The 57671-nt window shown below is 36.1% G+C and carries 55 protein-coding genes and 1 pseudogene (2 of these 56 running past the window's edge); 47 read left to right on the top strand and 9 right to left on the bottom strand.

Annotated elements, in window-relative coordinates:
* A protein-coding gene (locus JOC73_RS04925) for an RNA-guided endonuclease InsQ/TnpB family protein (RefSeq protein WP_204400758.1) crosses the window boundary here: on the top strand, positions 1–974 show its 3' portion. 190 nt of this gene lie to the left of the window's left edge; the window shows 974 of its 1164 coding nt (coding positions 191–1164); its start codon lies off the left edge, out of view; it ends in the stop codon at positions 972–974.
* A gap of 394 nt (positions 975–1368) precedes the next feature.
* On the opposite strand, the gene JOC73_RS04920 is transcribed toward JOC73_RS04925, so the two are convergent.
* Entirely contained in the window at positions 1369–3540 is a 2172-nt protein-coding gene (locus JOC73_RS04920) for a heavy metal translocating P-type ATPase (RefSeq protein ID WP_204400756.1), read from the bottom strand.
* A 255-nt stretch (positions 3541–3795) separates the two neighbouring features.
* Between JOC73_RS04920 and JOC73_RS04915 the strand changes: the two genes are divergently transcribed.
* From JOC73_RS04915 to JOC73_RS04900, 4 genes are all read left to right on the top strand, one after another.
* The gene (locus JOC73_RS04915) at positions 3796–4491 is read left to right on the top strand and encodes a YjjG family noncanonical pyrimidine nucleotidase (protein ID WP_204400754.1); all 696 of its coding nucleotides are present in this window, start codon (positions 3796–3798) and stop codon (positions 4489–4491) included.
* 363 nt (positions 4492–4854) lie between these two features.
* Positions 4855–6534, top strand: coding sequence for a 2-oxoacid:acceptor oxidoreductase subunit alpha (locus JOC73_RS04910; protein ID WP_204400752.1), 1680 nt, complete (start codon positions 4855–4857; stop codon positions 6532–6534).
* 1 nt (position 6535) lies between these two features.
* Positions 6536–7408, top strand: a complete 873-nt coding sequence (locus JOC73_RS04905) for a 2-oxoacid:ferredoxin oxidoreductase subunit beta (RefSeq protein WP_204400750.1) — start codon at positions 6536–6538, stop codon at positions 7406–7408.
* A gap of 205 nt (positions 7409–7613) precedes the next feature.
* Positions 7614–8990 carry an MATE family efflux transporter gene (locus tag JOC73_RS04900; RefSeq protein ID WP_204400748.1) on the top strand — a complete coding sequence of 459 codons (1377 nt, stop codon included), beginning with the start codon at positions 7614–7616 and terminating at the stop codon, positions 8988–8990.
* A gap of 105 nt (positions 8991–9095) precedes the next feature.
* Here JOC73_RS04900 and pepF read toward each other — a convergent pair whose 3' ends face one another.
* A complete protein-coding gene (gene pepF / locus JOC73_RS04895) occupies positions 9096–10907 on the bottom strand; it encodes an oligoendopeptidase F (RefSeq protein WP_204400746.1) in 1812 nt (603 codons plus the stop codon).
* 288 nt (positions 10908–11195) lie between these two features.
* Between pepF and JOC73_RS04890 the strand changes: the two genes are divergently transcribed.
* The 34 genes and pseudogenes from JOC73_RS04890 to JOC73_RS04735 all read left to right on the top strand — a co-directional run bounded on the left by JOC73_RS04890 (position 11196) and on the right by JOC73_RS04735 (position 44833).
* A complete protein-coding gene (locus JOC73_RS04890; protein WP_204400745.1) occupies positions 11196–12161 on the top strand; it encodes a glycerophosphodiester phosphodiesterase in 966 nt (321 codons plus the stop codon).
* 30 nt (positions 12162–12191) lie between these two features.
* Entirely contained in the window at positions 12192–12530 is a 339-nt protein-coding gene (locus JOC73_RS04885) for a YddF family protein (protein WP_204400744.1), read from the top strand.
* 524 nt (positions 12531–13054) lie between these two features.
* Positions 13055–13342 (top strand): hypothetical protein, encoded by a 288-nt coding sequence (locus JOC73_RS04880; RefSeq protein ID WP_204400743.1) that lies wholly within the window; start codon positions 13055–13057, stop codon positions 13340–13342.
* A 440-nt stretch (positions 13343–13782) separates the two neighbouring features.
* Complete coding sequence (locus JOC73_RS04875) at positions 13783–14496, top strand: hypothetical protein (protein WP_204400742.1); 714 nt, start codon at positions 13783–13785, stop codon at positions 14494–14496.
* A gap of 77 nt (positions 14497–14573) precedes the next feature.
* Positions 14574–15686: a hypothetical protein gene (locus JOC73_RS04870; protein WP_204400741.1), complete on the top strand. Its 1113-nt coding sequence runs from the start codon at positions 14574–14576 to the stop codon at positions 15684–15686.
* 342 nt (positions 15687–16028) lie between these two features.
* On the top strand, positions 16029–17987 hold the full coding sequence (locus JOC73_RS04865) for a stalk domain-containing protein (RefSeq protein ID WP_204400740.1): 1959 nt from the start codon (positions 16029–16031) through the stop codon (positions 17985–17987).
* A 267-nt stretch (positions 17988–18254) separates the two neighbouring features.
* Entirely contained in the window at positions 18255–18758 is a 504-nt protein-coding gene (locus JOC73_RS04860) for a sigma-70 family RNA polymerase sigma factor (protein ID WP_204400739.1), read from the top strand.
* Positions 18751–19689 carry a DUF3298 and DUF4163 domain-containing protein gene (locus tag JOC73_RS04855; protein ID WP_204400738.1) on the top strand — a complete coding sequence of 313 codons (939 nt, stop codon included), beginning with the start codon at positions 18751–18753 and terminating at the stop codon, positions 19687–19689. Before JOC73_RS04860 ends, JOC73_RS04855 begins: the two co-directional genes overlap by 8 nt.
* Before the next feature lie 403 nt (positions 19690–20092).
* On the top strand, positions 20093–20872 hold the full coding sequence (locus tag JOC73_RS04850; RefSeq protein ID WP_330613114.1) for a DUF2087 domain-containing protein: 780 nt from the start codon (positions 20093–20095) through the stop codon (positions 20870–20872).
* Between the two features lie 20 nt (positions 20873–20892).
* The gene (locus tag JOC73_RS04845) at positions 20893–21693 is read left to right on the top strand and encodes a GNAT family N-acetyltransferase (RefSeq protein WP_204400736.1); all 801 of its coding nucleotides are present in this window, start codon (positions 20893–20895) and stop codon (positions 21691–21693) included.
* Between the two features lie 75 nt (positions 21694–21768).
* Entirely contained in the window at positions 21769–21966 is a 198-nt protein-coding gene (locus JOC73_RS04840; RefSeq protein WP_204400735.1) for a hypothetical protein, read from the top strand.
* Between the two features lie 82 nt (positions 21967–22048).
* On the top strand, positions 22049–23419 hold the full coding sequence (locus JOC73_RS04835; RefSeq protein ID WP_204400734.1) for an MATE family efflux transporter: 1371 nt from the start codon (positions 22049–22051) through the stop codon (positions 23417–23419).
* A 321-nt stretch (positions 23420–23740) separates the two neighbouring features.
* Positions 23741–24868 carry a TMEM165/GDT1 family protein gene (locus JOC73_RS04830; RefSeq protein ID WP_204400733.1) on the top strand — a complete coding sequence of 376 codons (1128 nt, stop codon included), beginning with the start codon at positions 23741–23743 and terminating at the stop codon, positions 24866–24868.
* Between the two features lie 104 nt (positions 24869–24972).
* Positions 24973–26073 carry a tRNA 2-thiouridine(34) synthase MnmA gene (gene mnmA, locus JOC73_RS04825; protein ID WP_204400732.1) on the top strand — a complete coding sequence of 367 codons (1101 nt, stop codon included), beginning with the start codon at positions 24973–24975 and terminating at the stop codon, positions 26071–26073.
* Positions 26074–26872: 799 nt separating this feature from the next.
* Complete coding sequence (gene ablB, locus JOC73_RS04820) at positions 26873–27715, top strand: putative beta-lysine N-acetyltransferase (protein WP_204400731.1); 843 nt, start codon at positions 26873–26875, stop codon at positions 27713–27715.
* A gap of 198 nt (positions 27716–27913) precedes the next feature.
* The gene (locus JOC73_RS04815) at positions 27914–28588 is read left to right on the top strand and encodes a hypothetical protein (protein WP_204400730.1); all 675 of its coding nucleotides are present in this window, start codon (positions 27914–27916) and stop codon (positions 28586–28588) included.
* Complete coding sequence (locus JOC73_RS04810; RefSeq protein ID WP_204400729.1) at positions 28589–28900, top strand: transcriptional regulator; 312 nt, start codon at positions 28589–28591, stop codon at positions 28898–28900. It abuts the gene before it with no gap.
* A 27-nt stretch (positions 28901–28927) separates the two neighbouring features.
* Positions 28928–29785 (top strand): ABC transporter ATP-binding protein, encoded by an 858-nt coding sequence (locus tag JOC73_RS04805; protein ID WP_204400728.1) that lies wholly within the window; start codon positions 28928–28930, stop codon positions 29783–29785.
* The gene (locus JOC73_RS04800; RefSeq protein ID WP_204400727.1) at positions 29785–30819 is read left to right on the top strand and encodes an ABC transporter permease; all 1035 of its coding nucleotides are present in this window, start codon (positions 29785–29787) and stop codon (positions 30817–30819) included. Before JOC73_RS04805 ends, JOC73_RS04800 begins: the two co-directional genes overlap by 1 nt.
* A complete protein-coding gene (locus tag JOC73_RS04795) occupies positions 30819–31817 on the top strand; it encodes an ABC transporter permease (RefSeq protein ID WP_204400726.1) in 999 nt (332 codons plus the stop codon). The genes JOC73_RS04800 and JOC73_RS04795 overlap by 1 nt, the downstream gene beginning before the upstream one ends.
* Before the next feature lie 12 nt (positions 31818–31829).
* On the top strand, positions 31830–31952 hold the full coding sequence (locus JOC73_RS15270; RefSeq protein WP_279381026.1) for a hypothetical protein: 123 nt from the start codon (positions 31830–31832) through the stop codon (positions 31950–31952).
* 96 nt (positions 31953–32048) lie between these two features.
* Positions 32049–32108 (top strand): annotated as a pseudogene (locus tag JOC73_RS15495) (PF20097 family protein); the annotation flags it as partial.
* Between the two features lie 164 nt (positions 32109–32272).
* Positions 32273–32797, top strand: a complete 525-nt coding sequence (locus tag JOC73_RS04790) for a peptidylprolyl isomerase (RefSeq protein WP_204400725.1) — start codon at positions 32273–32275, stop codon at positions 32795–32797.
* A gap of 75 nt (positions 32798–32872) precedes the next feature.
* Positions 32873–34096, top strand: a complete 1224-nt coding sequence (pepT, locus tag JOC73_RS04785; RefSeq protein ID WP_204400724.1) for a peptidase T — start codon at positions 32873–32875, stop codon at positions 34094–34096.
* Positions 34097–34393: 297 nt separating this feature from the next.
* Entirely contained in the window at positions 34394–34615 is a 222-nt protein-coding gene (locus JOC73_RS04780) for a spore coat associated protein CotJA (RefSeq protein ID WP_204400723.1), read from the top strand.
* Positions 34615–34875: a spore coat protein CotJB gene (locus JOC73_RS04775; RefSeq protein WP_330613113.1), complete on the top strand. Its 261-nt coding sequence runs from the start codon at positions 34615–34617 to the stop codon at positions 34873–34875. Before JOC73_RS04780 ends, JOC73_RS04775 begins: the two co-directional genes overlap by 1 nt.
* A 21-nt stretch (positions 34876–34896) precedes the next feature.
* On the top strand, positions 34897–35469 hold the full coding sequence (locus JOC73_RS04770) for a manganese catalase family protein (protein ID WP_204400722.1): 573 nt from the start codon (positions 34897–34899) through the stop codon (positions 35467–35469).
* 229 nt (positions 35470–35698) lie between these two features.
* On the top strand, positions 35699–37135 hold the full coding sequence (locus JOC73_RS04765; RefSeq protein ID WP_204400721.1) for a S41 family peptidase: 1437 nt from the start codon (positions 35699–35701) through the stop codon (positions 37133–37135).
* 375 nt (positions 37136–37510) lie between these two features.
* Positions 37511–38524: a GNAT family N-acetyltransferase gene (locus JOC73_RS04760; protein ID WP_204400720.1), complete on the top strand. Its 1014-nt coding sequence runs from the start codon at positions 37511–37513 to the stop codon at positions 38522–38524.
* 280 nt (positions 38525–38804) lie between these two features.
* A complete protein-coding gene (locus JOC73_RS04755; protein WP_204400719.1) occupies positions 38805–39887 on the top strand; it encodes a Fe(3+) ABC transporter substrate-binding protein in 1083 nt (360 codons plus the stop codon).
* Between the two features lie 142 nt (positions 39888–40029).
* Positions 40030–41610: an ABC transporter permease gene (locus tag JOC73_RS04750; protein WP_330613112.1), complete on the top strand. Its 1581-nt coding sequence runs from the start codon at positions 40030–40032 to the stop codon at positions 41608–41610.
* Positions 41594–42268, top strand: coding sequence for an ABC transporter ATP-binding protein (locus JOC73_RS04745; RefSeq protein WP_204400717.1), 675 nt, complete (start codon positions 41594–41596; stop codon positions 42266–42268). The genes JOC73_RS04750 and JOC73_RS04745 overlap by 17 nt, the downstream gene beginning before the upstream one ends.
* A 224-nt stretch (positions 42269–42492) precedes the next feature.
* The gene (locus JOC73_RS04740) at positions 42493–44667 is read left to right on the top strand and encodes an HAD-IC family P-type ATPase (RefSeq protein WP_204400716.1); all 2175 of its coding nucleotides are present in this window, start codon (positions 42493–42495) and stop codon (positions 44665–44667) included.
* The gene (locus tag JOC73_RS04735) at positions 44642–44833 is read left to right on the top strand and encodes a hypothetical protein (protein WP_204400715.1); all 192 of its coding nucleotides are present in this window, start codon (positions 44642–44644) and stop codon (positions 44831–44833) included. The genes JOC73_RS04740 and JOC73_RS04735 overlap by 26 nt, the downstream gene beginning before the upstream one ends.
* Before the next feature lie 68 nt (positions 44834–44901).
* Here the strand turns inward: JOC73_RS04735 and JOC73_RS04730 are convergent, their stop codons facing one another.
* Positions 44902–48009, bottom strand: coding sequence for a cation-translocating P-type ATPase (locus JOC73_RS04730; RefSeq protein WP_204400714.1), 3108 nt, complete (start codon positions 48007–48009; stop codon positions 44902–44904).
* A 144-nt stretch (positions 48010–48153) separates the two neighbouring features.
* Here JOC73_RS04730 and JOC73_RS04725 point away from each other — a divergent pair, with 144 nt between their 5' ends.
* Complete coding sequence (locus tag JOC73_RS04725; protein ID WP_204400713.1) at positions 48154–48789, top strand: hypothetical protein; 636 nt, start codon at positions 48154–48156, stop codon at positions 48787–48789.
* A 47-nt stretch (positions 48790–48836) separates the two neighbouring features.
* On the opposite strand, the gene JOC73_RS04720 is transcribed toward JOC73_RS04725, so the two are convergent.
* The 5 genes from JOC73_RS04720 to JOC73_RS04700 all read right to left on the bottom strand — a co-directional run bounded on the left by JOC73_RS04720 (position 48837) and on the right by JOC73_RS04700 (position 51382).
* Positions 48837–49244, bottom strand: a complete 408-nt coding sequence (locus JOC73_RS04720; RefSeq protein ID WP_204400712.1) for a hypothetical protein — start codon at positions 49242–49244, stop codon at positions 48837–48839.
* A 14-nt stretch (positions 49245–49258) separates the two neighbouring features.
* Positions 49259–49495: a hypothetical protein gene (locus tag JOC73_RS04715; RefSeq protein WP_204400711.1), complete on the bottom strand. Its 237-nt coding sequence runs from the start codon at positions 49493–49495 to the stop codon at positions 49259–49261.
* Positions 49496–49499: 4 nt separating this feature from the next.
* Positions 49500–50783 (bottom strand): HMA2 domain-containing protein, encoded by a 1284-nt coding sequence (locus tag JOC73_RS04710; RefSeq protein ID WP_204400710.1) that lies wholly within the window; start codon positions 50781–50783, stop codon positions 49500–49502.
* 66 nt (positions 50784–50849) lie between these two features.
* Entirely contained in the window at positions 50850–51122 is a 273-nt protein-coding gene (locus JOC73_RS04705) for a hypothetical protein (RefSeq protein ID WP_204400709.1), read from the bottom strand.
* A 110-nt stretch (positions 51123–51232) separates the two neighbouring features.
* Positions 51233–51382 carry a hypothetical protein gene (locus JOC73_RS04700; RefSeq protein ID WP_204400708.1) on the bottom strand — a complete coding sequence of 50 codons (150 nt, stop codon included), beginning with the start codon at positions 51380–51382 and terminating at the stop codon, positions 51233–51235.
* Positions 51383–51691: 309 nt separating this feature from the next.
* Between JOC73_RS04700 and JOC73_RS04695 the strand changes: the two genes are divergently transcribed.
* Together JOC73_RS04695 and JOC73_RS04690 are read left to right on the top strand one after the other, a co-directional pair.
* Complete coding sequence (locus JOC73_RS04695) at positions 51692–52426, top strand: PrsW family intramembrane metalloprotease (RefSeq protein ID WP_204400707.1); 735 nt, start codon at positions 51692–51694, stop codon at positions 52424–52426.
* Positions 52427–52547: 121 nt separating this feature from the next.
* Positions 52548–53213, top strand: a complete 666-nt coding sequence (locus tag JOC73_RS04690; protein ID WP_204400706.1) for an HAD family hydrolase — start codon at positions 52548–52550, stop codon at positions 53211–53213.
* Positions 53214–53276: 63 nt separating this feature from the next.
* Here the strand turns inward: JOC73_RS04690 and JOC73_RS04685 are convergent, their stop codons facing one another.
* Positions 53277–53834: a hypothetical protein gene (locus JOC73_RS04685; RefSeq protein ID WP_204400705.1), complete on the bottom strand. Its 558-nt coding sequence runs from the start codon at positions 53832–53834 to the stop codon at positions 53277–53279.
* 234 nt (positions 53835–54068) lie between these two features.
* Here JOC73_RS04685 and JOC73_RS04680 point away from each other — a divergent pair, with 234 nt between their 5' ends.
* The 5 genes from JOC73_RS04680 to glsA all read left to right on the top strand — a co-directional run.
* Positions 54069–54425: a monothiol bacilliredoxin BrxC family protein gene (locus tag JOC73_RS04680; RefSeq protein WP_204400704.1), complete on the top strand. Its 357-nt coding sequence runs from the start codon at positions 54069–54071 to the stop codon at positions 54423–54425.
* A gap of 119 nt (positions 54426–54544) precedes the next feature.
* Positions 54545–55081, top strand: a complete 537-nt coding sequence (lepB, locus tag JOC73_RS04675) for a signal peptidase I (protein WP_204400703.1) — start codon at positions 54545–54547, stop codon at positions 55079–55081.
* A gap of 101 nt (positions 55082–55182) precedes the next feature.
* Complete coding sequence (locus JOC73_RS04670) at positions 55183–55611, top strand: CBS domain-containing protein (RefSeq protein WP_204400702.1); 429 nt, start codon at positions 55183–55185, stop codon at positions 55609–55611.
* Between the two features lie 171 nt (positions 55612–55782).
* Complete coding sequence (locus tag JOC73_RS04665; protein ID WP_204400701.1) at positions 55783–57456, top strand: nucleoside kinase; 1674 nt, start codon at positions 55783–55785, stop codon at positions 57454–57456.
* Positions 57457–57522: 66 nt separating this feature from the next.
* Positions 57523–57671, top strand: partial view of a glutaminase A gene (gene glsA / locus JOC73_RS04660; protein ID WP_204400700.1) — the 5' portion only. 766 nt of this gene lie beyond the right edge of the window; 149 of the gene's 915 nt are visible here — the first part of the coding sequence; it begins with the start codon at positions 57523–57525; its stop codon lies off the right edge, out of view.

Genomic DNA, 57671 nt, shown 5'->3' with positions numbered 1-57671 from the left:
ATGAATTCTCTTGGTTGAGGGAAGTATCATCAGAAATACCACAGCAAACCCTTAAAGATTTAGGAGAAGCTTTTGACAATTTTTTTCAAAAGAAAGGTGATTATCCTAGATTCAAAAAGAAAGGAAAATGTGAAACTTCATTCTTTCATCTTAATAACAAATTAGTTGTAAAAGACAACAAGGTAAAACTTGAGAAGATAGGTTATGTAAAGATTAAAGATGAGGGAAGACTTCCAGTAGGTAATTATAAAAAAGATAAGATAAAAGTAACCAATCCAAGAATAAAGCATAATGGACGTTATTGGTATTTATCTTTAGGTTTAGAAATTGAAAATAATGAACCAATAGAGCTTACTGGAGAAAGTATTGGAGTGGATTTAGGAATAAAAGAACTAGCTGTTGTAAGTAATATAGATACTCCTTTTAAAAACATTAATAAAACTAAGAAAGTTAAGAAATTAAATAAGAGACTAAAAAAATTCCAAAGGAAAGTTTCAAGAAAATATGATAATTTGAAAGAAGGCAAATCCTTTAAAAAAGGCGAGAAACTTAAGAAAACTCAAAATATCATAAAACTTGAAAAGGAAATGATGCTACTACATAAGAAAATATCTGACATACGTTTAAACCACATCCACCAAACAACAAATACTATAGTGAAAACCAAGCCTAGTAGAGTTGTAATGGAGACTTTGAATATTAAAGGCATGATGAAAAACAAGCATCTATCAAAAGCAATTGGAGAACAAGCATTCAATAAATTCATTAATACTTTGAAGTATAAATGTGAATTTAATGGTATCGAATTAGTAGAAGCTGATAGATTCTACCCATCCAGTAAAATGTGTTCATCATGTGGTAGTATTAAGAAAGACTTAAAACTCAAGGATAGAGTCTATAAATGTGAATGTGGTCTTGTGATAGATAGAGATAAGAACGCAAGTATTAATTTAGCAAATTATAAATCAGCATAAAATCACCTAAAAGATGATGCTGATATGTAGACATTGACGAGGTCGAATTTAAGCCTTTGGAGAGCCATACAAACTGTAGTAGCTTAGGCAAGGCAGGGTTCAATGAAAAAGGAAATAAGTTTTATAAATTTATAAAGTTTTTATAGTAAATTATAAAGTTTATACGTCAGTAAGTTATACCCCCTAAACTCAAAAGAGCATCCAAAGGGGACTAGCTCCCTATGTTTTTAAGCGTAGCAGTATCATCTCCCCAGTATTTGTCCTGCAAAATAGTCGATGATGACACCAAGATGATATTTGGTGAGTTCACTACCTTCACATACATAGTGCATTTATTCAGTTTGTCCCAGATCATGTTTTCTCATCTCATTAAAAGTTAATAAAATTCAGGCTTTTACTTTTGCTCCCTATAAAAATAAGTTGGTTGGTACTTTAACAATCTACTGGAGTTAATCACCACTCCGACAGTACTGGCATTATGTAAAATAGCTGCCCAAAAAGGTGAGATGATACTAGTTGCTCCTAGTAAGATGCCTAGGGCATTAATACCGATGGCAATACCATAACTTTGCTGAATTGTACTTAAGGTTTTTTTACTAATATCAATAGCTTCGATGATTTTTAATGGATTATCACCGGCTAAAACAATATCTGCACTTTCAATGGCAATATCAGTTCCTCCTGTTCCCATTGCAACCCCAACGTCAGCTAAGGCCAAGGCTGGTGAGTCATTGATGCCGTCCCCAACCATAAGGATTTTCCTGCCCTTTTCTTTTTCTAATTTTACAATGGCAGCCTTACCCTCAGGTAGTACATCACTAATAATCTTTTTGATATTCAACTGATTTGCAATGCCTAAGGCAGAGGTAGTCGTATCACCAGTGATCATTCCCACATCATGTATACCACGTTTTTCAAGCTCCTTAACAGTCTGAAGGCTTTCTTCTTTGATGGTGTCTTTAACGCCAATAAGTGCTATGAGCTGATTGTTTTGAGATAGATAGAGAATGGTTTCTCCATTTTCCTGCATTAAAATTTCAAGTTTATGACCTAGGGAAATATCTATATCATGGTCCATCATTAATTTACGGTTGCCTAAAAGGATATTTTGATTATCCATACCAGCAATAATTCCTTTACCAATCACTACGTCAATATGATCTGGAGTGTTGGGTTCTATGTCCATTTCCAGGGCTTTATTTACCACTGCTAAAGCAAGGGGATGACGATTTCCTTGTTCGCAACTGGCAGCTATATACATAGTTTCTTGGGTATCTAGCCAATCGGCTACAGGATAAACGGAAGTGACACTGGGTTTGCCTCTGGTTAAAGTGCCTGTCTTGTCAAAAAGCACAGTATCTATTTTGGCCATTCCCTCTAAATATTTACCACCTTTTATTAGAACTCCTCTTTTGGCTGCATTTCCCATTGCAGCAGCAAGGGCGGTGGGGGTTGCTAATCCAGCTGCACAGGGACAGGCTACGATTAAAATGGTCATGGCTCTTATCAGATTACCCGTGAATAGATATACAAGACCTGAGAGAAAAAATGACCAAGGTACCAGTTTTTCTGAATACTGATCAGCAACATTTTGGATTGGTGCCCTCGTGTTACTGGCCTCCTCAACCAGATGAATTATTCTAGAGATAGTCGTATCATCTCCAACTTTCTTTGCACAAACGTAAACTCTTCCTTGCTCAAGGATGGTGCCTGCAAATACAAGGCTATCGGCTTCTTTAAAGATGGGTACGGACTCGCCAGTAATCGGTGCTTGATTGACTAAAGCTTCTCCAGATATGATAATCCCATCGACAGGTATTTTTTCACCACTATGGATCACCACAATGTCATCTACATTTAGGTCTTTAGTCGCTATAGACACTTCTTTACCATCCAATAAAATCCAAGCTTTCTCTTCTGTACTATTCAGCATATCCCTGATGGCCTTTCTAGATCGATCAACTGTCATAGCTTCAAACAACTCGCTCACGCTGATCAACCATATTACAGCCAAGCCTGTGAGGGACTCTCTCATCCACAAGGACATTATGGTAGCCGTGGTAATTAAGAAATCGTTATTAAACTTCTTCTCTTTAACAAGACCATTAATCCCATGCCGGAAGAGGGGATAGCCTGTGGCGATGGTGGCAACGGCAGCGATGTTTATTGGTCCGAGACTTAATAAAGGCACGCCAAACAAGATGGTTTTTACAAAAGTATATGCCAGCACAATACCAGAAACGATGACTTGTCTTTTCTGATATTTGATGGGTAGCTCCTGAGGTATAGGCATAGATAATTCAACGGATGTTGAGGTGGGCTGTATAGAAATTTTCGTTAAATCTAAATCCATCACATATTGACTTATTTTTTTTACATCTACTAGTCCTGCATTATATTGTACTAAGATGTTATTGGTATGATGGGATACCTTCACATCTATGATTCCTTGAAGTTTTTTTAGACCTTCTTCTAAAGAAAATGCCATATGATGGTTATAGTTTATGTGTAGATCTTTTATCCTTAGCCTGCCTGGTATAGAAGAAAGTATTTGTAGATTTTTCATTGCGAAATTCTCCTTAAGTGATGTAATAGTCTATATTGTGCCATGAAACTAGCAAATATATTCTCAAATGATAAGTTGTAAGCCTAAAAATATTATAGAAATGATTATGTTAGAATATACAATACTTTGCAAATAATTCTGCGACTGAGCCCTTTGATTTAATCAGCAGGTTTTGGGGTTTTAAATAAGTTTAGATTTGCTAACAACATAAAAACATATGTTATAATAAATAAAACAAAAATGGGGGGGACGTCAATGAAATACGAAATCATCATATTTGATGCGGATGAGACACTTTTTGATTTTAAGAAGTCTGAAAGGGAAGCCTTTAAAAACTCAATGTTGGAATTTGATATAGAGTACGACGAAAATCATCACTTGAAAGTTTATCAAGGGATTAACACAGCTATTTGGAAGAAATTTGAGGAAGGACTCATCTCTCAAAGGAAATTAAAGGTTGAAAGATTCAAGCGATTATCAGATAAATTACAGGCTGGATTCAATGAAGAAGAATTCGCTATAGCATATATGAAGCATTTAGCAAATGGATCTTATTTGTTTGAGGAAACGATAGATTTGGTAGAAAGTCTCCATAAGGATTTTCGACTTACGATTGTTACCAATGGATTGAAGGATGTGCAGAGTAAACGAATCAAGAAATCTATAATCGCAAAATACTTTGAAGATATTGTCGTGTCTGAAGAAGTTGAGGTGTCAAAGCCTGACCCACGAATATTTGAACATGCCTTAAATAATATCAAATACATCGATAAAAGCAAGGTCTTGATGGTGGGGGACAGTTTAACCTCCGATATTCAAGGGGGAATTAATTTTGGGATTGATACTTGCTGGTATAATCCTAACAGAGTAGAAAATAAAACTGGGATAAAGCCTACTTATGAGATTGCTAGTCTAAATGAGTTGAAGGAGATCCTAACAAATAATAAATAGAAGATACATCACTTCCCAATTCATTGTAGGGAAAAGTAAAAGCCCAATTGATGCTGGGCTTTTTTTTATAACGAATAGGGAAGTGCTACATTAAATTGATATAAAGAGAACTTTTTCGTAAATGATTTTCTACATAAGTCATCAATTGAATCTTCCATAGGAAGACTTTGTTCTAATACAGAAATATTTTTATTCCCAGTGTTAATTCGTACAATATTGGGTATTTCATTACTAGTAAATAAATTATAATTATGATCAATCGACTATAGCCTTGTCATAACTTGGTGTACTTATTGCAAGAATAGCAGTTGTTAATAGATAAAAAATTATCATTTAAGCCAGAAATATAAAGGAGAATTGTATATGAAAAAATATAATCTATTAATCGGCGGATCAGCCGGACAGGGTATGGACACCCTAGCCCACAACATAGAGAAATTACTACAAAGGTCAGGGTATCATCTATTCTCAAATAAAGACTACGAATCCCGTGTCAGAGGGGGTCATAACTTTACTCAAATTCGATTTGGAACTGAGGTGGTTACCTCCCATTCTAATGATTTAGACTTAATCATTGCCCTTAATACAGAAACCATAGAGGTCCATAAAGAGCGGTTACTTGAGGTAGGAACCATTCTTTGCGATGAGACAATATTATCATCGGAAAAAGGGGTTATTTCATTACCAATTGTCAAATCAGCAAGGGAAGCAGGGGATGCAAAGACCCAGACAATCGTTGCCTTCGGAATATTTGTAAAACTATTTGACTTAGATTTAGACTTAGCAAAGAAAGTGATAGCCAGTACCCTAAAGCCTGAAATCCTCAGTATGAACGAAAAGGCATTGGATTTGGGCTACAGTTTAATTGATAAAAGTTTTGAGATTGAAAAACCAGAGTCAGTCATCCGAATGATGATCAATGGAAACCAAGCCATTGGACTCGGGGCTTTAGCAGGGGGAGTAACCTTCTACGCAGCCTACCCAATGACTCCATCCACCAGCATCATGACCTACTTAGCTTCAAAACAAGCAGAGTCAGACGTAGTGGTGGAGCAGGCAGAGGATGAAATCGCAGCCATTAATATGGCATTAGGAGCCTCGTATGCAGGGATAAGAGCCATGACAGGGACTTCTGGTGGTGGATTCTCTTTAATGACGGAAACCCTTGGACTATCTGGAATAGCAGAGTTACCTTTAGTAATCGTAAATGTTCAAAGACCAGGACCAGCCACAGGGCTTCCAACTAGAACAGAGCAGAGTGACTTGAGTTTTATTTTGACTGCCTCCCACGGAGAGATTCCAAGAATGGTATTGGCGGTACGAAATGTAGAGGATGCCTTCTATCAAACAACGAGGGCGTTAAATATTGCTGACAAATATCAAATACCAGTCATTATCCTAAACGATCAATATTTAGCCGATGCCAACCAAACCATCAAGCCCTTTGATTTATCTAAGGTGACGATTGAACGTAATTTAACAACCCTAGATGCCGATACGGATGAAATATATAACAGATATCAATTTACTGAGAATGGGATTTCTCCGAGGATTATCCCAGGTAAGGTGAAGGGGCAAGTTGTTCTAATTGACAGTGACGAGCACGATCAATCAGGCCATATCATAGAGGATGCAGAAACAAGAATTAAGATGATGCAAAAGAGAATGAATAAGCTGGAAATGTTGAAGGAAATATTGATGGAGCCAAGCTACTTTGGAGTTGAAAAACCTGAGATTCTGCTTGTCGGTTGGGGTTCTACTGAAGGAAACCTCAAAGAGGCAGTAGAGGAACTGATCAAAAATGGTAAGCAGGTGGGGGCATTGGTATTCGGGGATATTTATCCTCTTCCTACAAAATTGTTAGAGCAATATTTAGGGATAGCTTCAACAGTAATCAATGTAGAACAAAACTACACAGGACAGTTGGCTAAACTCATTCGTCAAGAAACAGGCATCAAGATGGATAAGAGCCTTCTAAAATATGATGGTAGACAGATTGCTCCCCATGAAATTGTGGATTTTGTAGGAAGAGAGGTGCGATAACATGACTAATACAACTATAAATACAAATCAATTTGACTCAGTAAAAAATGCATGGTGCCCCGGTTGCGGAAATCATGGGATCTTAGCGGCCCTAAAGCAAGCATTGGCAGAACTAAAGTTAGAACCCCATGAAGTACTGGTGACTTCAGGGATAGGGCAGGCGGCAAAGACCCCCCAATATATTAGAACTAATGGATTTAATGGTCTACACGGTAGGGCAGTTCCACCAGCATTGGGAGCCCAGATTGCCAACAAGGACTTAAAAATATGTATTACTTCAGGGGATGGAGACACCTTTGGAGAGGGAGGAAATCACGTGCTCCACAATATGAGGCGCAATATAGATGTCGCCCACTTTGTCCATGACAATCAAATCTATGGACTAACAAAGGGGCAGGCGTCCCCCACCACCTATCCTGGCCATGTGACCAGTGTACAAACTGAGGGGGTAATCAATCAGCCCCTTAACCCCATCGCTTTTGCCATAGTCACTGGTGCTACCTTTGTGGCTCGAACCTTCTCAGGGGACAGAGAACATCTAGTACCGATTATGAAGGCAGCCATCCAGCATAAGGGATATGCCATAGTTGATATTATGCAGCCATGCGTCATCTTCAATAAGGAAAACACCTACCAATGGTATCGTGAAAATCTTTATCATTTACCAGAGGATCACGATCCAACCAATAAAATAGCGGCATTGACAAGGGCTTTTGAATATGAAGAAGGTAAAGGGATTCCGATGGGGATCTTCTATCAAGTTGAAAAACCAACCTTTATTGATAATATACCAAAACTAAGGGATGGTAAACCACTGGTGGATCTAGAATTGAATCCTCAAAAGGCAGAAAGATTCCTCCAAGAATTTCTGTAATAAGCCTGACTGGTATTATTGTAAAATGAAAAATAATAGTATGTAAAAGAAGTCAAGTATGTGAGTTATTCTATTGAGGGATAAACACATATTTGACTTTTGAAATTTATGAGAATATTAGTTAATAACTATATAAAATCAATGGGATTTATAATATAATTTGGATGTAGTCTAAATTTTGCGACATTACTGGGGGGATCTTTAAGTGACGGGAAAAGCTTCGAACAATTCCCTGTTGGAGGGGAGTATTACTAAAAATCTTTTTGCATTAGCGGCTCCGACTATGTTAGGTTTTATGTTTCAGATGTTTTATGATTTAGTTGATATGATATGGGTCGGGAGAATCTCAGCAAATGCTGTTGCTGGAGTTACCATATTCTCAACAGTGTTCTGGTTGGTAAATGTATTGAATGATATCATCGGAACCAGCTCCATCTCTCTAATCTCCCAAAGCTATGGGAAAGGGGATGAGGATAGGACAAGTCTTTGTATTGAGCAGACCTTAACCTTTAAGGCATTGGTTGCTGTCATTGCTTCGATACTACTTTTTATTTTCCTTAAGCCCCTTTTGGGTTTTTTCACCAATGATCCAGAGGTATTTTCTTTGGGACTAGAATATGGGTATATCCGAATTTTCTTTTTGCCAATTATGTTTTCCTCCTATACCGTCAATACAGCCTTTAGATGTGTAGGGGATGCTAAACGACCAATGATAATTATGATTGTAGCAGCTATTTTAAATATTGTATTAGATCCGATTTTTATGTTTGATACAATTCCTTACACGTCAATTCCTGGATTAGGTTTAGGTGTATTTGGAGCAGCCCTAGCTACAGTAATCTCTGTCTCTGTTACCTTTATCATCGGCTTTGGATTTATTTTATCCAACAAAACAAAGGTTAAAATCAATCCCAGCAGACTGTTGAAGCTTAATCTAGAAATAGATCGAAAACTGATAAGCATCGGGCTACCCTCTGGTGCTGAAGCTTTTTCAAGAAACCTTGTGGGAATTGTCATATTGAAATTCGTTTCTCTATATGGTACTGATGCAGTGGCGGCAATGGGGATTGGCAATCGACTCTTTGGTTTTGCCTTTATGCCACTAGTTGGATTGTCAATGGCTGGTAGTACAATAGTCGGACAATCTCTAGGACGGGATAACATACAGTGGGCAAAGGATACAGCTAAAACCGCTGCAAAATATGGGGTGCTTATAATGATGGTGGCGTCTATTTTTGTGTTTATTTTCCCAACAGAAATCATGAAAATCTTTATTCAAGAATCTTCAGTTGTGGCAATGGGGATTCCCATGCTGAGGATTATTACCCCCGGTTTGATAATGTCAGGGGTCATGATGGGTATTGGAAGTGTGTTCTCTGGCTCTGGCTACAATATACCTTATCTTGTCTCTAGCATGATTGGAAAATGGGGAGTACAGATACCGCTTCTTTTCATTGTCGTCTATACTCTAAATTTACCGGTATATTGGGTCTGGATCAGTTTCCTTCTTTCAAATTTTACTGAAATGGTGGTTATGCTAATGGCATATAAGCAAGGAAAGTGGGAGAGTATGAGGGTTTAATAAAAATCAAACAATAAAGCATCCTAAATAGCGGTGGAAAACCATCTATCAATAGACAAAAAACAGGGAAGAATTGCATAGCTTTCCCTGTTTTTCTAGTCATTATTATCTATTGTCTAATTCATCCGTAAGTTGAATAATTTCGTCAATCATTTTACCAACATAAGCAATGGTATCCTTTAAAGGTTGATCAGTTGTAATATCCACACCGCCCATTTTAGCTAATTCCATAGGAGTTTTAGTACCGCCAGCCTTTAATACTTCTAGCCAATCCCTTACAGCTACTTCTCCCTCATTAAGTATTCTTAGATTAACAGCAGTTGCCACTGTAAGACCTGCACTATAGGTATAGGGATAAAGACCCATGTAGTAGTGGGGTTGTCTCATCCAAGTAAGCTCAGCCCCTTCGTTGATGACAACGGAATCTCCCCAGAATTTCTCTAGGACTTCTTTTTTGATTTCGCTTAATTTGGCAGCATGAACACTGCCACCAGCATCGATAATCTTATATACTTCCCTTTGATAAGCAGCCTCCAACAGATGAGTTACAAAGTTATGATAATAAGTATTACTAACTAAAGAAGATAGTACCCATCTTTTGAATCTTGGCTCATCTTTTTGCTCCATTAGATAGTTTGCCAGAAGAAGCTCGTTAATAGTTGAAGGAGCCTCTACAAAATAACGGGATTGCTCTACGTTAAAAAGGCTGTTTTGCTGTTGGGCTAAAATAAAGTGCCCTGCATGACCTAGCTCATGAACTAACGTAAAGACTTCACTCATCAGTCCTGTCCATGAGAGTAAAATATAAGAATGGACACCATAGGGTGTAGCACAGAAGCCACCAGTGGATTTCCCTTTATTTTGGGCAAAATCAACCCATCTCTCATCATAGGATTTCATCATTAACTTGAGGTAATCTTCCCCCATGATGGCTAAAGAACCTTCAACATACTTTTTTGAATCCTCCACAGTCACCTGTGGGTCATATTCTGGATCAATAGATACCTTTAGGTCAGCAAAGGTAACCTCATCTAACTTATAAATTCTTTTGATGAGCTTTGCGTATTTCCTCATATGGGGAGCCAACTCTTCCATAATCACATCTATTTGCCTGTCATAAAGACTACGATCCACTTTTTGATCAAACAAAAGATAGTCAAAAACAGAATGATGCTTTCTCATTGTTGCCATAGTTTTTTCCTTTTGTAGTTGGGTTTGGTAGGTAGTCGCTATGGTATTGGCATACTTTCGTAAATTTTTAGAGAAGGCATCGAAGGCAGTTCTTCTAATTGCCGTATTTGCATCTCCCTGCCATTGGTTTTCAAACAAAACAAAGCTAAGGGGATATTCCTTTCCATCTACTTCAAAGTTTTCAAAGTCTAAGTCAGCAAGCTTAGCTTGATTGTACAATCTGTAGGGAGCGTTTAATACTGGTGCTAGAGAAGCTAGCGCCTTTTCTACATCAGGATGAAGCATATGCTTCTTTTCTTTTTTGATATCTTCAAGATAATTTTTATAAGTATTCGTCTTTCCTATTGCTTCGTCCAATAGGGTATCATCGGTTGCTTTTAATTCACTATCTATGAAGGTTAATGAACTGTATACCTCTGAAAGCACAGTGTTCATTTTCATATATCTAGTTTGATTTTCTTGGTTCGTTTCATCAACAGATGTGGCTAATGAGGGATAAGTACCCACTAGGTTCATTTTTACCGTTAATGCTTCATATTCGGCTAAACAGCTTAGGATTGTATCGGAATTATGTAAGTTCCCCTTATATGTTTCCTCGATTGTTTTAGCACTCTGTACAACCTCTTCTAGTGTTGCTTCATACTCTTCGCTATTTCTGAAGATATGGGACAAGTCCCACGTGAGGTTCACGTCTACTTCAGCTCTACTTTTTAACTCGTTACTCATATTCCGTCACCCTTTCTATAATATAAGAATTGCAGATAAAAAAATTGTTACTATTCAATTATACATTAATGATCTGAAAATAAAATATTTTATGTAAAAAACAGCAAATTTTTTTGAATAAGAAGCAGCCTAAATAATGAATCTTTTGTAATTGCAAAACTGGTATAAAGAGAATATTCCATTTACTCATTGTGAATTCAACTAAACCCCAGTATAATAGAGTGTAGGACTTATACAGGAATAGCTTTATACAGGGGCATTTTTAATGAAAAATTGGAGGTTGTTATTATGTTGACTTTTACTAAACGAAGAAAGAAAAAGAAGAAATTGATTCCGATTTTACTTGGGATTGTGTTTTTGTTTGGGGGGAACTTACTACTACCGGAAAAAACGACAGACTTAGAAGACCAATGGTTTAAAAACACAAAGGGAGCTCCTCTGATCATTGCCCATCAGGGAGGGAATCAAGAAAGACCAGCCTCCACCAATATTGCCTTTGAACATGCTGTAGCCCTAGGGGTGGATATATTAGAGTTTGATGTTGCCTTAACTAAGGACGACCAATTGATTACCATTCATGACCTTACTGTTGACCGTACCACCAATGGGACAGGAAAAGTAAGAGAGTTGGCATACTCAGAAATTAAAGAACTAAATGCAGCCTATGGCCTGGAGAATACGGAGGGAAAAGTACTACGGGGGGAAGCAAAGAATCCCTATATTGCTGAAGGAGCCTACATACCTACACTTCAAGACGTATTTTCAAAGTATCCTAAGCAAAAGATGCTGATTGAGCTAAAGGATGCAGGGGAAGATGGGAAGAAGAGTGCTGAAGTATTCTGGAATTTAGTACAAGAATATAATATGGAGGAAAAAATTGTTGTAGCTTCCTTTGATAGAGATACCATTAGAGAATTAAGAAAAATTTCCAATGACAAGATTAAAACCACCGCCAGTGAAGGAGAAATGTATTATTTTTATGGTTTTCACAAAGCCATGCTTCCAAGTCTGAATAATCTAGTTTCATTTGAGATTCTAAGCCTACCAATTGGGTACAATATCAAAGGTATAAATATTGATCTTACAACTGAAGCCCTCTTGAAGGAAGTAAGGGCTAGAAAAATGCCGATCTATTATTGGACAATTAACTCAGAAGAAGAAATGGAAGCGTTAATCGACCTAGGAGCAGATGGAATCATAACCGATAGACCACAACTACTTCTTCAAGTGCTAAAGAAGAAGGGGCTAAGATAGTCCAAAAGTAGACGATAAGGAGGACGTTACTTGAAGCAGGATACTAGTTTACCAATAGTACTTTTTAACGGAACAATTGCCACCACCAATGGTATTTATTCTATTCAAGATATTAATGTGGAATCAGCTAAAAAACTGATGGCAGAAAAAGGAGTCATTTCTGCCATCGGTCATAAAGCCACAGCAGAAATTTTAACAGATATATTGGAGCAACCTATTCCTATGAATAGGATTGAATTTCATCAACAGGTGGGGCAAATTGCTATTGTCTTAAAATTGAATATACGACCAGAAGAGGGCGTAATATTATCTAAAGAGGAAGTTGACAAAATTGGTTATTGCTTGAAAATTATGGTGAGGTTGGAGTAAGTTTTTAAAGCAAATATTATAAGTTAAATAGTAGAGAACTGACGGGAACATCTACCTAATGAAAGGTAGATGTTTTTTGTGCGACAGGCAGTTGCATATAGATAGGCGATAGCCTGTCTGGTTCTATGAATTAAACTTGTTGTCCATAATATTCTGAGAATAAAAACAGGACATATAGAGTTGAAACATAGGAATTCTCGAAGGTGAAAGTCCTTCCCTAGGAGTGCTGATACAACCTAGGAAGCTTAGTCTAGGGCAATATCGTGAGGTGTTGTCTGAAGGAGACGTGGTATGTCGAGAGACCCATAGGCGGACTAGCAGACCGAAATGCAAAGGTGTGAAGTACAGGTGGCGGGGTAAACTGGCGACTATGCAAAAAAAATGGGAAGCCAATAATTCTAACCCAATGAATCAGTCGAGTTAGGATAGTTTATCATGTGAAAGTACTCGGTATGTTAGGAAGGAAAATGCAGTGACCCTGTGAGAGCTCTATTCAAGCCCGTAAGGGGTAGTGGGATATAAGATTGAGGGTAGCGATGATACACAAGAATCCATGTCAAAGGAAAGGTTGGTTAATGGTAAGAAAATGGAATAATGAATACTTTGCAAGAATAGGGTTAATACCGTGCCATTGGTTGTATTACAACAAAATGTGGGGATATGGTATAGAACAATATCTTGAGAAATTGACAGCAAAAACCAGAAAGAAAACAGAGAAGAATATACAAAGACTAAAAGAAAAAGGTCAGGAATACTATACTCCTGACCGTATAAGAAAGATTAATGCTAGTCATGTTATATCAATTAATTGATTCATTTAAACACGTTGGTAAGCCGTATGCCTTAGTAGGGCACGTACGGTTTGATAAGGGGGAAGCTATGAGAGTAGTTTCCCTACTTTATTATCGAAAAAGAAGTTTTGAGGCATAGATCAAACTAGTACTTTAGTACTAATTTAACAAATCATTTGCAAAACTGGCAATTTTTATCAAAAAAAAGTAGAAAAAAAATAGAATAAGCATTATAATAATGGTAACATATTTGTTTGAAAATAGTACAACATGCATATAAAATAATGAACAATAACAATTCATTGTTACAACTCTGTTGGAGATTATATTTCTACAAAGAGTCGTTGTTTGCTACTCCCAGAGCAAACCAATGAGCAAAACCTTCTTATGGGAGAGGAGGTTCTCGATGTAGAAACTATAATATAATAAAAGGGATGTATAAAACTAAGGAGGTTGTTACCATGAAAAACAAAATGCTTTGTTTAGTTTGTAGTGTATTGTTGGTTATGGCTCTAAGCGTACCAGTAATGGCTAACCAAAAAGAAATACCAGAGGAATTGAAAAGTACAATTGTATATGACGAAAATGGTAAGGTAGATGCTAAATATTACGAAGATATGCAGTACAAATTAATTGATGAGTTTGAGAAAAAAGTAAAGAAAGAAAAAGCAAGCAAGATAAAGGATGGCTCTTTTTCAACTCAATCTATTAATGTAGTACCAGGGGATGTTTTTGTTTCATTTTCAGGAACTACCTCAGGAATAGATTTTGCTTTAGTAGGACATGCTTCGCTTGTAGAAACAAGTGGTGGAGTTTGGTGTATTTCATCTTGGCCAGGAAGCAAGAGTCCAAGTGGAATTGACGGTGTTCAGTATGAGTATAGATACTGGGATAACCTGAGTAAAGTATATGGACTTCGAGTAAATGGAAGTACAAGCACTTCTAGACAAAATGCAGTTAATAATGCAACAGCTATTGTATCTAAATCTCCAAGACTTCCTTACAACTGGTTCTTCTTAAACAAATTTACCACCAACAGCTATTATTGTTCTCAGTTAGTATGGAGAGCATGGTCAGATGCTGGGATCAATATAGATCGTTTCCCTTATGACACAGTTGTATCACCAGCAGAATTGACAGGTAGCCACATGACTACTGTATATTACAAAGACTAACATTAAAAAATGCCAATATAGTACATGCCTTTTGTTGGGCTGTACTATATTGGACTTAATCTATTGGGGTGACCAACATGAAAAAAACAATTATTTTAATAATGGGTATTATACTTGCATTGATTTTGTTATCTGGATGTAGTAAGGGGAAAGAGACAGCCAACCAAGTAGATTTAGTGAATGGAAAATATGTTATTGCCTTTAGCGGGGGTTCAAAAGAAAAACTAATCAATTCGTTTTCAATTCTATATGAAGATGGAGCGGTAAAAGAGTATCCCATCAATAGTTCAATTGTAATTGCCAACTCCATTAGAGCAGGTGAGGAATTATTATTTTTTTCTAGGCAAAAGAATACGCATTTTTCAATTACCAATGATGGTATCGAGGAAATTTCTTTCTTAAATGACCGATATGGTGAAGGCGCTTACTTTGGGGTTTTATTTGCTTCCAAAACAAAGGATTATCTTTTTACAGGACTGAATGTAGGTTTTTCTGATAGAGGCTACGTATCAGAGTTGTTATATAGAAACTATGATGAAGAAGAATATAGGAACTTAACCTTCTATGATAAAATTTTATGTTCTGCAATCAATAACAATGGAACAATCTATCTACAATATTTAGATTTAAACAAAAAAGGTGATAATGTTTTTTTTAGAAAATCAGCTATAATGGAAATCCAAGAAAGTAAGGGAGAGGTGATCAGGGATACAATTTTAGATGACAAATATGAAGGTGAGCCGAACCGACAACTAGTGTTGTTTGGTGAAGATATCATCCTTTATAGACCTGAAATGGATGAATCAGCAATACCTACTGGAAAATCATTTATGGCAGCATACTCAAAGGGAAATATAGTTGAAGAAAAGGAGTTGAAGGACTTTACCATATATGGAGCTTATTCCTATGGAGATAAATTACATCTACTGGATATTGCAGGAGAGGTCCTGGTATTTGACTTGGACTATAATCTGGTGGACTCCTATCATTTAGACGATTTCGAGGGTTGGATTAGAGGGGTGCATTTTGAAGAGGGGAACCTGTATGTAGCCCTTGAGGATGAAGATCAAGATTTGACGATTAATCATTATCAAATAGAAAAGGGGTCTTTGATGGAGAGGGATGCTATTCCTTTACCGAAGGCTATTGAATGGGATCATGAAAGTTTTACGTTTCTACCTTTGGATTAATATGAGAGTTGATATTATAAATCCACATAAATTCCAGCCATCACCTAGTAAAGGTTGATGGTTGGAATTTTTGGCTTATAAATAGAATATAATAGGAAATTTATTATTTTTTGTATTTACATAAAGATTCAATTTTGATGTACATTTAAAGGTTATGAATTAGCCTAAAATAAAAATTGCTTCAACTTAGTTATAGTTCTAAGTTGAAGCAATTTTTCTATTCTATTTTAACTCCAAGCACCACCAAGTAATCACAAACCATGATATAATAAAAATGTAAAAAAAATTCTTAATTTGATCAAGAGTACTATTTACAGCATCTTTAAACAAAGGAGGAAGCGTATGAAAAACAAACAATACATATTATTTGCACTATTCTTTTCTTTATTGATTTCCCAAGTAGCATGGGGGAGCACACCACTGCACCCCGACAAAGCCTACAAATTTGGGGTAGAAGCTCTTAATAATCAAGATTACGAAGAAGCTCTAAAATACCTTTTGATTGCTGTTGATGGTAATCCATCCGCCGCCAACCTTAGAATGGTGGCAGATATTTACGTATTGCTTCAACGATTTGATGAAGCCATCCCTTATTATTACAAGGCAGCTGATATCTACGAAAAAATCGGAGACGTGGATGGTGCTACTGTTTTAAGGAGAAAGGCAGAGGCAATCACCTCAACAGTAGACCTCTTTGTAGAGACAGAATTCAAAGGGGATACTAGTATAAAACTGGCAAAATATGAGCCGCAAACAGGCGCCTATATAGGTGCTTTTGTGGAGTATGAAGAAGCAGTAGGACATAGAAATGTTAAGAAGTTTAATGAACTAACGGGTAAACAACATGCCGTCTATTACACTTATCATGCCTATGATAAGCCCTTTCCCCATAACTGGGCAAGAAATGTAAAGGAATCTGGTGCTGCTGTCCATCTAGCCCTAGAAACCATTCAAGGCCTGGATATCGTAAAGGATGATGAAACCCTAAGGAGTTTTGCTAAACTGGCAAAGGAGGCAGAAGTACCGATATTTTTAAGATTTAATTCCGAAATGAATGGTGATTGGGTACCTTGGCATGGGAACCCTAAAAAGTACATAGAAAAGTTTCGTTTAGTATCAAAGGTAATGAAGGAGGACGCCCCCAATGTGGTGATGGTGTGGGCGCCAAACTCTGTACCAGAAAAGAATATTTTAGAGTACTATCCAGGGGACGACTATGTAGACTGGGTAGGGGTAAATCTATATAGCGTAAAATTCTTCAATGGAGATCCGAATCAACCTGCCGATCAAGTAAATCCATTGGATTTATTAGATTTTGTATATAAAAATTTTGCCGCCAGAAAACCAATTCAGATATCTGAGTACGCCGCCACCCACTATAGTACGGCTGGGGATACGGATGCAACAGAGTTTGCCATTACAAAAATGCACATGTTATATTATGGTATCAAGACAAAATATCCTAGGATAAAGATGATCAACTGGTATTCCGCCAACAACCTAAAATATGCCCATAGTGCAGAAAGAAAGCTAAACAACTACAGTATTCTTGAAAATGAGGGTTTGAAAAAGGCATACTCCCAGATGATACAGGACCCTTATTTCCTTTCATCGGTAGTGAATGGACCCTATGCAGTAAAAGAGGATATACAAAATAAGAAGGCCGTGAAGCCTCTGGTAGATGGAGCATACTTAACTGGTATTGTGAAGGGGAGTGGATGGATTAAAACCCATGATCCTTACATTAGCAAGGTGGAATACAGGTTGGATGGAAGTCTACTGACAACTGCAAAGCAATTTCCTTTTATTTTCTCCTTTGATGCCGATAAATTATCAAGAGGTAAGCATGGGTTAGAGGTAACGGTCTATGATTCAAAGGGGAAGGTGGCAAGTAGAAAGAAAATCAGCTTCTTAACTGGAGAAAGGAAGTCCAATGGGATTTATCTACAAGTAGGTAGTAAAGAGGCCTTTATGAATAATCAAAATCATCCATTGACGGAAGCACCCTTTATCGACAATGGTTCCACCTATGTTCCTTTGAGATTTATCGGTGAAGCAATCGGAGGAACTGTAAAATGGGAGGCTTCGACAGGATACATTACCATTGTTCAAGAGGGAGTGAATCTAGTACTAATGCCTTCAAAAGGGAAGGCGGTTGTTAATGGTAAAGAGGTTACTCTGACCCTCAAGCCAATATTAAAAAATAATACAACCTTTGTACCCCTTCGATTTATATTAGAAAATTTTGGTCTAACAGTAAACTGGGAGGCCAGTATTCAAGAGGTTGAGATTATTAAATAACATTATAAATAGAGGACATCTTCTTTGTGGGGATGTCTTTTTTTGTTTGTTTTAAGTTCCATTCAATAGCTGTTATTTCATGTTTACTGCAATTGATTAGTATGATATTATCTTGTTTTTAGAAATGTAATAAATGACTTAAAAAACATATTGAAACGTCATTTGCTAAAAAATTATTCGTTGAATCTAAAACTTTTCATCAAACTACAACGTTTAAATAATATAGGGAACAAACAGATACGTATCTTGAAAGGAGTCACAATAAAAATGGAAAAGAATGAGAGGTTTAAATTTGTAGAAGGTCATATCCTTGCAAACAAGGAGGCATTCTATAAAACAGCCTATAGCTATGTAAAAAACAAAGAGAATGCTTTAGATATCCTCCATGATAGTATTTATAAAGCTTTGAAGTCAGTAGATACTTTGCAAAATAAAGAGTATGTAAAGACTTGGTTCTATCGAATATTAGTCAATACCGCCATAGATTTTTTAAGGAAAAATAAAAAACTCACTGTAATGGAGGATGAGATACTAGAATTCCATGCAGAAGCAGTGGAGGATCATTATACAGATTTGGATCTTGAGAAAGCCCTAGACCTCCTGCCCCCACCCTATAGGACAATTATTGTTTTAAAATACTTTGAGGATCTAACGCTCACGGAAATAGCTCATACATTGGATGAAAATTTAAGCACCATCAAAACAAGACTCTATTCAGCTTTGAAAAAACTACGGGTTGAAATGGAAATGAAGGAGGAGCATTATGAATAGGATGGATCAACTTAAAAGTGAATATAAGAATATTGAAATACCAGAGGAATTGGATTTTATAGTCGATAAAGCAATTAAAGAAGTGAAAACTGAATTAGAAGGAGAGTCTAAAGCGAAAGGGGAAAAAGAACTAGAAAAGGAAGCAGGTAACGAAATCGGGAGGAAAAGAAAAATGAAGTTAAGGAAAAAACTACTTGCGGCTGCTGCAATTGCAGTAATTTTCATAGGAAGTATCAATGCCAGTTCAACCGTAGCAAATGCCATGGAAAAAATACCTGTCGTTGGAGAGTTGGTGAAGGTCCTTACATTTAGGGAGTTTACCTTTAATGAAGACACCTTTAATGCAAATATTAAAGTACCTGTAATAGATGGACTGGAAAATATTGATCTACAAAATACTATCAATCAAAAATACTACGAAGAGAATAAAGCACTATACGAAGAATTCATGAAGGACATAGAAAAATTAAAAGAAGCTGGTGGAGGACATCTAGGGGTAGATAGTGGATATATCATCAAAACTGATAATGATCAAATCTTGTCTATTGGCCGCTATGTAGTGAATACCGTGGGTTCTTCCTCTACGACAATGCAATATGATACCATTGACAAAAAGAATGAAATATTAGTTACCCTTCCGAGTCTCTTTATCAATGAAAGTTATCAGGAAAGAATTAGCGAAAACATTAAGGAACAAATGCTAAAGGAAATGAGTAATGACTCAGACAAAGTCTACTGGGTAAAGGAGGGGGATATAGAACCCTTCGTAAGTATAAAATTAAATCAAGATTTTTATATCAACGATATTGGACAGTTGGTAATCTCTTTTGATAAATATGTTGTGGCTCCAGGATATATGGGGGTGGTGGAATTTGTAATACCAACGGAAGTAATAGAGGATCTGTTGGTTAGTAGCGAATATATAAGATAATCTTTTAAAGAAAGAACTAAAGAAAGATTTTAAGGGAGTAGTAGGAAATTATTATGATCAATATATCTTAAGTCATTGGGTAGTGGCTTTCGTAAGTTTTAAAAAGTTAAGAAAAGGTGATTCCTGAATTTAAATAGGAGTCATCTTTTTTTACTTATATGTTAAGAGGGCGTAACCTTAAAATCAATATCTTGTTAGAAAACATTACTAGGAAATTTTTCTAAAAGTCATTGACTAAAAACAAACAAAAATATATAATGTCTATAATAAAACAAACAAAAACAAATAATATCTAATAATAAATAGATATATTTTAGAGCTGTTTGAAAAAAACTACAATCAAATATGATAAGCCAATATCAAAAGTAATAGGATTGGGATTGGTGTTAAAGGAGAGATGAAAATGAAGGATTTAAACGAAATATTCTGGAATGCCTCGGTGGAGGAGCTAAAGCAGGGTTTCATTTATGAGGAGTCAAGGGAAGAATACATTTGTTTAATCTGTGGTAAAAGCTTTGAGAAAGGTATCATCTACAGAGAAAATGAAATGTTGATGGAGGCCAGCAGAGCAGTTAAAAATCATATTCAGCAGGAACATGATTCTGTATTTGATTATCTTGTGAATATGAATAAGGTCTTTACAGGTTTGACTGAAATTCAAAAAGAGCTATTAAAGTACTTTTATCAAGGACTTAGCGACAAGGAAATTACTGGTCTTATGGGGGGAGGTAGTACTTCTACAATAAGAAACCATAGGTTTAAGCTAAAGGAGAAGGAAAAACAAGCCAAAATCTTCTCAGCCATTATGGGACTTTTAGAAGAAAAGGATCATTCTAAAGAGGAAAGTCCAAAGAAGTTGGTAGATATTCATAAGGGAGCAATGATGGTGGATGAGAGATATGCCGTTTCCGGTGAAGAAATGGAGAAGGTGATTAAGACATACTTTACTAGCAAAGATGGAATAGAAAGATTAAAGGAGTTCCCTGCGAAGGAGAAGAGAAAAATCATTGTACTAAAGTATATGATCAAAAAATTTGATGCCACCAAGAAATATTCAGAGAAGGAAGTCAATCAAGTGCTCAAAAGCTTCTACGAGGATTATGTTACCCTCAGAAGATATTTGATACAGTATGGCTTCATGGAAAGAAGTAAGGATTGTAGTCAATATTGGTTGAAGAATTAGTTTAAGGGGGAGTATTGGGAATGAAGAATGAAAATAATACCATCAAAAACTACTTAGATAAAGAAAATAGAGTAAAGGGATGGCCTGCAAAGAAAAATAACCAATGGATTGTTCTGGATTATTTAGCGACAAAATTTAAGCAAGGGGTGGAATATACAGAGGAAGAAATCAATGAGGTATTAAAGGAAGCACAGACTTGCAATGATCACTGCTTTTTTAGAAGGGAACTATTTGAAAAGGGATTTTTAGACAGAAGCACCGATGGAAGGGTATATTGGAAGACTGTTAAACTAATACAAGAATATGGAGAAACCGAAAGATTAATTATTAAAAAGGCAACTATGAAAGAGGCAGAAAAGCTACAGCAACTCTATGATACCAGTAGGGTGTTAAAGGATGTGCTAGGAATAGAGTATAATACAGATAACATATATAAATCTCTTACAGAAGGAGATTTACCCCCTATACCTAATGCAAGCAAGGATTTTTATCGGATGATGGGGATCTACATTAAAGAAACAGATCAATTGATGGGACTTTTGGAACTATATCATGGTTATCCAACAGATCAAGACTTATATATTGGTTTTTTATATTGTCATTTTGATTATCAAAAGCAAGGTTTTGGTAGGGAAGTTGTAGAGTACGTAAATAAACAGGCAGCAGAATGTAACTTTGAGAGAATTCTTGTAGGAGTAAACCTAAAAAACACTTCGGGACTAAAGTTTTGGCATAAATGTAAGTTTGATAAAATTGAAAGAATCTCAAGTCATCAAGAGGAAAATACAACTATTTTGGCACTTGAAAGGGAAGTAGAATAAGAGTGAGTATATAATTCACAAAAAACAGGGTACTATAATGATAGAAATTAAAACCTAATTAAAGGAGTAATAATTATGGACCCAATTAGTATAAATTGGATGAGAATTCCTAAAAAGAATCGTGAACGAGTATTGAAAAATAGCTTTTGTACCAACTGTCGATGCTTTACTAGGATTGTGAATTATTCAATTGAGGATGACTATTTTGGTTTAATTATTCAAGGAAAGTGCAATGTTTGCGGCGATGAAATTGCAAGAGTATTGGAAAAGTAGTAAGATTTAATTTTGTTACCCGAAATACCTTTACAGTGCCCATAATATAGAGTACAATCAGAAGGGCAAGGAAGGTGATTTTATGACTATTACATCATCCAACATAATGGATAGAACTTTTATAAAGAGAATGCTGACAATTGCACTTCCTATTTCCCTTCAAAACTTAATTTTTTCATCATTAAACATGGTGGATACGGTAATGATCGGAAGGCTAGGAGAAGCAGAAATCGCAGCAGTGGGTTTAGCTAATCAATATTTCTTTATATTAAACCTCCTACTCTTCGGAATTAATAGCGGAGGGGCAATTTTTACAGCTCAATTTTGGGGAAAGAAGGATACTTCAAACATCAAAAGGGTACTGGGAATCACCCTGATTTTAGGCGGGGGCCTCAGTATACTTTTCGCAGTACTGGCCTTTTTTAACCCTGAATTTTTGCTAAGGATCTTTACTAAAGATAGGACAGTAATTGGATTAGGCAGCAAATATTTAAGGATTGTCTCCTTAAGCTACTTTATTACTGCCATTAGCTTTGCCTATTCCTTTATCTTGAGAAGCATAGGGCAAGCAAAGTTACCAATGGTGGTAAGTGGAGTTTCGTTACTTACTAATACCCTGCTAAATTATTTATTGATTTTTGGAAATTTTGGTTTTCCTCAAATGGGGATTCAAGGGGCAGCATTGGCTACTTTAGTGTCAAGAGGATTGGAAATAGTGTTTTTATTAACGGTGGTCTATCGCCAAAAAATGGTATTAGCAGGGAGAATTAAAGAGCTATTTCATATCTCAAGAAATCTGTTTAAACGATACATCGACACCGCGTTGCCTGTAATATTAAATGAGGGCTTCTGGGTGGTGGGAATGACCATGTACTCCATTTCATATGCTCGAATCAGTACAGAGGCCATAGCCTCCGTTCAGATTGCCAACACTGTCCAAAGTATTTTTATGGTGGTGGCTTTTGGGTTAGGTAACTCCTGTGCTGTCATGCTGGGAAATAGCATAGGTGCTAAAAATGAGAAGGAAGCGATAGATTATGGTTTTAAATTCTCTATTTTGAGTGTTGTAACAGGCATCCTGTTGGGGGTACTTATATTTACAACCGCACCCTTTATTTTAAGTTTTTTCAATATATCTGATACGGTATATCAAAATGCTAAATATATTCTAATGGTGATTTCTTTCTTCATGACCTTCAAAATCTTCAATACAATTTTAATCATTGGAATATTAAGAAGTGGTGGAGATACAAAGTTCTCCCTAATCCTTGAAATGTCCAGTGTATGGCTTTATGGTGTACCGCTAGCCTTTATCGGGGCCCATGTGCTCCACCTACCAATCCATTGGGTAGTGGCTTTAGTTACCAGTGAAGAAGTGGTCAAGGCGATCTTTGGGGTGCCAAGGGTAATTTCTAAAAAATGGGTAAGAAATGTAGTTGAATCAATTGAATAATTACAGCCTCCAATTTTTAACTATTTGAAAAAGTTAGAATGATGGAGGCTTTTTTACGAATAATAGTATTTGACAGGAGTTATGATCTGTGATAATATCTCATAGAAATTCCAATTAACGAAAGAGGGAGTAGCTGTAGCTTTGTTACGGATAGTGTCAACATGCTGACCAAGAGGTCTGGTGCTATCCACTTTAGAGTATCTCTAAAGAAGCGAGACTTTTGCGTTTGATAAGTTGGTTTAATTTACCTACCTTATTAAGCATAAAAGTGTCGCTTTTTCTATTATTTTAATTATTCCAATTTATAAGGAGATGATTTGGTTGATTGGCGAATTATTAAATGCTTTATTCTTTATCTTTATGGCAGAAATGGGGGACAAGACTCAAATTTTAGCCATGGCATTCGCAACAAAATATCCCCTACGTAAGGTGCTTATAGGAGTAGCTTTGGGTTCTTTTTTTAATCATGGATTGGCAGTGTTGCTGGGGACATACTTGAGCAGATGGGCTTCCTTAGACCTAGGCACCATTAGATTAGTAGCTGCATTTGCCTTTGTGGGCTTTGGTATTTGGACATTGAAGATTGCAGGGGAAGAGGAAGATGAAGAAGACACTAAATATAAGCTGGGTCCAGTCTTTACCGTGTCTATGGCGTTTTTTATTGGAGAGTTGGGGGACAAAACCCAGTTGACAGCCATTACCCTTGCTACTGAATCCCAGTATCCATTATTTCTGCTCATAGGATCTATTTTAGGTATGGTCTGCACCAGTGCTTTAGGGGTTTTTGTTGGTAGTAGGTTAGGAAAGAAAATTCCAGAGGTCACATTAAAAATCGCATCTGCTTCAATTTTTATTGGATTTGGTATTTTAGCCTTAAAGGACACTATACCAAGTCAGTTTATGACCCCTACATATATTACTATTTTTCTCTTACTTTTAGCTGGGATTGTGGTTTACCGATTAAGAAAAATTATGAAGGTAAAGGCGACAATGGAGGATACACCATTGAAGAAGGCGGCAGGGAACCTATATATCAATACACAAAGAATTCAACAGGCTCTTCAGACTGTCTGTACATTGGACGATCAATGTCTTGCCTGTCAACAGGGAAAGTGTACCATACGCTGTCTCAATGAAAAGCTGGAGATGGCTAAGGATAAGGAAGAATTCCTTCCAGAAGAAGAATGGGATATTCCCCTATGCAAGCATCACCATTATGACAGTAAAAATTTAAGACAAAGTTTAGTGGAGACTCTAAATACCTGTCATGAATGCTCCTACCATCAAAAAAAATGTGTTGGGAATCAAACAAGAATGACTTTAGAAAAGCTATTATTTGGGGAGAATATCCCTTATCACGGTAATCGAGATGAATACTTCGAAGAAATCAAAAAAAGAGACCCTGAATTTTTTGATGAACTGGATAAATCGGAAAATGAAAAAGAATAGATAATAAAAATTCCTCTAAGGCTTGTATATCCCTATTGGAATCGGTATGATAATATAAAGTATGATAATATAAAGTAGTAATTTAAAAAGGAGAGGATCACTTCATGGAAAAATCAAAGGCGAATACCCGAGTTGTCATTGGAATGTCGGGGGGAGTGGATTCTTCTGTTGCAGCATTGTTGTTGAAGCAGGAAGGATATGATGTAATTGGAATCTTTATGAAGAATTGGGACGAGCCAGATGAATTTGGATTTTGTTCAGCAGCAGAGGACTATGAAGATGTCCGTAGGGTCTGTGATCAAATCGGAATTCCATACTATACAGTGAATTTTGAAAAGCAATATTGGGAGAAGGTATTTACATACTTTTTAGACGAATATAAAAAGGGAAGAACCCCAAATCCCGATGTAATGTGTAATAAAGAAATTAAGTTTAAGGCCTTCTTGGAACATGCCCTACAGCTGGGGGCTGATTATTTAGCCACTGGTCACTATGCTCAGGTGGATGAGGTTGATGGTGAATATAGGCTTTTAAGGGGAGCAGACTCCAATAAAGATCAAACATATTTTTTAAATGCCCTAGGACAATATCAGTTGTCAAAGGCAATGTTCCCAATTGGACATATTGATAAAAAGAAGGTCCGTGAAATTGCTGTAGAGTATGATTTAGCCACAGCGAAAAAGAAGGACAGTACAGGAATTTGTTTTATCGGTGAAAGGAATTTCAAAGACTTCCTAAGCAACTATCTACCTGCCCAACCGGGGGAAATCAGAACCCTAGAGGGTGAGTTAAAGGGTAAACATGACGGATTGATGTATTACACCCTAGGACAAAGAAAAGGACTTGGAATCGGTGGTGCTGGAACAGGAGAACCTTGGTTCGTAGCCTCAAAGGATTTAGAAAAGAATATCCTTTATGTAGTACAGGGAGAAAATCATCCTGCACTATTCTCAGAGGGATTATTGGCTACCGATTTAAACTGGGTTAGTGGAAAATTACCAGAGGGTCCTCTTAAATGTACTGCCAAATTCAGATATCGCCAGCCAGACCAAGGGGTAACAGTGTTCTTCACCAGTGAAACCACCTGTAAAGTCATTTATGATCAACCCCAAAGCTCTGTAACACCAGGTCAAGCAGTGGTCTTCTATGATGGCGACGTTTGTTTAGGTGGGGCAACGATTGATAAGGTGATTAAGGTGGAGTAGAATAGTTTTGATATAGTAATGATAAAAGTAATTTGGCTTCATTTTCCTTTTCGTTTCTTTAATTATTTTGTTTGACTCCATTATGTAATAAATAATGAAAAAATGGGTATCTACTTTTATAGTATTATACAGGTTTAAGTAGCATAAATCTGGGATTTAAATCATATAATTGTAAAGGTTTCATTTTCAAACTAATAGGATTAGTACAGACCCCATAGGGACTAATTTGAATTAGTTAGTAAAATATGTTATAATAGATAAAGTCAAAAACTAAAAGTATGTGAAGTATTTGTGGTGAAAAAGGTAAAAATGCGAGTTGTTATACGTCACTAGGATGGGGTTAAGTAACGGATAATAATAAGCATTTTAAATAGTGCTAAAAACCATGAAGAAAAACAGTTATGAGATGGGATTCTCACGGGCTCAAAGGGGCCAGTGATAGGCTATCATTTTATGGTGGCTTAAGATGAGTCTTTACGGCGAAATCTGAGTACTCTTCCTCTATTTATTAGAGGAGGAGTACTTTTTTTTATTCGGCTGAGGAAATTTCACACATTTAACGTTTTTATGAAGAATGCATATGTATTAGTACTTAGTACGAAAAGGAATGGTAGTCTAGTGAAATTCTCAAGGAAAAACAAATCATTCTGTAATGTAGTGTATCCATTATGTAATATAACTAACATGTGAAATTTCCCTAACCTAATAAAGAGAAAAGAACTATAAAAGGGGGATAGGGGAAGGTAATAGTATCAAAATAGAGATATTTAAAAAGAATTGAAAGGGAGGAATATGATTAATGGAGATTTTAAATAAGATAATCAATCTTAGCCCAGAGGAGGATATTGTTGTTGATAAGACCAATAAAAGGGTGATCTTTTATCAATATGACGAGGATTGTTTAAAGGATCAGCTTGAGGAAATAGAAGGGACCAATGATTCCCACGAGATAGAAAAGGTCAGTGTTTATTCTGACGACAGTAATCTAGAAATCGTGGAACAACTGGATTTAGTATATGAGGGCAAAATAGATGGCTTCTATAACGGAGAGGATGCCTATATTTATTCACAGTTTTTTAACCCTGAAAGAAACTTTAGTCCATACAAAGAGCAACAGCAACAGTTAATCGAAGCTGTTCAAAAAAAATATCAAAAACCTCTTAAGGAATTAGTATTACCGGATGAATATGAGATTAGAAAAGCAGATGTCAGTGATGTAATCGAAATGGCAAATGTTTTTGGGAAGGTGTTTGAAACTTATCCTACCCCAATGGATCAACCCAAATACATTAAAAAGGTAATGAAGGAAGAGACAATCTTTTCATTAATCACCCATGATGATAAAATCGTCAGTATCGCTTCTGCTGATATCAACCCCAAATACAAAAATGCAGAAATCACCGACTGTGCAACGCTACCTGAATTCAGAGGAAATGGATTCTTAAGCCATATCATAGCCCATCTAGAAGATAGATTAAAAGAGAAGAAAGTGCCCAACCTATTTTCTCTAACAAGGGCAATTTCCACAGGTATGAACCATGTTATTGCAAAACATGGATATAGTTATCGAGGAACACTGGTTCAAAACTGTGATATCTCGGGGAGTTTTGAGGATATGAATATATGGGTTAAGCAGCTGTAAACCTATAAAACAATAAAAGACCAATCATGTTTCGTTTTTAGTATAGGAGATGTGACTGGTTTCTACGGAGTTCCTATCATGGGAACTCTTTTTTATGAGAAAAGGACAAAATAAATATGCAAAAAAAGTTGCAATCAAATACAAAGTGATTTATACTATAATTAAGTTTACGATATAAACCTAAGGAGCTGTTGAAAAATGAACAAAGAACAAGATGTTAAGCAGGTAATAGATGACTTGGTTTTTATCAAGACAGCCATATCAAAGAACAGCAATATCTTCAAGTTCATGTCTATTACTGATATTCTAAAGACATTTATTTTATTTAGTGGGCTTTTAATTATTGCTTTATCAAGTGGTATCTATTTCTTGATTGGAAAGTACGGAGATTTTCAGGGGATCCCCTCTGGTGTTAAATTTATTGTCTATTTAATATTAGTCGTATCGGTGGCGGCTGTTGGAGTTTTCAAAACGAAAACAATTCTTGGGGCTGCCCAACATGTCAATAGAGATATTACCGTTGGAAAACTCTTTAAGGAGGTCTATACTAGCCAATCTCTAGTGATTATGCTTCCCTATATTTTCTCTATATCAATGATAATTGTTTTCTTTGTAAATAATCAGCATATGGAATATATTGTTCCCTTTTTATCTATTTTTTTTGGTTTGCTTTGTAGCTCTATGGTAAATATTTTTCATGTAAAGGAGCTGTTAGTTCTAGGGAGTTGGCTCGTCCTATCGGGTGTGATCGCCCTGTTGTCAATGCTCAGTCTTCATCCTCTCTTGATCGTCAATTTTACCTTTGGCATAGGGATGCTGTTAATGTATGTCATGATATTAATTTCATCAGTGGCAGAAAAGGGTGAACAGTAAATGAAGTTTACAATTGATAAAGTCATTCATGAAAGGGTAAGGTTATTGATTCTTACCTATTTAGCCAGTCACAGCCAAAAGAAAGTTCCCTTTAATGAGATCAAAGAAAATCTAGAGTTGACCTCGGGGAATCTATCGGTGCAATTGAAAAATTTAGAAGAAGCAGGCTTTATTAAGATTTTTAAAAAAATAAAAGACAACAAGCCTGAGACGACGGTATCACTAACGACAGCAGGTTTGAGGGGCTTAAATGAATATATTGAAGAAATGGAAAATCTCATAAAAAAAGTTAAGGGTCCTAAAGAAAACTAATTCAAATCTATTGGAGGGGGTTATCCCATGATTCAAGTAAAAAATCTGCACCATGACTACTCGGGAAAGGGGAAATACGCAGTAAATGATATTTCTTTTGAGATTAAAAAAGGAGAGATTTTTGGATTTTTAGGTCCCAGTGGAGCAGGAAAAAGTACTGTTCAAAATATCATGACGGGCTTATTGAAAATTCAAAAAGGAGAGGTGCTTAATGAAGGAAAATCCATTTCTGAAATGAAAAACAGCTTCTACAATGAAATCGGAGTTTCTTTTGAGCATCCCAACCTTTATGCAAAGCTAACTGGCTATGAGAATTTAAAATATTATGCTGGGTTATTCAACGTACCTACCCTAGATCCGATGGAGCTCCTAGATGCGGTGGGATTAGCAGAGTCAGCTAATAAAAGAGCCAATGCTTACTCAAAAGGAATGAAACAGAGATTGGTTTTGGCAAGGGCTTTGCTCAATAACCCAAGTATTCTATTTTTAGATGAACCGACTTCTGGACTTGATCCTGCAACTGCCAATAAAGTCAAAGAAATTATTAAGAGAAAGCAACAAGAAGGTTGTACTGTATTCTTAACAACCCACAACATGTACGCAGCAGAGGAACTATGTAACCGAGTTGCCTTTCTTAATGATGGAAAGATAGTTGCCTGCGATTCTCCTAGAAACCTCAAGCTGCAATACGGAGAAAACTCTGTGAAGGTGGAATATATAGGCAAAGATGGGGACTTGAAAAAGAAGATTTTTTTCCTAGATAATGAAGATGAACGTAGCAGATTCAATGAAGTAGTTAACACAGAAAAAATTCAAACCATTCACACTCAGGAGGCTACCCTAGAACAAATTTTTATAAAATTAACGGGAAGGGAGCTGGCATAATGAAGACCTTCTTCAATCTGTTTAAAAAAGATATGGTCATTGCCCTAAGAAATGCGCTGGTTTGGGTATTGATGGGGACTTTGGTTTTATTAGTGGTTTCCGTTAAATTTTTAATACCAGAGGATTTTCAACAGGATCAAGCCCAGTATATTTATGACAATAGTCAAGGAAAAGTACTACAACAGATTCATTTGCAAATGAAGGAAGCGGATAACCTAGTAGCGTCTAGGGAAGCCTTAGACCAGGCCCTAGAGGATAACCCCTATAGTATAGGTATCGTCTATGAAGGAACGATTGAAAATCCTAAATTTACCATAATTCATCAAAGTCAGATAGATCCCAGAAGACAAAAATTAATAGATGCCAGTCTAGGGGCATTAGTCAAGGGGATTAGAGGTGTTCAAGATGAAGGGGAATACCAAGTAAAATATATAAGACCTCCAGGGGAGGTAATTGCCAAAAATAAAACAGCTGTGGCAGCTCTATTGACCTTTGAAGTATTGATTTTAGGCTTTCTATTTATAGCCGTATTTATGTTTCAAGAGAAAAATGAGGGGAGCTTACGGGCCTATCGCATCAGTCCCAGTGGGATATCCCAATATATTTTTTCAAAGGTATCGGTTTTCCTAGTGATTGGCCTGATTTATGGGATTTCATTTGTATTATTGACTTTAGGAGTCTCAGTGGATTTCGTTAACTTATCAATATTGATTATATTAGGGGTCACCCTATATACCCTTTTAGGGATGATTGTAGCTGTATATTTCAATAATATATCCGATTGGTTTTTTGCTGGAATGGGGATTCTGATTCTTAATATGCTACCGATCATATCCTATGGTTTTCCAGTCTTCGCTCCAAAATGGATTACTTGGATTCCTTCCTATCCCATCATATTTGCCTTTAGCGAGGTGTTATTCCCAACTGGAAGAACCTTTGCATCGCTAATCCTCATGTTGGCATTGGGGAATATCGTTGTCTATGGGGCGTGTCACCTAGTGGTGGAGAGTAGATTGATGAAGGAGGGGAGATGATGAAGTCAATATTTAGTATGATACGACAAGATATTACCACTGCTCTACGGGATAATATTGTTGTCTATTTAATTATTGCACCCCTGTTATTGGCCTTTGGCATGAAGATGTTCCTGCCTTCGGTGGGGGAAGTCAATTTTAGGTTTGCTGTAGAAGATCGTATTCAGCAGGAAGTACTCCAAGAACTACAAGAATATGGGGAGCTGGAATACTTTAAAGGGGAAGCGGCGGTAAGAAAGCGGGTAGGTGCCATTGATTCGGTGGCTGGGATTGTTGAAGAAGATGGCAAGATTAGCCTAATATTTGAAGGGAATGAATCACCTGAAGTTATTCAAACCTACCAAAATATTTTAGCAAAGGTTACTACTGGAGAAGCGGACATCACAATAAATCACATTTCTTTGGGGAAGGAAAACTCAATGCTATTGGAGATTATGACAGTAGTGCTGGTAATGCTGGCAGGCTTGTTTGGAGGTGTGGTATCGGGCTTTAACATTGTTGCTGAAAAGGAGACGAGTGCCCTCAGGGCAGTGGCTGTTTCACCTGTATCTTCAGCTTCTTATATTGCCGCTAGAGGTCTTTTAGCCCTTGTTATTGGCACCATTATCGCCATTGCCTCCAGTTGGATGATAGCGGGTGGGTCAATTAATTATTTACTGTTAATGATCGCCTTAGTTGCTTCCTTTGGATTGACGACAATGATCAGTCTAATCATGGGGAAATTCGCCAACAATCAGATTACTGCAATAGCAGTTATTAAAGTCCTTATGCCCATATATCTTACAGTACCCATCCTTTCGATATTTGTTAAGGAGCAACTACATTATTTATTTTATGTATTTCCGAACTACTGGCAATTTCAGATGTTCAGCAACATCTTTCTAGCTGGTAGCCAGAGGTTTACATTTGAATTTGCAACCCTTGCAACGGTTGCCACAAGCATCATATTTTTGTTAATCATCAGTAGGTCCTTTAGTAAACAATTAAAACTAAGATAGGGGGAAATAAAAATGCCAAATTTAGCATGGTATTGGTGGGCTTTAATAGGAGTAGTCGTTGTGGCAGGTGGATATGTTAAATTGCAACTTTTAAAGAAGATGATGAGTAAGAAGGATGTTGACATGGATGAATAGGGATCATGGGGCGAGGGTAATCTCTCGTCTCTTTATATTTTGTAATACTAAATTAAGGGAAAATATTTAAGTGAATTTATGATAGACTAGTATTAAGATGCTTACTATTGTTCAGATTGTCAAAAAATCATAATTGATGTTCCTAAAAAGAAATAAATATGAAAAAGCCTAAGTTGACTATAATTCTATCAATTACCATACATTTTTTGCGTTTTTACAGGGTATTTTAAGTTAGATGGAGAAAATTATGGAAAACTGATAAAACCTATAGTAAGATGGATAAGTAAGTAGTAACAGTAAGTCAAGAAAGGATGATTTAAATGACAAATCAAAACCCAATCGTAACCATTACAATGGAAAACGGTAATCAAATGAGGGCGGAGCTTTACCCAGAAATCGTCCCAAATACTGTAAATAACTTTGTTTCATTAATCAAAAAAGGCTTTTACAATGGAGTAATCTTCCACAGGGTTATCCCAGGCTTTATGATTCAAGGGGGGGACCCAGAAGGAAGAGGAATCGGTGGACCAGGATACTCTATTAAAGGAGAGTTTAGTGGTAATGGATTTAAGAATGACTTAAAGCATACTAAAGGGGTTTTATCTATGGCAAGAGCTCAAAATCCAAACTCAGCAGGATCACAATTCTTTGTTATGGTGGCTAACTCACCTCATCTTGATGGGCAGTATGCAGCCTTTGGTAAAGTGATTGAAGGTATTGAAGAAGCAGACCGTATTGTTTCTGTTGACCGAAATCATTCCGACAAGCCCTATGAAGATCAAGTGATGAAGGAAGTAACAGTAGAAACTTTTGGTGTTGAATACCCAGAACCAGAAAAGATGTAGTTAGATTTCATTTTACATGAATGAATCGTATAGGTTTGTAATTTCTTAAATTAGATAGAATAAGGAGGGAGCAGGATGGATAAGGTTGTAGAACGGTTTTTAGAGTATGTGAAATTCGATACAAAATCTGATCCAAGTTCAGAAACATGCCCCAGTACTTTAAAGCAAAAAGACTTAGGGGAGTATATTGTAAAGGAATTATTAGAATTAGGCTTGAAGGATGCCAACATGGATGAAAATGGGTACATAATGGCGACTTTACCTTCTAACATAGATAAGGATGTTCCAACAATTGGCTTCATTGCCCATATGGATACTAGTCCTGATTTCTCAGGTAAGAATGTAAAGCCTCAAATCGTTAAGAATTATGATGGAGGAGATCTTGTTTTAAATAAAGAACAGAATATCGTTATGTCTCCAAAGGAATTCCCAGACTTAAAGGCCTATGTCGGTGAAGACTTAATTACTACTGATGGGACAACTTTATTAGGAGCGGATAATAAAGCTGGTATTGCTGAAATCATGTCGGTGGTGGAATTTTTAGTTTTAAATCCAGATATTAAGCATGGCACAATTAAAATAGGCTTTACACCAGATGAAGAAATTGGTAGAGGTGCAAATCTATTTGATGTTGAGAAATTCAATGCTGACTTTGGATATACCATTGACGGAGCACAGATTGGAGAATTGGAATATGAAAACTTCAATGCCGCAGGGGTAAAAATCAAAATCAAAGGAAGAAATGTTCACCCTGGAACAGCTAAAAATAAAATGGTGAGCTCTATGCTGATTGCTATGGAATTAAATAGCATGTTACCACCTCAAGAAAGACCTGAACATACAGAGGGATACGAAGGATTCTTCCATTTAGCCAACATGAAAGGTGATGTAGAAGAAACTTCTCTACAATATATTATCCGTGACCATTCTACTGAATTATTTGAAAAGAAAAAGCAAATGATGGCGGAAATCGTAAAGCTTTTAAACTTCAAATATGGAGAAGAAACAGTGCAATGTGAAATTAAAGACTCCTACTTCAATATGAAGGAGAAAATTGTGCCAGTGATAGACATCATTCACAAGGCAAAGCAAGCGATGGAGGAAGTTGGTGTTACGCCCATCATCAAGCCAATCCGTGGTGGTACTGATGGAGCGAGATTATCCTTTATGGGTCTACCTTGTCCAAATATTTTCACAGGTGGACACAATTTCCATGGTAGATTTGAGTACATACCAGTTAATTCAATGAACAAGGCGGTAGAGGTGATCCTAAAGATTGTTGAAATCTATAGTAGATAGCTTCAAGATACAAATTTAAAATACAAACAAATAAAATAAATCAAAAAGCAGACTTTACCAAAAATGGTTAGTCTGCTTTTTTGTATAAAAACATGTTGGCTGTTGATTCACTAGTTAAGTAGTTTAATTTGCTATTGTAAATTAGATTTTTACTTTTATATTGAGCTTGATTTGTAGGGAAAGGTCTAATTATATTTAGTTTAAAAATACGACAATTAAAACACCAAAATATTCCTATTTGAATAGTATGATATTACAGTCAATATTGATTGAGAAAATGTAAAAGGAGGAAAAGAAATGAATCATCAAGATCCTAGACAACATCATCCTAAAATGATGTCACCCTTTGGAATCTATCCAATTCCATTTATGCCTGCCTGTCCCCAGTATGCAAATGCATATGTTCCTTATCAGTACTATTGTCAGTCCTTTCCTTTACCAGAAGCACTAATGAAGGGGACTCTATTCCCAGAATTATATAAACCCTATATGCCAGAGCGTCAGTTAGGAGGGGAGTAATGATGATGGATGATCGTTTAGCACTATTGAGACAGATTCAAGAGGTGGAGTTTGCAGCAGTTGAACTAAATCTATACCTGGATACCCATATGGAGGATCAAAGAGCTTTAATGGAATATAATCAGATTCACAAGCAATTGATGATGCTGAAGCAACAATATGAAATGCTTTATGGCCCACTGACAAACTTTGGTTTTTCTCCTAGTCAGTATCCTTGGAAGTGGATAGAAGGACCATGGCCTTGGGAGCAGGTTTACTAAATCAATAAGGAGGGAAACTGAATGTGGATTTATGAAAAGAAATTACAATACCCAGTAAAAATTTGTCAGCCAGATTTAAAAATGGCAAAATACCTATTAACTCAATACGGTGGACCAGACGGAGAACTATCGGCTGCCTTGAGATACTTAAACCAACGTTACACAATACCTACTAACGAAGCTAAGGCATTATTAACTGACATAGGGACAGAAGAGCTTGCCCACGTAGAGATAATCGTAACCATGATCTATCAATTAATGAAGGATGCAACAGTGGAAGAAATAGAAGCTGCTGGTCTTGGTGGCAACTACGCCATTCGTGACGGAGCGCTATTCTATACCGATGCCAATGGGGTACCTTGGACAGCGACATATATTCAAGCCCACGGGGACCCAGTGACAGACCTACATGAAGATATGGCTGCTGAAGAAAAAGCAAGAGCTACTTATGAGAACCTTCTTAAGCTGACAGACGACCCAGGATTAAAGGATACGCTAAGATTCTTAAGAGAAAGAGAAGTAGTGCATTTCCAAAGATTCGGTGAAGCATTGAGGATTGTTCAGGAATATCAACAGGCCAAGAAGTTTTATTAATATAGCCCTCGGGATTTTACCCATCCAAATATTTGACCATCAGTTTTTAGGACTGGTGGTTTTTCTGTTTATTTGATCTGAACACAAATTTTTTCTGGAATTATTTAGTAAGAGAAGGAAAAAATGTCCAACAGTAGAATAATAATAGTTATATTAATAAATTTACCAAATCTACAAAATGAAAAGAATTCAAAAGGCAAAAAACTTTTAATAGTGGAGGGTTATAGTAATGAAGAAATTGAACTATAGAATCACAATAATTTCCATATTATTAATGACTTTGATGTTTTTTACCGCATGTGGAAATGTTGATGAACAACTGACAACTAATCAACAATTGACATCCGATGAGGAAAAACAGCTGACAAAAGAAGATTTTTTAAATGACTTTGATTACATGATGCAAACAATGGAAGACACCTTTCCGTATTTTGGTGTGGCAGAAAGAAGATTAGGTGTGGATATAAGGGCGCTGGGGCGGGAAACACGGGATATAATAGCGAAATACCCACATTCCCTTGAAGGTCGTGGAAATGAACTAGGTATTTCTTTGGAGGATATGCCTGAATTAGATCAACAGATATTTTGGAGCATAATTTGCCATGAGTTTTTCTCTCACTTTTCAGGGTTTGCCCATACCTCTACAATGGATTTTAGTATATATAATATGTTTCAACCCATTTACTCAAGCTCCTGGAGTCAGCAAAACACACCCTATATTTACAATGCCTTCACTAATCCTGTATCCCAGAGATTTTACCAAGAACAGGAGAGTTTTTACAATACCCTCGCTGAAGGGAATGAAGCTCTTTTCCAATTTGTTTTCCGTGGTCAACCTACGATTTCACTGCCCCAAAGTGTAACTAAAACAGAAATTATTGAGGAAGATAGGATCGCTTATTTAAATGTGTCAAGCTTCATGGGTTTTAACCCCAAGACTATGTCTACAACCTTGGAAAAATTTTACCGTGATGTCCATAAATATGATCATTTGATCATTGACATCAGGGATAACTTAGGAGGAACACCAGATTTTTGGAGAATGCTTATTATGAAACCCCTTTGGCCCGATAGGAATATGCCGGATATGCCTTTGTACGCTTTTTATAAAGGAAGCAAGCTTGGGGAATTTTTAGCCGAAGACAATCTTAAACTTGAAGCAAAGAATACGCGATATATGGCGGAAACTGATACTTTGCTTAAAGTAGGAAATATTATGGAATCAAATAATTTGCAACATATTAACGAGGAGGATATACAAGATTTAGATTATGGGGTCAAGTTTAATACCAGTATTAGCAATATCGAATTGCGGCATATGCAACAGATCGGATTTCCCAACATAGACAATTATCCATTTAGTGGTAAAGTATGGCTTTTAACTAATGGGAAAAATCTCTCTGCGGCGTCGCTGTTTGCCCGCCACGCAAAAGAAATGGGCTTTGCTACCCTTGTGGGAGAGGAGACTGGCGGTGCATATTCTACATATATGGCACGCTTTACCTTGCCCAACACAGGGATTATATTAAGGTGGGATATAGACTATCTAACTGACGGTGAAGGACGGTCTTTAAATGAGTTTCCCACCACCCCGCACCACTTTAACCGCCCCGGTATGGATGCGCTGGGGACTGCCTTACAGTTAATAGAAGAAGGAAACTTTTAAAACCAAATTAAATACTTTACTGATAACATAATAATATTGTTTTAATACCAAATTTTAGATATAATTATTGCAACAATACCAAAGGGGTGGGAAAATGATAATTACTACTTGCTAACTCAATTATCAACTGGATAATTAGTACAAAAGGTGTACATCTACTCGTAGGTTTGTACTTCTATTTGATGTGCAAGTAGAGTTAATATAGAATAAATCATTATCTGCTACCTTAATATTGGTACTTATTACCATGCTTAATAGCATGCATCAATTAAAATGATTTTAACTGTAATTATCTCTTAATTACAGTTTTTTTATTTGCACACTATATTAGAGTCTTTGTACTTGTAAGAAATAAACTTGTCAGGGGGAATAAAAATGAAAAATAATTATGAATTCAGATTAATTAATATTGATGACATACCTGTAATGACTGATTTACTAATAGATAGGCAAAATCTTGAGGCTGAGGTATTTCCATTCTTAAAAAATAGTTGTCTTAATATGGAGTATATCACCTATAGGCTTGAGAAAATGTTCGCCAATAATAAAATTATTGGGGTGGGTGCATTCGTTAATGATGAACTAGTAGGATATCTCATGGGAGACATCAAGATTAATAATAGGATAGGCAGGGCTGCCATCATACCCTATGAGGGGATTGCCATCAGATTGGACCAATCATCTGAACTCATAAGGCATCTATATGCCAAGGCTTCAGTTCTGTGGCTCCAACAAGGTTGCTTCAGCCACTCTGGGTTAGTACCTATTGGCGGTACAGTATACTATGAAGCATTTCTGCAATTAAGCTTTGCTATAGAGCAAGTACATGCTGTAATGAACATAAGGGAATATAAGCCTTTTGAAAATGCAGCTGATGCAGATATCAGACTTGCTAATAAAATGGACAGTGAAGCAATGGGTAGAATGTCTAGTATAATCTCTATATTTCAAAATGCTGCACCTGTATTTAGTCCAGCCCTCCCGGAAGTATTAGCCAGTATCAATGAAGGTTTCAAAGAGTCGGTAGAGAAAGATGATGATATCGTTCTTCTTGCAGAAAAATATAAAAAGGAGTTAGGGTTTCAAATGTATAAAATGATTACCCCGAATTTGATGACACCTGATGATGGAATAGAACTATGTACGGCAGGTACGTATCAATCCCATATGGGCAGTGGCATTGGTAAAAAATTAATGGATGAAGGATGCAGGATAATGAAGGATAAGGGGTATGGCAACATAACAACAGATTGGAGAATAACCAACCTTGCTTCTTCAACATTTTGGCCTAAGTGTGGATTTAAGCCCATAGCCTACAGAATGACTAGGTATATTGACCGTAATTATGCATGGGCAAACGTTAATAACCCTAGTATTAAGAATTTATAGCAATCTTGGGAATTTACCCTTTCTATAATTTTATTATAGTGACCACCAGTTTTCGGACTGGTGGTTCTTAATTTATACGACAAGTTCAATACAAAAGGACGAGTATGACCTATACACCAGCTGTGACAACGCTTATAGAAAGAACAGAAAGGCTGTAGAGTCTAATGAAGTAAAAATACATGAATTAGTTAATAAAATAGATTGACTTGATTATGATTATCATTTACAATAAGTAAAGATAGTTATTATCAATTATTATTTAATTTAAGGAGGCAATAAAATGAAGAAGGGATTTTCAAGGATTACAATCAGCCTTTTGCTAGTGGTTGTGCTTACTGTTTTAGCAGGCTGCTCAACTACAACAACAGGAGACACTACTAATAATGGTGGGGAGCAAGACAATAATGTTGAGCAAGTGGTAAATCTATACTCTGATAGACATTATGACACTGATGAAGAGTTATATGCAGCTTTTACTGAGGAAACGGGTATTAAGGTTAATGTAGTTAATGCAAAGTCTGATGAGCTGATTGAAAGGCTCAAAAGAGAAGGACAAGATACAGAAGCTGACTTATTGATTACAGCTGATGCAGGAAGGTTATGGAGAGCTAAAGAAGACGGATTGTTACAAGCGGCTTCTAATGATACGTTGACGGCTAATATTCCAGAGAATTTAAGAGATCCTGAAAACTACTGGTATGGATTAACTGTAAGAGCAAGAGTAATCGTTTATGCAAAAGATAGAGTACAGCCTTCTGAACTATCTACCTATGAAGATTTAACTAGCGATAAATGGATGAATAGAATATTAGTAAGATCCTCATCTAATATATATAATCAGTCCCTAATGGCTTCTTTTATAGATATTTATGGTGAAGAATATGCTAAGAATTGGGCTGAAGGTGTATTGGCTAACATGGCAAGAGAGCCACAAGGTGGGGATACAGATCAAGCTGTTGCAGTTGCAGCTGGTGAAGGTGACATAGCGATTTCAAATACATACTATATCGGAAGATTAATGGGTTCTTCTAATCCAGAAGAAAAGAAAATAGGAGAAAGTCTTGGGATTTTCTTCCCTGATCAAAATGAGGCAGGAACTCATATTAATGTTAGTGGAATCGGTTTAACAGCAGCGGCTAAAAACAAAGAAAACGCGATTAAGTTTATGGAGTTTTTAACGAGTGAAAAAGCACAAAAACAGTTCTCAGAAGGCAATTATGAGTATCCAGCTAATGCTAACGTTGAAGCTACAGATTTATTGAAGTCTTGGGGTGAGTTTAAAACTCAGAATATAAACCTTGCAAAATTAGGTGAATTTAATGCCCAGGCTACAAAAGTATTTGATCAAGTTGGTTGGAAATAATACAATTCTTTAAAAGCAGCCATCAATGGCTGCTTTTTACCTATCCCACGAAAGGAGTGTACTCGTGCTCAGCCTTAGAAAATTAAAACTCGAATTTAATGGGTGGGCTGTTTTAAGTCTCCTCATCATATTATTAATTATTTTGCCAAATATCAATATTCTTAGTAATGTTTTTAAAGAAGCCAATGATAATTGGGTGCATATTAAGACTTACCTGCTAGAGGAGTACGTTATCAATACGCTTGTTATTCTACTGTTCACAGGAGCTTTTTCTCTTATAATCGGAACAAGTTTAGCTTGGCTTGTATCAGTTTATGATTTTCCCCTAAGAGGGTTCTTTCGATGGACTTTAATTTTACCCTTGGCTATTCCACCTTATATAGCTGCCTATACTTATACAGGCTTAATCAATTATACAGGGGTAATCCAAACCTTCTTGAGAAATTTCTTTGACTTAAAGATCAATCAGAAATATGCTAACATAATGACAATTGAAGGGTCGATTTTTATATTTACGATGTTTCTATTTCCTTATGTTTACACCATTACTAGGGCATTTATAGAAAAGCAATCCGCATCCTTGATTGAGACTTCTCGGGTATTAGGAAGGAAACCTTTAGAGATTTTTTGGGTTGTTGTTTTGCCTATTTCTAGGGCAGCCATCATAGGCAGTACAACCCTAGTATTGTTAGAAGTATTAAATGATTACGGTGTTGTACAATATTTCAATATACCTACTTTTAGTACAGCTATCTTTCGTACTTGGTTTGCCTTTGGTGATGTGAATACCGCCATTAAACTGGCAGGCCTGTTGATGATTGTTGTTGTAAGCATATTATTCTTGGAGCATCTTTTAAGAGGTAGAAAAAAATTTGCTTATACGACTACGAAGGTAAGACCAATAAAAAGGATAAAATTAAAGGGCCTAAAGGCCGCTTTAGCATTTGGCTATAGTTTTTCGGTGCTAAGCATTGGGTTTTTAATTCCTACCCTACAATTACTGTATTGGGCATTTTTGACTTACAAGAAGATTTTTAACAGTAAATTTTTAATCTTAATGTTAAATTCGATTTCATTAGCCCTTATTTCTTCAATCATAATCATCATGCTTGCTTTAATAGTAGCTAATTATACAAGAATAAGTAAAAGTATTTTGGGGAGAATTTGTGCAAAGCTAACGATTTTAGGCTACTCTATCCCAGGGGCTGTCATCGCCATAGGAGTAGTCGTGATGTTCATTGCTCTAGATAGTCAGTTATTGTGGCTTTACCGTTTATTTAATACTGATTCTAAGCTTGTGTTAAGTACTAGCATTGCCATGCTTTGTGCTGCTTATATTATTAGGTATTTAGGGATTGGCTTCAATTCAGTGGAAACAGGGTTTGAGAAAGTTGGCAAAACATTTTTTGAAGCCTCAAGAACTCTAGGGATGACGATTACGGAAACCTTCTTCAAAGTAGATATTAAGATGATTGGACCTGCTATTTTAAGTGGTTTTATTTTGGTTTTTGTAGACATTATGAAGGAATTGCCCCTTACATTAATTTTGAGGCCCTTCAATTTTCATACCTTGGCTACACAAGCCTATAAATATGCAAGTGATGAAAATATCTATGAGGCGGCTATCCCGTCACTGATTATTATTCTAATAAGTTTTACTTCGATTCTGATCTTTCATAGGTTAGTAGACAAGGAGGGAGAAGACAATGGGCATAGAAATTAAGGAACTGTCCTTTAGATACAAAAACTCAGATGAGGCAATTGTAAAAGATTTTAATTTAGAAATATCTAAAGGGGAGATAATCTCTATATTAGGAGAAAGTGGTAGTGGAAAGAGTACAATTCTTAGAATCATAGCCGGATTGGAAGTGCCTGAGAAGGGACTAATAAAAATTAAAAATAAGATAATTGTGGACGAGCGGGTTTTTATTCAGCCTGAAAACAGAGGGATAGGTATGGTTTTTCAAGATTATGCCCTTTTTCCCCATATGACAGTGGAGGGAAATGTAAAGTTTGGATTAAAGAACATGAGTAATAAAGAAAAGGATGAAAGATTTGAAGAAGTGCTAAGTTTGGTGGGCTTAAGGGATTATAAAAAAAGGTACCCCTATGAGTTGAGTGGGGGACAGCAACAAAGAGTTGCTTTAGCAAGAGCTTTAGCACCAGAACCTTCTTTATTGTTATTAGATGAGCCATTTAGTAACCTTGATAAAGATTTACAAGATAGAATTAGGGATGAGCTAAAAATCATTCTTAAGCAAACTTCTACCACAACTATTTTCGTGACCCATGATAGGACAGATGCAGTGGCGTTGGCAGATCGTGTAGTTGTTTTGGAGAAAGGACAAATTAAGAAAATCGGAATGCCCAGTATCACTTAGATAGATCTTGTAAGTTTGCATACTGGAATGTGGACAAAATTGCATGGGAGGTACTTATAGGAACTACTTTTCATATTTGACCATCAGTTTTCGGACTGGTGGTTTTTATATTTAAAATAGCTCAGTTTCGGCTGGGTTATTTTGCTATTAGAATGATTTCAATGAATAATATTAAAAATTATGTAAAAAATACACTAATAAGGAAATTAAGGGGGTGATTTCATATGGAAATATTAAGCCAAATACCTGGTCGTATAAGAATCAAAGAAAAGAATATATATAATGATCCAAAACTTTGTCAAGTGACGAATCTATATTTGAATCAGCTACAAGGGGTAATAAAAAGTAAATCAAACCCTGTAATTGGAACGATTTCAATAACCTATGACCCCAATAAAGTAACAGACACAGTTTTGGTGAATAAAATTAAAAAAATGCTATCTAAAGAGAAGGAGTACCTTAAATATCTTGGCGAACTACATGAGGGATATATCAAGGAGGAGGAAAGACTACATGTAGCAAAGAAGAAAATGCTTATTTTTGGTTCCATTTATGTAGCTTATAAAATTAAGCAACACTTCTTTGGAAAGTTCTTTATCAATAGGCATTTACCTATTCTTAAAATTGCTGCTGCTGTTACCATCATCAAAGGGTATCCCCAACTGAAAAAGACATATACAAAGCTAACTAAGTATTTCCCTACTGATTCTGATAAATTATTGCTGGTGGCAGGTACAGCCCTTACCTTATCTAGGGAGGGAAACAAAGGAACAATGCTACTATTCTTAAAGGCATTTACTGACGCTTTAGACGCCTATTTCAAGCTACAAATTCAAAAAACCTTACTGGAGAACCAAAGCAACCCAGATTCTTTAGTTTGGTTTAATCATGACGAAGGACGATATTTGATGCCCCTACAGTCGATAGAGGAGAATGATCTTGTCTCCATTTATCAGAAAGAGACAATCATGGTGGAGGGGGTAGTCACAGAGGGAGAAGCCTTAGTCAATCATATTTATTATTCTGGACAACCGGATGTAAAACGGGTGAAAAAGGGAAGTCGGGTAGAGGCAGGGATGGTGGTGATTTTAGGAGATATCAAAGTAAAAGTAACAAAGATACCTCAGACCCTATTCAAGGAAGACCTTTTACTTAAATCCCTAAGGATCAATCAAAGAACCACACAACATAGGGAAAGGGCCCTGTATTTAGCTTCGATTATGGCTTTAGGTAGTTATTTTATAACAGGCAGTACATTAGCACCATTATCGGTGTTTTTATTAATGACTCCATCTGCTGCAAAAGTGGCCCAGAATGCGGGGTTATCAAATTACTTGAAGCTATTATTGAAAAATAAAATACTGCTGAGAAATGTGAATACGATTGAGAAAATCCTAGAGGTTAACAGTGTTGTTTTTGACAAAACTGGAACCTTAACAAAGGGTAGGCTACGGATTGCAGGAATAGAATCTCTTGATAGAAACTACTCTGAGGAAAAAATCCTTGAGATCTCCTCCGCTTGTGAAAGTAATATTTGTCACCCTGTCGCCCAGACCCTTACGAAGGCTGCAGACATCAAAGGGCTGGTGGAAGGAGGGACAGAACAGGAACATTCTGTTATTTACATACCATCAGAAGGGATTATCTCAGATTATGAGGGTCATAAAGTAGTAATCGGGAGCAAAAAACTCATGGCGAGGGAAAAAGTTAAGTTAAATGGTAATGGACAAAGCAAATCCAATAATAAAGGCTTTTATCTGATTGTTTATGTGGCAGTTGATGGAAAGTTAGTAGGCAAAATATACATGGTGGAAGAGCTAGAGCATCAAGTGAAGGAAATGATATCTTCAATAAAGGATTATGGTATTGAAGATGTTTCAATAATTAGTGGAGATTTAAAGCGAAATGTAGCCCATCTCTCAGATCAGCTAGGAATTACTTGTTATCAAGGTGAGTTGAGTAATGAAGAAAAAGGAAGATATATTAACAAAAAACAAGAAAATTCAGCCGTTGCAATGATTGGGGATGGAATAAATGATCTTCCTGCATTAGAAAAGGCTGATGTTAGCATTTCATTTGTTAATCAATCCTGTCAGCAGGCGAAACACCAGTCGGATTGCCTTATGCTTGAAAAAGATATGATGTTGGTCCCCAGACTATTGGAGCTAACGGAAAAAAGCTATTATAGAATCAATCGAAATGTTGATTTTACCCAAAACTACAACTTTGTCTTAGGGCTATTGGCAATGATGGGATATATTAGACCATTTAAGGCAAAGAGTTTAAATACTGTAAATTCCATAGTAGCCATTATGAATAGTATGAGAATACTGAGGATTAAACCCAATAGACAGCTAGAAAGAGGTGATTTAAATGAAAAAACTATTCCAACCCTTTAATGTGGAAAGTTTGGTAGTGGCACTGGGATTAAGCTTTATAAGCTATATGATTGCTCCAGTGGTAAAGGAAATCATTGATGAAGCCAGTAGAATGAATGAAAAGAAATATGGGATCAATGAAGAAAAGGCGACAGCCTTTAGAATGAATAAAGGTTCACTTAGTTAATCTTTTGCTAGATTTTTTTACATATTATATAGTACTAAAAAACCTGTAGCAATTAAGCTACAGGTTTTTTAGTATGAAGGGGAAGGTTGAAATGCTGAGCAGTCAAGAGTTCTAGTAATTAACTGCTTAAGATGGTCCCCTATTTTAACTAATTCAGCCATGACTAGAAGAATCAACCAATCTAACATTCCTAGGGGAGCAGTTCCAAATAAGCCTGCAAACGTAGGAATATAGATACTACCTAAGAATAATAGTGTGGATATAGCTACAGAAGGCACGATATATTTGTTTTTGGTCTTACTTTTTCCACGACACTCAAATACATGCAACATTTGGCTTACAACGATACTTCCATAGGCAAGGGTTCTGGCTTTGATAATATTGCCTGTTAGCCTGTAGGTACCAGCAAATAGTCCAAAGGCCGCCAGACCCATAAGCAATCCTCTGGTGAGAATTTTGCTCAATAAAGGTCTGTCAAAGACACTACAGGATGGGTCCCTTGGAGCTTCCTCCATAATATAATCATTAGGTGGGTCTACCCCAAGGGCTAAGGCTGGAATTCCTTCAGTAACTAAATTGATCATAAGGATTTGTCCTGCCAGTAGAGGGGGCGGAAGTCTGAATATTGAGGCAGTAAAAATTGCCATAACTTCTCCTACATTACCCGACAATACATATCTAATAAACTTTTTAATATTACTACTAATCCCACGACCTTCTTCAATGGCTTTGACGATGGTGGTAAAATTATCATCCGTTAAAATGATTCCTGCCGAATCCTTAGTGACATCAGAGCCATTTTTACCCATAGCAATCCCAATGTCGGATTCTTTTATTGCAGGGGCATCATTCACCCCATCACCTGTCATTGCAACAATATGGCCTTTATTCCGAAAAGCTTTAACAATTCTAAGCTTCTGATGGGGGGAGGTGCGAGCGAAGATGACCACGTCATCTATGACATCCCTCAATTCTTCATCTGAATAGGAATCTAACTGTTCACCTGTAATGACCTGTTTACCTTTGTTAAAAAGCCGTAACTGATTACCAATGGCAATGGCTGTATTACGATGGTCACCAGTAATCATTACAACCCTTATGCCAGCTTTATGGCACTTGGTAATGGCATCCTTTACCTCTGGACGGGGAGGATCGATCATTCCGGCCAATCCTACAAAGATTAGTTCCTTTTCAACCAGTTCCTCTTCTTTAGGGGTGGTGGGTATAGAGGGAATGTCTTTATAGGCAAAGGCCAACACCCTTAATGCCTCTTGGGTCATTCGATTAATACGACTCTCTAGTTGAATGATATCTTCAGGTGTTATCTCGCGAACAGTTGAGCCATCCAATATTTTTGTACATCTTTTAAGGATGACATCTGGAGCTCCTTTGATATTGATGTTATGCTTTCCCAGTTGATCCTTACAGATTACCGACATTCGTTTCAACTCTGAATCAAATGAGTATTCCTTTAACTTGGTAAAACAATCAAAATGCTTTCCATCAAAGGCTGCCTTTTCAGCTAAGATTAGCAAAGCAGCCTCAGTGGGATCCCCGATTATTTCAAGGGATTTATCATCATTAATTTGATAGGAGGAATTGTTACATAAACCTCCTATAGTCACCAATTGTTTTAAATCAGGATATTGATTAGGGTGGATTTTATGATTACCCGAATAAAAATTTCCCTTTAAAGGATTGTTATCACCACTGACTTTGTAGCAGTTATTGATGGTGGCTAAGTCTGTTACTGTCATCTGACCCAGCGTCAAAGTTCCTGTTTTATCTGTACATATTACGTCAGCACAACTTAAGGACTCGACAGAGGGTAGATTTTTTACAATTGCACCCCTTTTTGCCATCCGTTGAGCACCAAAGGCTAGTGAGATGGTTAAAATGGTTGTTAGACCCTCGGGAATTGCTCCCACCGTTAGACCGATACCAGTCCTGAGCATTTCTACAAATGATTGTCCGCCTAGTATTCCACTGATGACAATTGTAGCGGATACGCCGATACAAATCCATGTAATGATCTTAGCCATATTCATTAAATCCCTTTGCAAAGGAGTGGGTTCTTCATGATCAGAATCAAGAACTTTAGCAATGGCCCCCATTTCCGTACTCATTCCAGTATTAACTACGATGGCTCGACCATTACCCCTGACAACAGTGGTCCCCATAAAGACCATGTTCTTAATATCCCCTAAAGGAATGGTGGTGGAGTGTTCAACTTTAGCTGATTTGGACACTGCTTCCGACTCACCTGTTAATGTAGACTCCTGTACCTCTAGATTAAAGCTTTCTATTATTCTAGCATCGGCTGGAAGTATATCGCCAGCTTCAAAAAGAATAATATCTCCAGGAACAAGGTCCCTAGAAGCCACCTGTTGAACCTGTCCAGAACGAATTACCCTAGAGGAGGGAGCTGCATAATTTTTAAGGGCTTCTAAGGATTTTTGAGCTTTGCGATTTTGCCAAACCCCCAATAGTGCCTCCACAACAATGACGGCCAAAATTGTAAAAGTATCCCCCCGTTGACCTATAAAATAAGTGACAGCACTGGCCCCCAACAAGAGCTTCATGATAAAGTCATCAAATTGCTCTAGGAACATACGGAAAATAGACTTTTTTTCCTGCTGCTGAAACTCATTTGGTCCATATTTTTTAATCAATTCCCGCCATTGTTCTTCACTTATACCGGTATTGAAATCAGTGGTTAATATTCTTTTAATTTCTTTGGCAGATTTCTTGTACCACTCTGTATTATTGAGTGGTGGTGGAAAATCTAGGCCTTTTGGTGATTTTCTAGAAGATTTAAAATTGTTTTTACTGGACTTTTGAATAGGTGCTCTATGTCCAGCATGGAGGGGAACTACTGTAGTGGTGGCTGTTGACATGACCATATCCATCTTCTGGTGGAGAATTCTTTTATATTGTTGAAGCTCCTTCTTAATTTCATCTATTATTTTGCTTTCAGAAATTTGCTGAGATAAATACTCCACCAAAAGGGATTTAGTAGCAGTATTAATTTTCAGCGATTTGATTCCGTTGATTTTTTCTAAGCCCTTCATCAAGCTATTGGACAAAAGGGTGTTTCTATAAAGATCTGGTATTTTTAAACGTATTCTACCAGGAATGGCTGTTGATATAGAAAATTGCTGTGTTGATTCCTGCATTTAGTTGCCTCCTTCAAATTTAAAACTCATTTGAATAAGGCACATATAACAAATTGTTAATATGTTAGTAATTATGCCTTAACAATTTTGTGATATAATAACTCTGCATAACTTGAAAAATAGTACTGGAAAAGAGGACTAATGATGATACATATCCAATTAGAGGAAAAAATTAAGTGTCTTGAGGACCTGTATGTATATATAGATCAAGAAGTCAACCAGTATTTTTCCTCAGTTGAAAAGATGATATTAAAATCCTTACAAAAGAAAAACCAACTCTATAATTTAGATATTGTGACAACTATCCAACAAGTTGTTTTCAATGATAATGAATTCAAAAACATGATAAACTCAATTAAAGATAGAATAGGGAGTGTAGCGTCCTATTATAGAATTGCTAAACCTATTGAACTCAATATTTCTGATGAAGAAATAGGAATACTAACCACCAATACAGCCCTACTGAAGGAATACAAGAAAACCTATCAAATGGCTTTACAAACTGAAGCCCATTTAGATGATGTGTTCAATGATTCCCTAGCTTTAATATTCCCAAGGAAATATGAGAAAGTCCTTGAAGAACGTAATTTCTCAATGGGAAAAGGACTTTTATCTTTGTTGAGGCTTAGTAGTCAAGAATTATCTATTCGTCATCAGAAGGAATTTTCTAAAAGGATTGCTGGTATTCTTCTTAATATAAAACTAAGAACAAAAAAACAGCTTAAAAATCAATGTAATGACTTTTTGATGACCCAGAGTTATAGTAAAGCTGCTTCTTAGGGATTTAAAACAGTTCTCTTTTTAAGAACTGTTTTAAATCAAGAAAATTACATATTTTGAGGTTCAGGATTTGAATTACTTTGCATAGTTTTTTTGAAATCTCTGATTTCCTCCTGCATATCTTTGATAGTGGACAATAATTCAGTAAAGGCTTTACTCTGATTCTCTTGAGTTGTTTTTAAGCTATTAAATAACTCCTGTTGAAATAATTGCTCCATATGTTTTTGCTCACTATTCTCATTATGGTGTACATTATTCATGAAATCAGAAAACATATCCTTTCCCTTTGATACTGTTTCGTTAGTGGCTTCTCCCGCCATTAATGCACCTTGTACTCCTTTTACAGCAACCTTTTTTGCCCCCCGCTTAATTGCTGGACCAAACACATAAGTAGCTGCAGCAATACCTATTCCAAGTATAAAATTTTGTGAAGCCAGTGGTTTTAACAAATTCATCGATTAATTTCCTCCTATCTTCTGAACATAATCGCCTTTCCTATGGCTTTTGCAACATCTCTGTTGTTATACTTTTCGCTCATGGAAAGTAGGTTCTTCATAATAATATTAAAATGTTTCTTGGTAATATCAATAATCGCCTCAGAATCTTGAGGGTGATTTTTCATATATATAAAGCCTTCCTCCATTGTTTGAATCAACAAGTTAGTGGCTTCTTCTAACTGGCCTTCTATCTTTTTTTTTTCTTCCATCTAATCACCTCAAATTAACAATTGAATTTCTAAACACCAAACTATAATTGATTAAACTGAAAAGCCAAATCTTCAAAGGGGAAAAGGTACCCTTTAGAATTATCATAAAAGCAGCAGTAAGGGAACCAATACTAATTAGATAGTTTTGATTAATTTTCTCCTGCATTAATTTAAAATAATCTATGGTATCTCCAAACAAAAGTAAATCCCCACCGAAGATCGATAAATCCTTTTCAAGCATAGGAGGGGTGGAACCATCTAGTGAATCTGAGTTAACAATCTTAATATCCCATCCTTGATCTTCCTTCCCAGCAGAGGAATGTTCAGACACCCAAGCAATCTTATCTGTTTTGCCTTCATTAATCTTCAGCTCGGATACGGAAAGACTTTGTTGAGGTTGTAGCCTTATCAAATTAACTTCATAATCCATAACTAACTCCTGCAACTCCATACTAGCGTCATGGGTAACTATAGACAACTCTAATATGCCCCTAGACCTTAAGTCTTCTATGATATTGCCTGTAAGTTGATAGGAATTGTTCCTCATATCAAATACTACAGAATCTATTTCTGCAATTTTTTTTATGCTGGAGCCCTTGTTAATCACAACGCGGCGCTGTAGCCTATTATAAGATGCTACCCGATAGGGTAAAATTAATGATGCCATAATAGGCTTTCTAAAATATAGAAAAAGTGATAACAGAATTAATATTAAGGAAAATTTTGAAGCTAAAACAGCTAGAGTACCAATCAGTAAGGAAGCAGTAGGGATTTTTTTATTGTCTTGTTTTGTTGAGTCCACAGCGTCCTCGATGCCTATTAGAAAAGGATAAAAGATATTTAGCAGTAAACCATCTATGACCTCGATAATAAAGGCAAAACCGATGACTTTTACCAAATCCGTAAAGAAAACAGAAGGGCGATTGAAAAGCCCTAATCCTAGTGAAGCACCAACTACCCCTAATGATACATTCTTTAAGAATGAGGGAAGTAACATTTGACTATTTCGTTGATCAACCACTTCTTGGGAGTTTCCCTTTTCATGGGATAAATCAAGAGGAAATACAAGCTGTTTTTTTATAATTGAAATTAATTTTTCTATTCCACAGAATTTTTTAGTCTTTTGATAGACAATAAGAATGCTGGAAGTATAGACATTAGTTGTTACTTTGGTAACGAATTGTTCTTCCTCCAGACAATCAATGATATGGGACGCTATGGTGGAATTTCTATAAATTTGTGGTACTTTGATTCTGATTCTACCTGGGATACTGGAGGTAATATGCATTATATTACCATTACAAAGCCCATTAAGTTAGAAGTAAAAACAAAAATTCCACCTATTAAGAGCATTTTAACTAATAACATCATCTTCCATACCTCCAAATTCTTGATCTGGGTTTATTTGAGAGTGTTTCCTGAGCATGTTTTCATATTGGGCCTCAGCTACTACATCTTCAAATCCTTCTTTTACTTCATAAGCCTGCTCTTTAAGTGTATCTAACCCATGGAGAATTTGGCTGGTGGTGGATACAACAGCCCTTCTTAAAGGTTGTCTTACTTTTTTGAATAGCCCCTTTGCTCCATAAAAGCTCAGAAATCCATATACAATACCGATTGGTTCCATATTATCACCTCCGTTAAAATTTAGATTAAGCAGTTTATTAATAGTATTGACTATAAATAAGCCCCTAATACAATAAATTAATAAAAAACCATAGTAAATTCCTATTAAAATTATAGTTCATGGCTCATTTTATCCCAGATACTATCGATAATTTTTCTTTGGGGTGGAGTAATTACTTTTCTTTGTTTTGCATGAACTTTTTTAACACTAACGATTAAATCTAAAATAAATTTCTTTTCATCCTTTGTTAAATCTTCCATAAACATACCTTCCTTCATTTTAAATTGATAAGCTCACTTTATTATGTGCTTTCTAATAGTATTAAAAACAATAATGTATTGAAAGTTTATGGTAAATGGAGTCTTGAAAAAACAAGGCAATATGTGTTAATATTTTCTATAGAATATTTTGGTAAGAGGTTTAGTAGTAGTTGTGTAAGAAAGTGAAGTATTAGGCAATTATAATGGTAAATATTATACATACTGATGTTGGATAGAAGCTAGTTGATTACTAATAATATGATATAGATAAAAAAATAATTTAATAAACTAATGAGGATGTGGGTATATATGATAACTAGGTTATTGATGATTGCTATAGCCCCAGGCATTGCCCTTGGTGCTGCTACTTATTTAAACGATCGCTATGATCGGGAACCTTGGAAGTTACTAATTAGGACATTTATTTTAGGCGCATTGTCGGTAATACCCGTTATTGTGATCGAAAGATTTTTATTAAGGTTTAATATATTTGGTGGATTGTTTGGAATTGCCTACACTGCCTTTGTCGTAGCGGGTTTTACAGAAGAGTATTTTAAAAGGGCAGTAGTAATCCGTGGGGGTGCTTTTAATAGTAGATATTTCAATGAAAAATTAGATGGAATTGTCTACTGTGTATTTTCTGCTTTAGGATTTGCAACTGTTGAAAATATCATGTATGTGGTTTTTAGATATACAGGAAATTATTATGTTGGGATCATGAGGGGAATTTTATCTGTACCTGCCCATGTGTTGTTTGCTGTAACGATGGGATACTATTTATCTTTGGCAAAGTATGCTAAGGACAAAGATGAGAAACAAAGATATTACAGTCGATCGTTGTTAATTCCAATCGTGCTACATGGGTTGTTTAACTTTATTCTAATGGCACAGATCCCTATATTAATGACTTTGTTTATTCCCTACGTGATCTTCCTATGGTATATGAATATTACTAAATTAAATGAGTATACAAAAGATAGCAGAGATTTTTTTCGTCGTAACAAGGCGATAGATGAGCATCTGAAGGATGAAGGGGAACAATAATGTTAATAAAATGAGATAAAGTATGGTGTTTAGTTAAATCTAATGATTAATGATGTTAGATATAGTATAATAGTAGGAATTAAAATGTTATAATAGCGTTAAACCTAAAGGGGGAATTCTGATGTTTAATAATATAGAGGGTGTTATTTTTGACTTAGATGGAACCATTATTGACTCTATGGGGGTATGGTTGCAAATAGATATAGACTTTTTAGGAGAACGGGGAATCGCAGTACCAGAAAATATCAATAAAATAACAGAAGGAAAGAGCTTTACGGAAAATGCCACCCATTTTAAGGAAATGTTTATGCTGAAGGAGACTGTTGATGAGATTAAGGATGAATGGATTCAGATGGCTTTAGAGCAATATGAGAAAAAAATACAACTAAAGGATGGCGCAAAGGATTTCATAGACAAACTAAATTCCCAAGGGATTAAAGTTGGTTTAGGTACTAGTTGTAATGTAGATTTAGTGGAGGCAGTACTTAGACAACATGAAATTACTAAGTACTTTGATGCCATTGTAACCTCCTGCGAAGTAAAAAAAGGTAAGCCAGCACCGGATGTGTTTTTAAGAACCGCTGAATTAATGGGGGTTTCACCAGAGGCTACATTAGTTTTTGAGGATACAGTAGCAGGAGTACAGGCAGGGAAGGCAGCAGGAATGAAGGTAGTGGCGGTATACGACCAGCATTCTGAGGCGGATCAAATGGAACTAAAGGCTCTTGCGGATTATTATTTAGAGTCTATGGTATCATTAAAACAGCATTTAAATGAAACAGCTTAGCCTGTAACAACAAAAGCCAGCACCATGACGTATTTCTGTATACTTACTGGTGGCTGGCTTTTATTATTTTACTCTGGCAATGATTTCTACCATTTCTTTTACTGTAGAGTTGGTTGGAATATCAAAAGTTCCAGATTTTAGTTTTAAAGCTAACTTCAAATCCTCTGCAACCTTAATAAATTCTGCAGGTTCTTCAATTAGCCCCTTCTCTTGAAGGATTTTAGCAATATTTACTCCAGGTGTTCCATCTGGGATAGTAACCTTCTTAACATCTACAACTGTAATAACTGCTGGTTTTTCTTCTGTTGATTCTTTAGGCTTTGACTCTTTGGTGGATTGCTTTGAGGAATTATCTACTGGTTTTTCAGTAACTTCTTTAGTGACTTCCTCCGTTTCCTCCACTACTTCCCTTTCAGTATCTTCGATGTTGGCTTCATCTTTATTCTGATCCTCAGACCCAGCGATGTTTACTTGAGGAGTAGAATTTGCGAATACAACAGCACTATCTCCGCTAAACCAATCTCCCAAATTCATAGTTACTACAGTAAACATTACAACTACAATCCCAATAGCTAATATCACATCCGTCAAATCATGTAGAAGATCCTTTAGTTTTTCCATTTATTTTCCGTCCTTTCGAATACTTCTTATGTAATAAGAATATCATATTCAACCTATTGATTTCAACTTACTTCTTTAATGTAATTATTAACACTCCTATATTTTTACTATTTATTTCGCTTTAAAGCAGAAAATTACATAATATTTTTTTTATCAGTTATAATATCGTTTAAAGGACAATATAAAGATAGTAATATAAAGATACTATTTTTTAATCCGTGGGGAGGGATTTTGATGGCAAAGAAGGCAAAAAAAATAGGTACTGTAGAGGAATTAGAGAAGCTCATTAAAAGGTCCAAAAAGAAACCGATTTTTATTTTTAAACATGATGCTATGCTTCAAGAAAGTGATGATGCGTATCAGGAGTATCTTGACTATATGGAGGATACGGAGGAGGACATCATTTTTACTGTGGTTTATGTAAGGGAGGATGTTGAAGCTTCTGAGGGCATAGAAGAAATTTTAGAGGTTTCCCATGAGACACCACAACTAATCCTTTTAATTGATGAAGAAGTGGCTTGGGATGATTCTGGGGATAACATTAACTTTGATAATATATCTGATGTGGTCAATGAGTATATAAGTGAATAGAAAGCAAGTATCTGACTAGCATCCCTTTGACTTGGATTTATTTTCTAGTAGTTGCACTCAATAGAATTGAATGATAAAATAATTGAGAGTACTAGAGAGTGAAGACAGGGGGATTACAAATGAGGAAAGAAGAAATACTAGAGTGGGTCAAAACCATATTATTGTCGGTGGTCATTGCATTAGTCATCACTACTTTTGTTAAACCCACAATCGTAAGGCAACATTCCATGATGCCAACCTTAAGTGAAAATGACTTTTTGATTATTAACCGATTATTGTACAAACAAAATCCTCCAAAACAGGGAGATATCGTAGTCTTCAAATCTGATATTAAGACTAACTTAGGTCGGAATAAACTATTGATTAAGAGAGTTATTGCTTTGCCTGGAGATACATTACTCATTAAAGAGGGAGATGTCTATGTGAATGGTGAGGTCTTAACTGAGGATTATACAGCTGACAAATATACAGAAGGTAAGTACTATGAAGGTACAGAGCTAACGATTCCCGAAGGTAAAATTTTTGCTATGGGGGATAATCGCTTCAACAGTATGGATAGTAGAGATGAAGTCATCGGGCTAATTGATATTGATGCTATTGTAGGTAGAGCCTTCCTAAGGTTATATCCTTTGAATAAAATTGGACTGCTAAAGTAAATAAAAATTTCTATAGGATTGACTAATTCTTTAATAAATAAAAAAGATATTTTAGGATAACCTAAATATGAAATTTATTTTATTAAAGGAGGATTTAAACTATGAAGGTAAGAGATATAATGACTTCTGATGTTATGGTGGCAACGACAACTACACCAATCAATCAAATTGCTAAATCCATGAAGGATCTAAATGTTGGAGTAATGCCAATCATTGATAACAATCAACATCCTGTTGGAATCGTAACCGATAGAGATCTAGTTATTAGAGGTATGGTTTCTAACATTAACACAAGTGATACAGTAGAAAAAGTAATGTCTAAGCATGTAATTTCTGTTACTCCAGATATGCATGTACATGAGGCAGCAAGAATTATGGGAGAGAATCAGATTAGAAGACTTCCTGTAGTTGAAAACGGGAAAATGGTAGGAATGGTTTCTATTGGTGACTTAGCGGTACACGGTATCTATGAAAACGAAGCAGGTTCAGCCCTAAGCCAAATTTCAACTCCTAGTAGACCAATGATGTAAGGATAACGAAGATTAAAAGTTCCTGTCTTTTGGCAGGAACTTTTTAAATTTTATAGAAATTTAAAGTTATAAGATAAGAGTGGAAATTAAGAAATAAATTAAAGAAATATTGAACTAGTCTGTATCATAAAATATTAATATACAACAAAATATTTAATAGGGGGGATTTATATGTCGAAGCAAAATAATCACAATAAAATTACAGTAATGATTGAAAATCACGGGACTTTTCAATATGAAAGTGGAATTAAAATAGAGGAAGTGTGTAACGATTTCAAAAAAGATGATCTTAATATCTTTGTAGCAGCTCTTGTGGATAACGATCTTAAAGAGTTACATAACAGATTAGATGATGATTGTGAGTTGAAATTATTATCCCATACATCACCAATAGGCTCTAGGATTTACCAAAGAAGTCTGGTGTTCGTCTTCATTAGAGCTTGTATGGAGTTATTTTCCGGATGCCAGGTATCGGTGGAGCATTCCTTAAGCAGAGGTCTATATTGTGAAATCCACTATAAAAGGGAAATTGAACCTAAAGACGTAGAGCGTATAGAGGAAAGAATGAAGGAAATCATCACAGAGGACGTACCTTTTGTCAAATCAAGAATGCCAGTTGGAGAAGCAAAGGATATTTTTAGGGATTATGAGCAAATGGGTAAGGTACGATTACTCAAGTATAGAGAAAAACCTTATATTAACATGTATCAGTGTGGTTGGTTAAGGAACTATTTCTATGGTTACATGACACCATCAGCAGGGTATTTGAAGAAATTCAAGTTGAAATATTATGAACCAGGGATTGTAATTCAGTATCCTAGAGGAGAGTATGGTGGAGAAATACCTGAATTTGAAGAACAGGTGAAACTTTTTAAAGTCTTTAGAGAAAGTGAAAAATGGGGAGAAATTTTAGAAATTGATTATGTAGCTGCATTAAATGATCTAATTGTTTCTAAGAAAGAAGGAGAATTTATTAGAATTGCAGAAGGACTTCATGAAAAGAAAATTGCAGAAATCGCAGATAAGATTCAAGACAATATAAATGAAAAGCAATTAATTTTAATAGCGGGACCTTCTTCATCAGGGAAAACAACCTTTGCCCAACGGCTGATGGTACAACTAAAGGTAAATGGGTTGAAGCCAATTTCAATTTCTTTAGATGACTATTTTGTTAATCGAGAGTTGACCCCCCTAGATGAAGATGGAAATTACGACTTTGAATCCCTCTATGCAATTGATCTTGAGCTTTTCAATCGGGATTTAGAAGAGCTTTTGAAGGGCAATGAAATTGAAGTGCCAACCTTTAATTTTCATACAGGAGAAAGGGAATATAGGGGCCATAAGTTGAAAATAAATCCAGGTCAACCAGTAATACTTGAAGGGATCCATGCCCTTAATAATGAGTTAACACAGGCAATTTCAAAAGAAAGTAAGTTTAAAATCTATATTAGCGCATTAACCCAGTTAAATATTGACGAGCATAATCGAATCCCAACCACTGATTCAAGACTAATCAGGCGTATTGTTAGGGATTATAAATACCGTTCCAATGATGCAACCAGAACCTTATCAATGTGGCAGTCGGTGAGGCGAGGGGAAGAAAAAAACATATTCCCATTCCAAGAGGAAGCCGATGTAATGTTTAACTCAGCCCTTTTTTATGAATTAAGCATACTAAAAAAATATGCTGAGCCTTTGTTGAGACAAGTGGATGTCAGTAGTCCCTATTTTGCTGAAGCAAAGCGACTTCTTAAGTTTCTAAGTTATTTCGTGGCTTTAGAGAACGAAGTTGATATTCCTAGGACTTCAATACTGAGGGAATTCATTGGTGGCGGTGCATTTTAAGGTTGACTATAAAAAAAATATCATATATTCTTTAAGGGTAAAAATTTGTCGATAGGAAGGTGCAAGATGGAGCAAAAGCTAAAGGAAATTTTAGAAAATAATAGACACCATGTTGATCAAGGGACACTGCCGACTTATATTCCTCAGTTAGCAAAAGCCAATAAAAATGCATTAGGGATATACATTGCTGATATAAGTGGAGAAGAGTTTGGAGT

This window comes from Alkaliphilus hydrothermalis, assembly GCF_016908555.1.
Taxonomy (GTDB): Bacteria; Bacillota; Clostridia; order Peptostreptococcales; family Natronincolaceae; genus Alkaliphilus; species Alkaliphilus hydrothermalis.
This window is presented reverse-complemented; position numbering and strand designations above follow the sequence as displayed.

What these genes read in the sequence shown, in the direction of transcription:
- JOC73_RS04920 (WP_204400756.1), bottom strand. Translation starts at nt 3,540, where the DNA reads ATGAAAAATCTACAAATACTTTCTTCTATACCAGGCAGGCTAAGGATA.
- JOC73_RS04915 (WP_204400754.1), top strand. Translation starts at nt 3,796, where the DNA reads ATGAAATACGAAATCATCATATTTGATGCGGATGAGACACTTTTTGAT.
- JOC73_RS04910 (WP_204400752.1), top strand. Translation starts at nt 4,855, where the DNA reads ATGAAAAAATATAATCTATTAATCGGCGGATCAGCCGGACAGGGTATG.
- JOC73_RS04905 (WP_204400750.1), top strand. Translation starts at nt 6,536, where the DNA reads ATGACTAATACAACTATAAATACAAATCAATTTGACTCAGTAAAAAAT.
- pepF (WP_204400746.1), bottom strand. Translation starts at nt 10,907, where the DNA reads ATGAGTAACGAGTTAAAAAGTAGAGCTGAAGTAGACGTGAACCTCACG.
- JOC73_RS04890 (WP_204400745.1), top strand. Translation starts at nt 11,196, where the DNA reads ATGTTGACTTTTACTAAACGAAGAAAGAAAAAGAAGAAATTGATTCCG.
- JOC73_RS04875 (WP_204400742.1), top strand. Translation starts at nt 13,783, where the DNA reads ATGAAAAACAAAATGCTTTGTTTAGTTTGTAGTGTATTGTTGGTTATG.
- JOC73_RS04870 (WP_204400741.1), top strand. Translation starts at nt 14,574, where the DNA reads ATGAAAAAAACAATTATTTTAATAATGGGTATTATACTTGCATTGATT.
- JOC73_RS04865 (WP_204400740.1), top strand. Translation starts at nt 16,029, where the DNA reads ATGAAAAACAAACAATACATATTATTTGCACTATTCTTTTCTTTATTG.
- JOC73_RS04860 (WP_204400739.1), top strand. Translation starts at nt 18,255, where the DNA reads ATGGAAAAGAATGAGAGGTTTAAATTTGTAGAAGGTCATATCCTTGCA.
- JOC73_RS04855 (WP_204400738.1), top strand. Translation starts at nt 18,751, where the DNA reads ATGAATAGGATGGATCAACTTAAAAGTGAATATAAGAATATTGAAATA.
- JOC73_RS04850 (WP_330613114.1), top strand. Translation starts at nt 20,093, where the DNA reads ATGAAGGATTTAAACGAAATATTCTGGAATGCCTCGGTGGAGGAGCTA.
- JOC73_RS04845 (WP_204400736.1), top strand. Translation starts at nt 20,893, where the DNA reads ATGAAGAATGAAAATAATACCATCAAAAACTACTTAGATAAAGAAAAT.
- JOC73_RS04840 (WP_204400735.1), top strand. Translation starts at nt 21,769, where the DNA reads ATGGACCCAATTAGTATAAATTGGATGAGAATTCCTAAAAAGAATCGT.
- JOC73_RS04835 (WP_204400734.1), top strand. Translation starts at nt 22,049, where the DNA reads ATGACTATTACATCATCCAACATAATGGATAGAACTTTTATAAAGAGA.
- mnmA (WP_204400732.1), top strand. Translation starts at nt 24,973, where the DNA reads ATGGAAAAATCAAAGGCGAATACCCGAGTTGTCATTGGAATGTCGGGG.
- ablB (WP_204400731.1), top strand. Translation starts at nt 26,873, where the DNA reads ATGGAGATTTTAAATAAGATAATCAATCTTAGCCCAGAGGAGGATATT.
- JOC73_RS04815 (WP_204400730.1), top strand. Translation starts at nt 27,914, where the DNA reads ATGAACAAAGAACAAGATGTTAAGCAGGTAATAGATGACTTGGTTTTT.
- JOC73_RS04810 (WP_204400729.1), top strand. Translation starts at nt 28,589, where the DNA reads ATGAAGTTTACAATTGATAAAGTCATTCATGAAAGGGTAAGGTTATTG.
- JOC73_RS04805 (WP_204400728.1), top strand. Translation starts at nt 28,928, where the DNA reads ATGATTCAAGTAAAAAATCTGCACCATGACTACTCGGGAAAGGGGAAA.
- JOC73_RS04800 (WP_204400727.1), top strand. Translation starts at nt 29,785, where the DNA reads ATGAAGACCTTCTTCAATCTGTTTAAAAAAGATATGGTCATTGCCCTA.
- JOC73_RS04795 (WP_204400726.1), top strand. Translation starts at nt 30,819, where the DNA reads ATGAAGTCAATATTTAGTATGATACGACAAGATATTACCACTGCTCTA.
- JOC73_RS15270 (WP_279381026.1), top strand. Translation starts at nt 31,830, where the DNA reads ATGCCAAATTTAGCATGGTATTGGTGGGCTTTAATAGGAGTAGTCGTT.
- JOC73_RS04790 (WP_204400725.1), top strand. Translation starts at nt 32,273, where the DNA reads ATGACAAATCAAAACCCAATCGTAACCATTACAATGGAAAACGGTAAT.
- pepT (WP_204400724.1), top strand. Translation starts at nt 32,873, where the DNA reads ATGGATAAGGTTGTAGAACGGTTTTTAGAGTATGTGAAATTCGATACA.
- JOC73_RS04780 (WP_204400723.1), top strand. Translation starts at nt 34,394, where the DNA reads ATGAATCATCAAGATCCTAGACAACATCATCCTAAAATGATGTCACCC.
- JOC73_RS04775 (WP_330613113.1), top strand. Translation starts at nt 34,615, where the DNA reads ATGATGATGGATGATCGTTTAGCACTATTGAGACAGATTCAAGAGGTG.
- JOC73_RS04770 (WP_204400722.1), top strand. Translation starts at nt 34,897, where the DNA reads ATGTGGATTTATGAAAAGAAATTACAATACCCAGTAAAAATTTGTCAG.
- JOC73_RS04765 (WP_204400721.1), top strand. Translation starts at nt 35,699, where the DNA reads ATGAAGAAATTGAACTATAGAATCACAATAATTTCCATATTATTAATG.
- JOC73_RS04760 (WP_204400720.1), top strand. Translation starts at nt 37,511, where the DNA reads ATGAAAAATAATTATGAATTCAGATTAATTAATATTGATGACATACCT.
- JOC73_RS04755 (WP_204400719.1), top strand. Translation starts at nt 38,805, where the DNA reads ATGAAGAAGGGATTTTCAAGGATTACAATCAGCCTTTTGCTAGTGGTT.
- JOC73_RS04745 (WP_204400717.1), top strand. Translation starts at nt 41,594, where the DNA reads ATGGGCATAGAAATTAAGGAACTGTCCTTTAGATACAAAAACTCAGAT.
- JOC73_RS04740 (WP_204400716.1), top strand. Translation starts at nt 42,493, where the DNA reads ATGGAAATATTAAGCCAAATACCTGGTCGTATAAGAATCAAAGAAAAG.
- JOC73_RS04735 (WP_204400715.1), top strand. Translation starts at nt 44,642, where the DNA reads ATGAAAAAACTATTCCAACCCTTTAATGTGGAAAGTTTGGTAGTGGCA.
- JOC73_RS04730 (WP_204400714.1), bottom strand. Translation starts at nt 48,009, where the DNA reads ATGCAGGAATCAACACAGCAATTTTCTATATCAACAGCCATTCCTGGT.
- JOC73_RS04725 (WP_204400713.1), top strand. Translation starts at nt 48,154, where the DNA reads ATGATACATATCCAATTAGAGGAAAAAATTAAGTGTCTTGAGGACCTG.
- JOC73_RS04720 (WP_204400712.1), bottom strand. Translation starts at nt 49,244, where the DNA reads ATGAATTTGTTAAAACCACTGGCTTCACAAAATTTTATACTTGGAATA.
- JOC73_RS04715 (WP_204400711.1), bottom strand. Translation starts at nt 49,495, where the DNA reads ATGGAAGAAAAAAAAAAGATAGAAGGCCAGTTAGAAGAAGCCACTAAC.
- JOC73_RS04710 (WP_204400710.1), bottom strand. Translation starts at nt 50,783, where the DNA reads ATGCATATTACCTCCAGTATCCCAGGTAGAATCAGAATCAAAGTACCA.
- JOC73_RS04705 (WP_204400709.1), bottom strand. Translation starts at nt 51,122, where the DNA reads ATGGAACCAATCGGTATTGTATATGGATTTCTGAGCTTTTATGGAGCA.
- JOC73_RS04700 (WP_204400708.1), bottom strand. Translation starts at nt 51,382, where the DNA reads ATGGAAGATTTAACAAAGGATGAAAAGAAATTTATTTTAGATTTAATC.
- JOC73_RS04695 (WP_204400707.1), top strand. Translation starts at nt 51,692, where the DNA reads ATGATAACTAGGTTATTGATGATTGCTATAGCCCCAGGCATTGCCCTT.
- JOC73_RS04690 (WP_204400706.1), top strand. Translation starts at nt 52,548, where the DNA reads ATGTTTAATAATATAGAGGGTGTTATTTTTGACTTAGATGGAACCATT.
- JOC73_RS04685 (WP_204400705.1), bottom strand. Translation starts at nt 53,834, where the DNA reads ATGGAAAAACTAAAGGATCTTCTACATGATTTGACGGATGTGATATTA.
- JOC73_RS04680 (WP_204400704.1), top strand. Translation starts at nt 54,069, where the DNA reads ATGGCAAAGAAGGCAAAAAAAATAGGTACTGTAGAGGAATTAGAGAAG.
- lepB (WP_204400703.1), top strand. Translation starts at nt 54,545, where the DNA reads ATGAGGAAAGAAGAAATACTAGAGTGGGTCAAAACCATATTATTGTCG.
- JOC73_RS04670 (WP_204400702.1), top strand. Translation starts at nt 55,183, where the DNA reads ATGAAGGTAAGAGATATAATGACTTCTGATGTTATGGTGGCAACGACA.
- JOC73_RS04665 (WP_204400701.1), top strand. Translation starts at nt 55,783, where the DNA reads ATGTCGAAGCAAAATAATCACAATAAAATTACAGTAATGATTGAAAAT.